The organism is Streptomyces sp. NBC_00259 (genome assembly GCF_036181745.1).
Classification (GTDB): Bacteria; Actinomycetota; Actinomycetes; order Streptomycetales; family Streptomycetaceae; genus Streptomyces; species Streptomyces pratisoli.
Genome location: NZ_CP108080.1, coordinates 3,972,367 through 4,028,907 on the forward strand (window position 1 = coordinate 3,972,367; position 56,541 = coordinate 4,028,907).

The 56,541-nt window shown below is 70.5% G+C and carries 55 protein-coding genes and 2 tRNA genes (2 of these 57 cut by a window edge); 32 read left to right on the forward strand and 25 right to left on the reverse strand.

Annotated elements, in window-relative coordinates; genetic code table 11:
• On the reverse strand, positions 1-778 hold the 5' portion of the coding sequence (locus OG766_RS17840) for a serine/threonine-protein kinase (RefSeq protein ID WP_328725749.1). 599 nt of this gene lie to the left of the window's left edge; the window shows 778 of its 1,377 coding nt (coding positions 1-778); it begins with the start codon at positions 776-778; its stop codon lies off the left edge, out of view.
• A gap of 46 nt (positions 779-824) precedes the next feature.
• Positions 825-1,373 carry a helix-turn-helix domain-containing protein gene (locus OG766_RS17845; protein ID WP_328725750.1) on the reverse strand — a complete coding sequence of 183 codons (549 nt, stop codon included), beginning with the start codon at positions 1,371-1,373 and terminating at the stop codon, positions 825-827.
• Positions 1,374-1,513: 140 nt separating this feature from the next.
• Between OG766_RS17845 and OG766_RS17850 the strand changes: the two genes are divergently transcribed.
• The 3 genes from OG766_RS17850 to OG766_RS17860 all read left to right on the forward strand — a co-directional run bounded on the left by OG766_RS17850 (position 1,514) and on the right by OG766_RS17860 (position 2,883).
• A tRNA-Ala gene (locus OG766_RS17850) sits at positions 1,514-1,586 on the forward strand.
• Positions 1,587-1,663: 77 nt separating this feature from the next.
• Entirely contained in the window at positions 1,664-2,083 is a 420-nt protein-coding gene (locus OG766_RS17855; RefSeq protein WP_328725751.1) for an ArsR/SmtB family transcription factor, read from the forward strand.
• A 377-nt stretch (positions 2,084-2,460) separates the two neighbouring features.
• A complete protein-coding gene (locus OG766_RS17860; protein WP_266380356.1) occupies positions 2,461-2,883 on the forward strand; it encodes a DUF6344 domain-containing protein in 423 nt (140 codons plus the stop codon).
• Between the two features lie 64 nt (positions 2,884-2,947).
• Here the strand turns inward: OG766_RS17860 and OG766_RS17865 are convergent, their stop codons facing one another.
• Entirely contained in the window at positions 2,948-3,640 is a 693-nt protein-coding gene (locus tag OG766_RS17865; protein ID WP_266380360.1) for a DUF5324 family protein, read from the reverse strand.
• Positions 3,641-3,846: 206 nt separating this feature from the next.
• On the opposite strand from OG766_RS17865, the gene OG766_RS17870 reads away from it, so the two are divergent.
• Both OG766_RS17870 and OG766_RS17875 read left to right on the forward strand, forming a co-directional pair.
• On the forward strand, positions 3,847-4,380 hold the full coding sequence (locus OG766_RS17870; RefSeq protein ID WP_266380364.1) for a peptidylprolyl isomerase: 534 nt from the start codon (positions 3,847-3,849) through the stop codon (positions 4,378-4,380).
• A gap of 113 nt (positions 4,381-4,493) precedes the next feature.
• Positions 4,494-5,393 carry a rhomboid family intramembrane serine protease gene (locus OG766_RS17875; RefSeq protein WP_266380370.1) on the forward strand — a complete coding sequence of 300 codons (900 nt, stop codon included), beginning with the start codon at positions 4,494-4,496 and terminating at the stop codon, positions 5,391-5,393.
• Between the two features lie 266 nt (positions 5,394-5,659).
• On the opposite strand, the gene crgA is transcribed toward OG766_RS17875, so the two are convergent.
• Positions 5,660-5,917: a cell division protein CrgA gene (gene crgA, locus OG766_RS17880; protein WP_266380373.1), complete on the reverse strand. Its 258-nt coding sequence runs from the start codon at positions 5,915-5,917 to the stop codon at positions 5,660-5,662.
• 140 nt (positions 5,918-6,057) lie between these two features.
• On the opposite strand from crgA, the gene OG766_RS17885 reads away from it, so the two are divergent.
• From OG766_RS17885 to OG766_RS17910, 6 genes are read left to right on the forward strand one after another with little or no spacing between them, the layout of a single operon-like run.
• Entirely contained in the window at positions 6,058-6,825 is a 768-nt protein-coding gene (locus tag OG766_RS17885) for a DUF881 domain-containing protein (protein ID WP_266380376.1), read from the forward strand.
• An 18-nt stretch (positions 6,826-6,843) separates the two neighbouring features.
• Positions 6,844-7,605 (forward strand): class E sortase, encoded by a 762-nt coding sequence (locus tag OG766_RS17890; RefSeq protein ID WP_266380378.1) that lies wholly within the window; start codon positions 6,844-6,846, stop codon positions 7,603-7,605.
• 56 nt (positions 7,606-7,661) lie between these two features.
• Positions 7,662-7,823 carry a hypothetical protein gene (locus tag OG766_RS17895; RefSeq protein ID WP_266380380.1) on the forward strand — a complete coding sequence of 54 codons (162 nt, stop codon included), beginning with the start codon at positions 7,662-7,664 and terminating at the stop codon, positions 7,821-7,823.
• Positions 7,820-8,458, forward strand: a complete 639-nt coding sequence (locus tag OG766_RS17900) for an aminodeoxychorismate/anthranilate synthase component II (RefSeq protein WP_266380383.1) — start codon at positions 7,820-7,822, stop codon at positions 8,456-8,458. The genes OG766_RS17895 and OG766_RS17900 overlap by 4 nt, the downstream gene beginning before the upstream one ends.
• A complete protein-coding gene (locus tag OG766_RS17905) occupies positions 8,455-9,666 on the forward strand; it encodes a class E sortase (protein ID WP_328725752.1) in 1,212 nt (403 codons plus the stop codon). The genes OG766_RS17900 and OG766_RS17905 overlap by 4 nt, the downstream gene beginning before the upstream one ends.
• Before the next feature lie 51 nt (positions 9,667-9,717).
• A complete protein-coding gene (locus tag OG766_RS17910; protein ID WP_266380387.1) occupies positions 9,718-10,398 on the forward strand; it encodes a class E sortase in 681 nt (226 codons plus the stop codon).
• 126 nt (positions 10,399-10,524) lie between these two features.
• Here OG766_RS17910 and pknB read toward each other — a convergent pair whose 3' ends face one another.
• From pknB to OG766_RS17940, 6 genes are all read right to left on the reverse strand, one after another.
• Positions 10,525-12,513, reverse strand: coding sequence for a Stk1 family PASTA domain-containing Ser/Thr kinase (gene pknB, locus OG766_RS17915; protein WP_328725753.1), 1,989 nt, complete (start codon positions 12,511-12,513; stop codon positions 10,525-10,527).
• Between the two features lie 181 nt (positions 12,514-12,694).
• On the reverse strand, positions 12,695-14,155 hold the full coding sequence (locus OG766_RS17920) for a peptidoglycan D,D-transpeptidase FtsI family protein (protein ID WP_266380391.1): 1,461 nt from the start codon (positions 14,153-14,155) through the stop codon (positions 12,695-12,697).
• Positions 14,152-15,561 carry an FtsW/RodA/SpoVE family cell cycle protein gene (locus OG766_RS17925; protein ID WP_266380393.1) on the reverse strand — a complete coding sequence of 470 codons (1,410 nt, stop codon included), beginning with the start codon at positions 15,559-15,561 and terminating at the stop codon, positions 14,152-14,154. The genes OG766_RS17920 and OG766_RS17925 overlap by 4 nt, the downstream gene beginning before the upstream one ends.
• A 27-nt stretch (positions 15,562-15,588) precedes the next feature.
• The gene (locus tag OG766_RS17930; protein ID WP_266380395.1) at positions 15,589-17,088 is read right to left on the reverse strand and encodes a Stp1/IreP family PP2C-type Ser/Thr phosphatase; all 1,500 of its coding nucleotides are present in this window, start codon (positions 17,086-17,088) and stop codon (positions 15,589-15,591) included.
• Between the two features lie 153 nt (positions 17,089-17,241).
• A complete protein-coding gene (locus OG766_RS17935; RefSeq protein WP_266380397.1) occupies positions 17,242-17,754 on the reverse strand; it encodes an FHA domain-containing protein FhaB/FipA in 513 nt (170 codons plus the stop codon).
• A gap of 10 nt (positions 17,755-17,764) precedes the next feature.
• Complete coding sequence (locus tag OG766_RS17940) at positions 17,765-18,637, reverse strand: DUF3662 and FHA domain-containing protein (RefSeq protein ID WP_328725754.1); 873 nt, start codon at positions 18,635-18,637, stop codon at positions 17,765-17,767.
• Positions 18,638-19,143: 506 nt separating this feature from the next.
• On the opposite strand from OG766_RS17940, the gene OG766_RS17945 reads away from it, so the two are divergent.
• From OG766_RS17945 to OG766_RS17960, 4 genes are all read left to right on the forward strand, one after another.
• Positions 19,144-19,230 (forward strand) — tRNA-Leu (locus tag OG766_RS17945).
• Between the two features lie 312 nt (positions 19,231-19,542).
• On the forward strand, positions 19,543-20,112 hold the full coding sequence (locus tag OG766_RS17950) for a hypothetical protein (RefSeq protein WP_328725755.1): 570 nt from the start codon (positions 19,543-19,545) through the stop codon (positions 20,110-20,112).
• 98 nt (positions 20,113-20,210) lie between these two features.
• Positions 20,211-21,962 (forward strand): sensor histidine kinase, encoded by a 1,752-nt coding sequence (locus OG766_RS17955; protein ID WP_328725756.1) that lies wholly within the window; start codon positions 20,211-20,213, stop codon positions 21,960-21,962.
• Positions 21,963-21,993: 31 nt separating this feature from the next.
• Positions 21,994-22,653 (forward strand): response regulator transcription factor, encoded by a 660-nt coding sequence (locus OG766_RS17960; RefSeq protein ID WP_328725757.1) that lies wholly within the window; start codon positions 21,994-21,996, stop codon positions 22,651-22,653.
• A 110-nt stretch (positions 22,654-22,763) separates the two neighbouring features.
• Here OG766_RS17960 and OG766_RS17965 read toward each other — a convergent pair whose 3' ends face one another.
• Positions 22,764-23,378: an FMN-dependent NADH-azoreductase gene (locus OG766_RS17965; protein WP_266380407.1), complete on the reverse strand. Its 615-nt coding sequence runs from the start codon at positions 23,376-23,378 to the stop codon at positions 22,764-22,766.
• Positions 23,379-23,513: 135 nt separating this feature from the next.
• On the opposite strand from OG766_RS17965, the gene OG766_RS17970 reads away from it, so the two are divergent.
• From OG766_RS17970 to OG766_RS17985, 4 genes are all read left to right on the forward strand, one after another.
• A complete protein-coding gene (locus OG766_RS17970; protein WP_266380410.1) occupies positions 23,514-23,870 on the forward strand; it encodes a winged helix-turn-helix transcriptional regulator in 357 nt (118 codons plus the stop codon).
• Positions 23,871-24,113: 243 nt separating this feature from the next.
• Complete coding sequence (locus tag OG766_RS17975) at positions 24,114-25,556, forward strand: DUF2252 domain-containing protein (RefSeq protein ID WP_266380412.1); 1,443 nt, start codon at positions 24,114-24,116, stop codon at positions 25,554-25,556.
• 59 nt (positions 25,557-25,615) lie between these two features.
• Positions 25,616-26,560 (forward strand): J domain-containing protein, encoded by a 945-nt coding sequence (locus OG766_RS17980; protein ID WP_266380417.1) that lies wholly within the window; start codon positions 25,616-25,618, stop codon positions 26,558-26,560.
• A gap of 84 nt (positions 26,561-26,644) precedes the next feature.
• Complete coding sequence (locus OG766_RS17985; protein ID WP_266380422.1) at positions 26,645-26,989, forward strand: rhodanese-like domain-containing protein; 345 nt, start codon at positions 26,645-26,647, stop codon at positions 26,987-26,989.
• A gap of 44 nt (positions 26,990-27,033) precedes the next feature.
• Here the strand turns inward: OG766_RS17985 and OG766_RS17990 are convergent, their stop codons facing one another.
• From OG766_RS17990 to paaA, 6 genes are all read right to left on the reverse strand, one after another.
• Complete coding sequence (locus tag OG766_RS17990; RefSeq protein WP_328725758.1) at positions 27,034-28,194, reverse strand: acyl-CoA dehydrogenase family protein; 1,161 nt, start codon at positions 28,192-28,194, stop codon at positions 27,034-27,036.
• 120 nt (positions 28,195-28,314) lie between these two features.
• Positions 28,315-29,367 carry a 2Fe-2S iron-sulfur cluster-binding protein gene (locus tag OG766_RS17995; protein ID WP_328725759.1) on the reverse strand — a complete coding sequence of 351 codons (1,053 nt, stop codon included), beginning with the start codon at positions 29,365-29,367 and terminating at the stop codon, positions 28,315-28,317.
• Positions 29,368-29,862 (reverse strand): 1,2-phenylacetyl-CoA epoxidase subunit PaaD, encoded by a 495-nt coding sequence (paaD, locus tag OG766_RS18000; RefSeq protein WP_328725760.1) that lies wholly within the window; start codon positions 29,860-29,862, stop codon positions 29,368-29,370.
• On the reverse strand, positions 29,856-30,557 hold the full coding sequence (gene paaC / locus OG766_RS18005) for a 1,2-phenylacetyl-CoA epoxidase subunit PaaC (RefSeq protein ID WP_328725761.1): 702 nt from the start codon (positions 30,555-30,557) through the stop codon (positions 29,856-29,858). The genes paaD and paaC overlap by 7 nt, the downstream gene beginning before the upstream one ends.
• Positions 30,554-30,844, reverse strand: a complete 291-nt coding sequence (gene paaB / locus OG766_RS18010; RefSeq protein ID WP_266380441.1) for a 1,2-phenylacetyl-CoA epoxidase subunit PaaB — start codon at positions 30,842-30,844, stop codon at positions 30,554-30,556. The genes paaC and paaB overlap by 4 nt, the downstream gene beginning before the upstream one ends.
• Positions 30,841-31,866: a 1,2-phenylacetyl-CoA epoxidase subunit PaaA gene (gene paaA / locus OG766_RS18015; protein ID WP_328725762.1), complete on the reverse strand. Its 1,026-nt coding sequence runs from the start codon at positions 31,864-31,866 to the stop codon at positions 30,841-30,843. The genes paaB and paaA overlap by 4 nt, the downstream gene beginning before the upstream one ends.
• A gap of 111 nt (positions 31,867-31,977) precedes the next feature.
• On the opposite strand from paaA, the gene OG766_RS18020 reads away from it, so the two are divergent.
• From OG766_RS18020 to OG766_RS18030, 3 genes are read left to right on the forward strand one after another with little or no spacing between them, the layout of a single operon-like run.
• Complete coding sequence (locus OG766_RS18020; RefSeq protein ID WP_328725763.1) at positions 31,978-32,910, forward strand: DUF5819 family protein; 933 nt, start codon at positions 31,978-31,980, stop codon at positions 32,908-32,910.
• Complete coding sequence (locus OG766_RS18025; protein WP_328725764.1) at positions 32,907-34,112, forward strand: HTTM domain-containing protein; 1,206 nt, start codon at positions 32,907-32,909, stop codon at positions 34,110-34,112. Before OG766_RS18020 ends, OG766_RS18025 begins: the two co-directional genes overlap by 4 nt.
• Entirely contained in the window at positions 34,109-34,768 is a 660-nt protein-coding gene (locus OG766_RS18030; RefSeq protein ID WP_266380453.1) for a TrmH family RNA methyltransferase, read from the forward strand. The genes OG766_RS18025 and OG766_RS18030 overlap by 4 nt, the downstream gene beginning before the upstream one ends.
• Positions 34,769-34,836: 68 nt before the next feature.
• Here the strand turns inward: OG766_RS18030 and paaN are convergent, their stop codons facing one another.
• Positions 34,837-36,513, reverse strand: a complete 1,677-nt coding sequence (gene paaN / locus OG766_RS18035; RefSeq protein WP_266380456.1) for a phenylacetic acid degradation protein PaaN — start codon at positions 36,511-36,513, stop codon at positions 34,837-34,839.
• Positions 36,514-36,637: 124 nt separating this feature from the next.
• Here paaN and OG766_RS18040 point away from each other — a divergent pair, with 124 nt between their 5' ends.
• Both OG766_RS18040 and OG766_RS18045 read left to right on the forward strand, forming a co-directional pair.
• Positions 36,638-38,188: a 3-hydroxyacyl-CoA dehydrogenase gene (locus OG766_RS18040; RefSeq protein ID WP_266380458.1), complete on the forward strand. Its 1,551-nt coding sequence runs from the start codon at positions 36,638-36,640 to the stop codon at positions 38,186-38,188.
• The gene (locus OG766_RS18045; protein WP_266380460.1) at positions 38,188-38,784 is read left to right on the forward strand and encodes a TetR/AcrR family transcriptional regulator; all 597 of its coding nucleotides are present in this window, start codon (positions 38,188-38,190) and stop codon (positions 38,782-38,784) included. The genes OG766_RS18040 and OG766_RS18045 overlap by 1 nt, the downstream gene beginning before the upstream one ends.
• Before the next feature lie 125 nt (positions 38,785-38,909).
• On the opposite strand, the gene OG766_RS18050 is transcribed toward OG766_RS18045, so the two are convergent.
• A complete protein-coding gene (locus OG766_RS18050) occupies positions 38,910-39,425 on the reverse strand; it encodes an Lrp/AsnC family transcriptional regulator (RefSeq protein ID WP_266384238.1) in 516 nt (171 codons plus the stop codon).
• Between the two features lie 214 nt (positions 39,426-39,639).
• Here OG766_RS18050 and pdhA point away from each other — a divergent pair, with 214 nt between their 5' ends.
• From pdhA to OG766_RS18085, 7 genes are all read left to right on the forward strand, one after another.
• On the forward strand, positions 39,640-40,800 hold the full coding sequence (gene pdhA / locus OG766_RS18055; protein ID WP_328727492.1) for a pyruvate dehydrogenase (acetyl-transferring) E1 component subunit alpha: 1,161 nt from the start codon (positions 39,640-39,642) through the stop codon (positions 40,798-40,800).
• Entirely contained in the window at positions 40,797-41,810 is a 1,014-nt protein-coding gene (locus OG766_RS18060; protein ID WP_266380463.1) for an alpha-ketoacid dehydrogenase subunit beta, read from the forward strand. Before pdhA ends, OG766_RS18060 begins: the two co-directional genes overlap by 4 nt.
• On the forward strand, positions 41,810-43,345 hold the full coding sequence (locus tag OG766_RS18065) for a dihydrolipoamide acetyltransferase family protein (protein WP_328725765.1): 1,536 nt from the start codon (positions 41,810-41,812) through the stop codon (positions 43,343-43,345). The genes OG766_RS18060 and OG766_RS18065 overlap by 1 nt, the downstream gene beginning before the upstream one ends.
• A 66-nt stretch (positions 43,346-43,411) precedes the next feature.
• A complete protein-coding gene (locus tag OG766_RS18070) occupies positions 43,412-44,299 on the forward strand; it encodes an NTP transferase domain-containing protein (protein ID WP_328725766.1) in 888 nt (295 codons plus the stop codon).
• On the forward strand, positions 44,299-45,795 hold the full coding sequence (locus OG766_RS18075) for a molybdopterin molybdotransferase MoeA (RefSeq protein ID WP_266380472.1): 1,497 nt from the start codon (positions 44,299-44,301) through the stop codon (positions 45,793-45,795). Before OG766_RS18070 ends, OG766_RS18075 begins: the two co-directional genes overlap by 1 nt.
• Positions 45,792-46,877, forward strand: a complete 1,086-nt coding sequence (locus tag OG766_RS18080; protein ID WP_358665070.1) for a potassium channel family protein — start codon at positions 45,792-45,794, stop codon at positions 46,875-46,877. Before OG766_RS18075 ends, OG766_RS18080 begins: the two co-directional genes overlap by 4 nt.
• Before the next feature lie 26 nt (positions 46,878-46,903).
• On the forward strand, positions 46,904-47,896 hold the full coding sequence (locus OG766_RS18085; RefSeq protein ID WP_266380475.1) for an NAD(P)H-quinone oxidoreductase: 993 nt from the start codon (positions 46,904-46,906) through the stop codon (positions 47,894-47,896).
• Positions 47,897-48,006: 110 nt separating this feature from the next.
• On the opposite strand, the gene OG766_RS18090 is transcribed toward OG766_RS18085, so the two are convergent.
• From OG766_RS18090 to OG766_RS18115, 6 genes are all read right to left on the reverse strand, one after another.
• Positions 48,007-48,543: a bacterial proteasome activator family protein gene (locus OG766_RS18090; protein ID WP_323137332.1), complete on the reverse strand. Its 537-nt coding sequence runs from the start codon at positions 48,541-48,543 to the stop codon at positions 48,007-48,009.
• A 158-nt stretch (positions 48,544-48,701) separates the two neighbouring features.
• Positions 48,702-51,554 (reverse strand): ABC transporter permease, encoded by a 2,853-nt coding sequence (locus OG766_RS18095; protein WP_328725767.1) that lies wholly within the window; start codon positions 51,552-51,554, stop codon positions 48,702-48,704.
• Entirely contained in the window at positions 51,551-52,300 is a 750-nt protein-coding gene (locus OG766_RS18100; RefSeq protein ID WP_266380484.1) for an ABC transporter ATP-binding protein, read from the reverse strand. Before OG766_RS18100 ends, OG766_RS18095 begins: the two co-directional genes overlap by 4 nt.
• Before the next feature lie 93 nt (positions 52,301-52,393).
• A complete protein-coding gene (locus OG766_RS18105) occupies positions 52,394-53,008 on the reverse strand; it encodes a PadR family transcriptional regulator (protein WP_328725768.1) in 615 nt (204 codons plus the stop codon).
• Positions 53,009-53,153: 145 nt separating this feature from the next.
• The gene (locus OG766_RS18110; protein ID WP_328725769.1) at positions 53,154-53,933 is read right to left on the reverse strand and encodes a hypothetical protein; all 780 of its coding nucleotides are present in this window, start codon (positions 53,931-53,933) and stop codon (positions 53,154-53,156) included.
• A gap of 189 nt (positions 53,934-54,122) precedes the next feature.
• Complete coding sequence (locus tag OG766_RS18115) at positions 54,123-55,790, reverse strand: protein kinase domain-containing protein (RefSeq protein ID WP_328725770.1); 1,668 nt, start codon at positions 55,788-55,790, stop codon at positions 54,123-54,125.
• A 312-nt stretch (positions 55,791-56,102) separates the two neighbouring features.
• On the opposite strand from OG766_RS18115, the gene OG766_RS18120 reads away from it, so the two are divergent.
• Positions 56,103-56,541, forward strand: the beginning of a protein-coding gene (locus OG766_RS18120) for a protein kinase domain-containing protein (protein ID WP_266380498.1). It continues 1,211 nt past the right edge of the window; the window shows 439 of its 1,650 coding nt (coding positions 1-439); the start codon lies at positions 56,103-56,105; its stop codon lies off the right edge, out of view.

Consider the following 56,541-nt stretch of genomic DNA (forward strand, 5'->3'; position numbering starts at 1 on the left):
CGGACGTCAGCGCCTTCCGCGCGCCCGTGGCCGTACGGAACCGGGTCTGCGGATCGGGCTGGAGCAGGCCCGCGAGGACCTGCCACAGCGGCTCGGGAATGCCCTGCGGGGCGCCCGGCGTGCCGTGCGCCGCGAAGTGCTCGACGAGAGCCCGCGAGTCGGGCTTCTGGCCCTGCAACAGATAGAGCGCGACCAGTCCGACCGCGAAGAGATCGGCCGGGAAGTCCGGCTCCGCGCCCATCATCTGCTCGGGCGCGAAGTAACCGGGCGTTCCCACCACATAGTTGGTCTCGGTCAGCCGGGGCTCGCCCTTGCGCATGGAGATGCCGAAATCGGACAGCCGCAGATGCGGCCGCCCGGTCCCGGTGGCCTCCAGCAGGATGTTCGCCGGCTTGATGTCGCGGTGCACGACCCCCTCCGCATGCACCGCGGCGAGACCGGACAGGAGCTGGTCGAGAAGGGAGCAGACGAAGCGCGGCGGCAGCGGCCCGTAGTCGCCGATGACATGCGCCAGCGACCCGCCGCTCACCAGATCCATGGTGAACAGCACCTTGTCGTCGTCCGCGGCCCAACTGGCCGGGGCGAGGACATGCGGGTGGTCGATGCGGAGTGCCTGCTCGCGGACGAAGCGCAACAGCGCGTGCGCGTCGCTCTGCTGCAGCACCTTGGCAGCCACATAGCGCCGCCGCCGATGGTCCCAGGCACGCCACACCGCGCCGACCCCACCGCGTCCGATCGGGTCGATCAGCTCGTACCGACCAGCGAAGACCTCACCCATTGCGCTGCGCCCGCTCCCCGTTCCCTGCTTCGGCGTCCTGGTTCGTTCAGCTCTGGTGCGACTCGTAGTGGGCGACCGCCTCCGCCGTGCGCCCGGCGCCGTACACCCGGAGGAACTCTGCCAGTTCCGGGTGGGTCGGGGCGAGGGAGTCCGCCGCATCGATGATGTCGCCGGCCGCCGCGACGGAGCGGAGCAGCGACTGGATCTCGCGCACCACCCGGCGTACCGTCGGCGCGCCCGAGCTGGTCGTGGTCTGCCCGGTCCCGGTCAGCACGGATCCGCCCTGCGACTTCTTGATCTCGTCCATGCGAGCCGTGGCCTCCGCCGCGCTGATGCTTCCGTCCGCGACCTGACCGGTCAGCTCCTGCAGGGCCTGGACGCGCTGGACGACCGCCGGATTGCCGATCTTGGCGCGCTGACCGCTCATCAGCTGGGAGAGCATCGGAGCCGACAGCCCGAGCACCGCCGCAAGCCGGGCCTGGTTCAGGCCCAGATCATCGATGAGCCGACGGAAGAGCGCCCCCAGCGGCTCCCCGTACCAGCTGCGCTGGAGCTCTCTGGCTCTGGCGGTTGCGTCCTGCTGTGCAGCATCCATGTGCGTCTCCCCATCGCTTCCCCTGGCGTGGCTTCGCTGATGCGAACCCGACGAGCATCTTACGGAGCGTGGTCGGATACCGGGAGCCCCAATCCTTTTGTGAGATCTCGGGGGTGACCCGGTACTCTGGTCTCCGTTCCGGGGCCTTAGCTCAGTTGGTAGAGCGCTGTCTTTGCATGGCAGATGTCAGGGGTTCGACTCCCCTAGGCTCCACAACCCGGAAGCCCCTCTGAACTGCGAGAACGCGGATCGGAGGGGCTTTTCCCGTTATGCACCGCTAACCTACTTGCATGAGCGTGCAAGGAGAGTCGTGGGACGCGGACGCCGCGGACCGCACGGTGACGGTGCTCAAGGCGGTGGCCGACCCCTCGCGCTACCGGCTGCTGTGGGCGCTGAGCAGGCAGGAGCTTCCGGTGAGCGGGCTCGCCGAGATGCTCGGGGCCCATGTCGCCGCGACCTCCCAGCATTTGGCGAAGCTGCGGGCCGCCGGTCTCGTGGCGTCCCGGCGGGAGGGGACGCGTATCTACTACCGGGCGGTCGAAGGCGTACGGGGACTGCTGGAGGAGGCGTCGCTGGTCGCGGGCCGCTCCGAGGCGGAACGTGCGGTCCGTACCGGTCAGGCGGACGAGGCCGCGTCGATCGCGTCGGTCGCCTCGGTCCCGCAGGCGCCGGGGACGCGGTCCCCGCGGCAGCCGGTGGTCGACCTCTAGTAAGCCCGTTCCGCGCCGGGAGCACCTCATCGGCGCAAGCGCCCGCGACCCTTTTCTCCGACGCCGAGGGGAACGAGTGCCCGGCGACGCCCAGCGTCCCCGGTCCGTGCGGACATCGCCGCAGGTGGCAGGCCTGTCGAGGTGCGTGGCGGATCCGCCACCATCAGGTGTTCGGCAGGCCGGGGCCCTGGAGGGCCGCCCCCGGGCCGGCGAAGTCCCTCTACAACCACTCCGCCGTGGTCCGCACCCGCAGTTGCTCCGGACGGGTGGTGTTCATCGGAAGATCCGCCGACCCGTGGCGCAGGTCCCACGATTCCCAAGATGCGTCCACATCATGAGGAAGGTATGTAAAACGCCCAATCCGAAAGTGAGGGGCCATGGCCGCCGTCAAGGTCACCACGTTGTGGACCGCCTTCATCTCCCTGCTCGTCACCCTGCTCGCCTCCCTGGGATTCGCCACCTCCGCCAAGGCTGCTCAGCAGCCTGCCCCTCGGCAGCCCGAGGGCCCCGCCGAGCAGGAGCCCACCGTCCCCGGCGCGCGGAACGCCGGCGCGCAGGAGCATCTCCGGAGAACGGATACGGCGCATACGGCTGCCGCGGAGCTGCACGGGTTCTGGCAGCAGGTGGTCCGCGCGAGGACTCCCCGCGAACGCTCGCTGCCGCCGACCATCAAGCAGCGCATCGGTGCCGAGGCCCATGGTTCCTCCCCCGCCGTCCGGCACCTGCCCGCCCTGGACGCCGAGGCTCAGGACTCCTCGTTCATGAGCGACGACGCCGCGCCCGTCGCGGCGGCAGCATGAGGCGCCGGGAAGCTTTCGGCTCTCCCGGCGCCCGCTGCCCCGAACGACGTGTGGTGAAAGTCGGTCAGCGACGGTCCTCGCGGTCCGAACCGGTCTCGTCCTCCGACTGCTTCGCCTGAACCTCCGGGTCCGGCACCGAACGGTCGTTGCCGTCCACCGACGACAGCGGACGGTCCGACACCTCGGTCGGCGCGGGAGGTTCGACCAGCCAGTCCGGGTTGGCCTGCTTGTCCCACCACTTCCACGCGGCGAACAGTCCAGCGGCGACGACGCCGAGCACGACCGCACCCTTCACGGCACGACCGCACGTGGCACGACGCTCGTTCCTCCTCGCAAGCTTCCTGATGTCCTCCGCCGAGACCGAACCACGCAACGCGGCCAGAGCGGCAGCGGAGCGGGTGACGGCCTCCTGCCCGACAGGCTGAGCGACGGCGACCGCCTGCTCGAATCGCGGCGTGGTGTATTCCGCCGCCTGACGTGCGGCATTCCGGGTCATGACGGCGGCCCGCTGTGCCGCGTCGTCCACCGCCGGCGGAACATGCGGTGCGACATAGGAGTCGTACTGAACACGGGCCTGACGGCGAGCCTGATGCGCGGCTCGCGTCACCTTCGGCCCAAGGCGCACCCGAGCCTCGTGCGCGTATTGCGCGGCTTGGTCCTTGGCCGTACCGGCGTAGGGCGCCACCACTTCCGCGGCGTGCAGCACGCTCTCCTTCGCCGTGTCGGTCGCGGCGCGCACGCTGTCCATGCGGGTCACGGGATCCTCCTCCTCGGTGGCGTTCGCGGGGGTCTGGGGCGTTGTAGACCCAGCCAAGGCACAGTGCGCCTTTCCACCCTTTTCGAAATCATGCCTGCTGGGGTCGGGCTCGGCATGCGGGACGGGCATCCGGGTCATTTTCTTCTTGGGCGGCCGTTCCGTGCGAGGATCGGGTGACGTCACAGAGGACTTACGGAAGGCACATCGTGGCCGAGCAGCTCTACGCCACCCTGAAGACCAATCACGGCGACATCGACATCCGGCTTCTGCCGAACCACGCGCCGAAGACGGTCAAGAACTTCGTCGAGCTCGCCAAGGGTGAGCGTGAGTGGACGAACCCGGCGACCGGCAAGAGGTCCACGGACAAGCTGTACGACGGCACGGTCTTCCACCGGGTGATCAGCGGCTTCATGATCCAGGGCGGCGACCCGCTGGGCAACGGCACCGGCGGCCCGGGCTACGAGTTCGCCGACGAGTTCCACCCGGACCTGGCCTTCGACAAGCCGTACCTGCTGGCCATGGCCAACGCCGGCCCGGGCACCAACGGCTCGCAGTTCTTCATCACGGTGGCCCCCACCGCCTGGCTGACCCGCAAGCACACCATCTTCGGTGAGGTCGCCGACGAGGCCAGCCGGAAGATCGTGGACACCATCGCCGCGGCGCAGACCAACCCGCGCACCGACCGCCCGCTGAACGACGTGGTGATCGAGTCCGTCGTGGTCGAGACCCGCGAGGGCTGAGCCCGTCCGGGCCCTTCCCGGCCCGGGAACCTTTCCGCCCCGCTCGTCCGTAAGACGAGCGGGGCGAAGCATTGCGCGGAAGACCCGCCGGACGCTGAAGACGAGGGGACGTCATGGATCAGGCGCCAGGAAGCCCGGACCAGCCCCAGGCGGCACAGGGGCTGCCGAGCTGTTACCGGCACCCGGGCCGGGAGACCGGCATCAGCTGTACCCGCTGCGAGCGGCCGATCTGTCCGGAGTGCATGGTCAGCGCCTCGGTCGGCTTCCAGTGCCCGGAGTGCGTCCGCACCGGATCCGGCACGGGGCACGCCGCGAGCGCGAGCCGTCCTCGGACGATCGCGGGCGGCGCGGTCACGGCCGGCGACCCGCGGCTGATCACCAAGATCCTCATCGGCCTGAATCTCGCCGTGTTCATCGCGGTCCTCGTCGACCGGCAGCGGGTGGTCAGCGAGCTGATCCTGGTCGGAGCCTGGCCCGCGCCGCCGTACTTCGTGGTCGACGGTGTCGCCGACGGCCAGTGGTACCGGCTGCTCACCTCGGCCTTCCTCCACCAGGAGATCTGGCACATCGCCTTCAACATGCTGGGGCTCTGGTGGCTCGGCGGCCCGCTGGAGGCGGCCCTCGGCAGGCTGCGCTACCTCTCGCTCTTCCTGCTGTCGGCCCTGGCGGGCAGCGCGGCCGCCTATCTCCTCGCCGATCCGACGACCGGGACGCTGGGCGCCTCCGGCGGCGTCTTCGGTCTGCTCGGTGCCACCGTGGTGCTGATGCGCCGCCTCAACTACGACATGCGCCCGGTTCTCGCGCTGCTCGTGCTGAACCTGCTCTTCACCTTCACCTGGGGCGGCATCTCCTGGCAGGCGCACGTGGGCGGGCTGGTCGCGGGCACCGCCATCGCCTTCGGCATGGTGCACGCCCCGCGAGAGCGGCGGGCCCTCGTGCAGTACGGGACGTGTGCGCTCGTCCTGGCCGTCATCGTCGTCATCGTCGTACTGAGGACCGCCGCGCTCAGCTGAGCGTGAGCTTTCCCCAAGGTTGTCCACAGCGTGTGGTGGATCTTGTGCATGCCGTGGAGAACAACTGTGCCCCTTGTCGCTGAACTGGGCTTTCCCAGTAACGACAAGGGGCGGGATGAGGCATCCGATGTCGCTGGAATGGCCTCAGCAGTCACATCGGCGTCAACCCTCCCTGAGTTATCCACAGATCGTCAGACCTTTTCCCACGGCTGTGGACGACGCTGTGGATAACTTCAGGGCAGAGCTTGACAACGACTAGCTCGGCGCTACTTCCACTGTGTGGAGACGGCGAAGCCGCCGGCGATGAAGCCGAAGCCGACCACGATGTTCCAGTTGCCGAGCGACTGGACGGGCAGCCGGCCGTCGGTGACGTAGAAGACGACGATCCACGCCAGTCCGATCAGGAACAGCGCCAGCATCACAGGAGCGACCCAGCTGTGACTCGACAGCTTGATGTTGGTCGCCTGCTTCGAGGACGGCGGGGGCGTGAAGTCGGCCTTCTTGCGGATACGTGACTTCGGCACGAGGGACTCTCCTGTCGATGCGCTGCGTGACCGCGCAGGGGAAACTGTGGCTGGCGCCGGGCGGGGGCGAGGGGGACCTGGGCCTCCCCCGGGCGTCCGTTAGCGTAGTGCTTCCACGGCGCCTGAAGGGTAAGGGTACGTTGAGCAATTCCGCCGACTCCCCCGGTGGGCCGGTCCGTCGCTTCTCGTGGCGGCCGGTCCGGCTGCTGACGGCTGCCGTTTTCGCACTCGCCGGACTGATCTTCGTCACCAGCTTCAACACGGCCAAGGGCACCAACCTCCGGACCGACGACTCGCTGCTGAAGCTCTCCGATCTCATCCAGCAGCGCAGCGACAAGAACGCGAAGCTCGACGAGTCCACGGCGGCGGTCCGCAAGGACGTCGACGCTCTCGCCGGCCGTGACGACGGCTCCACCAAGGCCGAGGACGAGAAACTCCGGGCGCTGGAGGCCGCCGCGGGGACCACGAAGCTGAGCGGTCAGGCCGTTTCCGTCACCCTCAATGATGCTCCCCAGAACGCCCAGGCAGCACCCGGCTACCCGGAACCGCAGGCCAATGATCTGGTCATCCACCAGCAGGATCTGCAGGCCGTGGTCAACGCCCTCTGGCAGGGCGGGGCCAAGGGCATCCAGGTCATGGACCAGCGGCTGATCTCCACCAGCGCCGTGCGCTGCGTCGGCAACACGCTGATCCTCCAGGGCCGTGTCTACTCGCCGCCGTACAAGGTCACGGCCGTCGGCGACCCGGACAGGCTCAAGCGGGCGCTGACCGCCTCCCCGGCCATCCAGAACTACCAGCTGTATGTGACGGCGTACGGACTGGGCTGGAAAGTCGACGAGCGCGAGGCGGTGACTCTCCCCGGCTACTCGGGCACAGTGGATCTCCACCACGCGAAGCCCGTGCAGTAGCCCCGGGGAGGCCGGCCGGTGTCGGTGCGACTGATCGTCAGGACGTTCAGTGAGATCTGCATCACCGTTGGCACAGTGATCGTGCTCTTCGTGGTGTACGTGCTGTTCTGGACCGGGGTGAAGGCCCAGGGCGCGACGGACGGGGAGATCGTCAGGCTCCAGGAGGAGTGGGCCCGGCAGCCGGTGGAGCCCCAGGCTTCCGGCCCCGCCGCCGCTCCGTCCCCCGATCCCGCCCCTACATCCTCGGCTCCCGCCTCCTCGTCGCCGACTCCCGCCCCTTCGGCGAAGCCGTACGAGACCGGTCGGCCCTTCGCCGTCATGTACATCCCGCGCTTCGGCGAGGGCTGGGACTGGCCCGTGTTGGAGGGGACGGCGGCCCGGACCCTGAAGAAGGGGCTCGGGCACTACGCGTCCACCGCACGGCTCGGCGCGACCGGGAACTTCTCGGTGGCCGGGCACCGGCGCACCTACGGGGACCCGTTCAAGGACTTCCCGCGGCTGCGGCCGGGCGACGCGGTGATCGTCAACGACGGGACGACCTGGTTCACGTACCGGATACGGAACGAGCCGTACCGCACCGTTCCGGGTGATGTCGGGGTCATCGACGCCGTCCCTGCGCCACTGGAGAAGAACGCGGCCGGATTCGACGGGCCGGGCCGCTATCTGACGCTCACCACCTGCGATCCGGAGTGGGGAAGCAGCCACCGGCTGGTCGTCTGGGCGCACCTGGATGCCACGCAGCCTGTGACCGACGGCAAGCCGGAAGCTTTCCACAGCTGACCCACGCGCCCCCGGCGCCCTTTAGTCTGGTCCCGTACCGAACGGAAAGGGACGGCATGTACGGCTGGATCTGGCGGCATCTGCCGGGCAACGCATGGGTGCGGGCGTTCATCTCGCTCGTGCTGGTCCTCGCGGCCGTCTATGGGCTGTTCCAGTACGTGTTCCCCTGGGCGGAGCCGCTGCTTCCGTTCAACGATGTGACGGTGGACGGCCAGTGAGCGCGCGGATTCTCGTCGTCGACAACTACGACAGCTTCGTCTTCAACCTCGTCCAGTACCTGTACCAACTGGGCGCGGAGTGCGAAGTCGTGCGCAACGACGAGGTGTCCACCGCGCACGCGCAGGACGGCTTCGACGGCGTGCTCCTCTCGCCGGGGCCCGGTACGCCCGAACAGGCCGGGGTCTGCATCGAGATGGTGCGTCACTGTGCGGCGACCGACGTGCCCGTGTTCGGTGTCTGTCTCGGCATGCAGTCGATGGCGGTGGCGTACGGCGGTGTCGTCGACCGCGCCCCGGAGCTGCTGCACGGCAAGACCTCGCTCGTGCTGCACGAGGGCCAGGGCGTCTTCGCGGGGCTGCCCTCGCCGTTCACGGCGACGCGGTATCACTCGCTGGCGGCCGAGCCGGCGACCGTGCCGGATGCGCTGGAGGTCACGGCGCGCACGGAGGACGGCATCATCATGGGGCTGCGCCATCGTGAGAAGGCGGTCGAGGGTGTGCAGTTCCACCCGGAGTCGGTGCTCACGGAGCACGGCCATCTGATGCTGGCCAACTGGCTGGTGCGGTGCGGTGACACGGGCGCGGTGGGCCGTTCGTCAGGGCTCGCGCCGGTGGTGGGCAAGGCCCTGGCGTGAACGGCGAGGGGGGATCGCCGTGGTTCCATCCCGGGGACGTTCCCGGGCAGCGCGAGCCGCAGGACCAGCCTGAGCCGCAGGAGTGGCAGGGCTACGACGAATACTCCCTGGCCTATCAGCAGGACTGGTACGAGCAGCAGGCCTACACGCAGCCGCAGCCGCAGCCCTCGCCCCAGACGCAGCCTCAACAGCAGCCCTACCCCCAGCCTGAGCCTTATCCGCAGCACCAGTCCCCGGCCCAGGCCCCGCTCCAGGCCCGGCACCGGCACCGGCCGGAGTCCGTGCAGGAGTCGGCGTACGCGGCCCCGTTCGTGCCCGCGCCCGCGCCTGCGCCCGACGACGACGAGACGGTGGGGCTCCGGACGTCCGACACCGGCGGTGCGACGCCCGAGCAGCCCACAGGGGGCCGTGCCGAGCGCCGCAGGGCCGCCAAGGGGCGTGGGAAGCGCCGTGCCGCCGCCGCCACGCCGCCGAAGCCGTCGGAGGGCGGCGCTCCGCTCTCTCGGGTGGAAGCGCGCAGGGCGGCCCGCGCGGCCAAGGACAGCCCGGCCGTGATCGCCAGCCGCGCCTTCGGTGAACTGTTCATCACCATCGGCGTGCTGATGCTGCTCTTCGTCACGTACCAGCTGTGGTGGACCAACATCCTCGCCGGCCAGCAGGCCAACGCCGCGGCGGACCAGATCCAGGACGACTGGGCGCAGGGCCGCGCTCCGGGCGCGTTCGAGCCCGGCCGGGGCTTCGCCATCATGCACATCCCCAAGCTCGACGTCGTCGTCCCGATCGCCGAGGGCACCGACAAGCACCGGGTCCTGGACCGGGGCATGGTCGGCCACTACGCCGATGGCGCGCTCAAGACGGCGATGCCCGAGGACAAGCAGGGCAACTTCGCGGTCGCCGGCCACCGCAACACCCACGGTGAGCCGTTCCGTTACATCAACCGGCTCGAACCGGGCGACCCGATCGTCGTCGAGACGCAGGACAGTTACTACACGTACGAGATGGCGTCCATCCTGCCGCAGACCGCGCCGTCGAACGTCGGGGTGATCGCCCCGGTACCGGCCGGCGCCGGCTTCACCGGCCCCGGCCGGTACATCACGCTGACCACCTGCACCCCCGAATTCACGAGTACGTATCGAATGATCGTGTGGGGCAAGATGGTCGAGGAACGCCCGCGCAGCAAGGGCAAGCCGGACGCGCTCGTCGGCTGATCGATGAACGTACTTCAGGACGACAGAAAAACAGGGACAGGGACAGGTGCAGTGGCACGTGCACGCAGCCGGATCGCCGGCGTCATCAGTGTCTTCGGCGAGCTGCTGATCACCGCAGGGCTGGTGCTGGCACTTTTCGTCGTCTACTCGCTGTGGTGGACGAACGTCCTCGCCGACCGTGAGGCCACCAAGCAGGGTGACCGCGTCCGCGACCGCTGGGCCGGGGGCCCGGGCGCGCTCGACACCAAGGACGGCATCGGCTTCCTCCACGTACCCGCCATGAGCAACGGCGAGGTCCTGGTCAAGAAGGGCACCGACAGCAAGACCCTGAACCACGGTGTCGCGGGCTACTACACCACCCCGATCAAGTCGGCCCTCCCGTCCGACAAGCAGGGCAACTTCACCCTCGCGGCGCACCGGGACGGCCACGGCGCGAAGTTCCACAACATCCACAAGGTCAAGACCGGCGACTCGATCATCTTCGAGACCAAGGACACCTGGTACGTCTACAAGGTCTACAAGGACCTGAAGGAGACGTCCAAGTACAACGTGGACGTGCTCCAGCCGGTCCCGAAGGAATCCGGCAAGACCAAGCCGGGGCGCTACATCACCCTGACGACCTGCACGCCCGTCTACACCTCGGACTACCGGTACATCGTGTGGGGCGAGCTGGAGCGCACGGAAAGGGTCGACAGGGACCGCACGCCACCGGCGGAGCTGGCTCAGCCGTAGAAGCCGCAGGCGGCAGTCGGCAGGTCGCTGCGGGAAGCGCCGCACACATGGACAGCGAAGAGCCCCGGCACCCATCCAGGTGCCGGGGCTCTTCGCTGCTTGCGGCTGTGCCGCGCGGACGACCGGCTAGTCGCTGTCGTTACCGCCGATGAAGCCGCCTCCGTTGTTACCGCCCTGGTTGCCGCCGCCACCGATGGTGAACAGGGTGATCGGAGTGGCGGCGGGGTCCGCCTGGGTCCCCGGCTGCGGGTGCTGCTGGAACACCTGGGCGTTGTCGTTCTGGTCGCCCTGCACCTGGATGTTGGTGTATCCGGCCTGCTGCAGCATGGCCTTGGCCTCGCCCAGGGTCCGGTTGCGTACCTCCGGCACCTGGTTCTGCGGCGTCTGGGGGCCCTTCGAGACCTGCAGGGTGATCGTGATGCCCTTGGCCTCCTTGGAGCCCGCGGTCGGCGTCTGGGCGGTGACCTGGTTGGCCGGCTCGTTCGAGTCGACGTCCTGCCGCACCACCGTGTAGCCGAGGGTCGTCAGCTGCTGGTTGGCGCTGTCGAACTGCTGGCCCACCACATCGGGCACTTCGGTCTTGGCCTGCTTGGCGATCTGCAGGGTGACCTTCGTGCCCTTCTCGGCCTTGGAGTTGCCCGCGGGGTCCTGGCTGACGACCGTGCCGGCCTCCTGGTCGGAGTCGACCGACTTGGTCTCTACCTGGAAGCCCTTGTCCTCGAGCTGCTTGGTGGCCTTCTCCTCGGACTTCTCCGTGACGTCCGGCACCTCGACCAGCGGCGCGCCCTGCGAGACGACGACCTGGATCGTCTCGCCCTGTTCCATCTTGCCGCTCTCCGGCGTCTGGCTGCAGACGGCTTCCTTCGGCTGGTCGCAGCGCTCGGCCCCGGACCGGACGACCTTGACCTTCGCGTTCTCCCCGAGCTGCACGGCTTCCTTGAACGGCTTGCCGACGAGCTGCGGTACGTCGATCTTGCTGGTGCCGCCGCCCCCGCCGAAGACGGACTTGCCGATGAGGATCGCGCCGACGAGCACGAGGATGCCCGCGACCACGAGCAGGATCGTCGACGTGTTCGACTTCTTCTGCCGACGGCGGTCCGGACGGTCGTCGTACCCGCCGTATCCGCCGTCGTCCGGGTTCATGGGCGGCAGCATCGACGTCTGGCCGCCCGGGTCGGTCTGGCGCAGCGCCGTCGTCGGGCGGTCGTCGCCGTGCTGGGCGCCGTATCCGCCGCCGTAGCCGACGGCCCCCATCGCCGCCGTCGCCGCGACCGGCTGGCCGTCGAGGCAGGCCTCGATGTCGGCCCGCATCTCGTCGGCGGACTGGTAGCGGTAGTCGGGGTCCTTGACCAGCGCCTTCAGCACGATCGCGTCCATTTCGGGCGTGATCTCGGGGTCGAAGTTGCTGGGCGGCTGAGGCTCTTCCCGTACGTGCTGATAGGCGACCGCCACCGGGGAGTCCCCGACGAACGGCGGCCGGACCGTCAGCAGCTCGTAGAGCAGACAGCCGGTGGAGTACAGGTCGGAGCGGGCATCGACCTGCTCGCCCTTGGCCTGCTCCGGGGAGAGGTACTGGGCGGTACCGATCACGGCCGCGGTCTGCGTCATGGTCATGCCCGAGTCGCCCATGGCGCGGGCGATGCCGAAGTCCATGACCTTGACCTGGCCGGTGCGCGTCAGCATGACGTTCGCCGGCTTGATGTCGCGGTGGACGATGCCATTGCGGTGCGAGTACTCGAGCGCCTGCAGAATGCCGATGGTCATCTCGAGCGTGCGCTCGGGCAGCAGCTTGCGCCCCGAGTGCAGCAGCTCTCTGAGCGTGGACCCGTCCACGTACTCCATCACGATGTACGGGATGGAGACGCCCTCGACGTAGTCCTCGCCGGTGTCGTACACCGCGACGATCGCAGGGTGATTCAGCGAGGCGGCCGACTGGGCCTCACGGCGGAACCGGGCCTGGAAGGACGGGTCGCGGGCGAGATCGGCCCGCAGCGTCTTCACGGCGACGGTGCGACCGAGCCGGGTGTCGTGAGCGAGGTAGACCTCGGCCATGCCACCACGGCCGAGCACCGAGCCCAGCTCGTACCGGCCGCCGAGGCGACGCGGCTCTTCCATAACAGTTCCAGCCCTCTCCGTCAGTCCCGACCGCACCCGTGTGTGTGCTCCGGCGGTGTGCTGTTCGCGCATACGCTACCGGGCACGCGGCGTCGCATCCGCCCATGGCCGGGACCTGATATGCGACCGGTATCGCATTGTGCGGTTATGAGGCGGGGCGAGGCCAGGACAGTGACATGCGTCACTCCTTGCTGTCGAGTACCGCCTGCATCACTTTCTTGGCGATCGGCGCGGCGAGACCGCCACCGCTGATCTCGTCACGGGACGCGTTGCTGTCCTCGACGACGACGGCGACGGCGACCGGGGAGCCGCTGTCGGTCTTGGCGTACGAGATGAACCACGCGTACGGGCGCTTCTTGTTCCCGACGCCGTGCTGGGCGGTACCGGTCTTGCCACCGACCGTCACGTCGCTGATCTGCGCCTTCGTGCCGGTGCCCTTCTCGACGACGTTCTCCATCATCTGCTGGACGAGCTGTGCGTTCTCCTGCGAGAGCGGCCGGCTCATCTCCTCCGGCTCGAACGACTGGATGATGTCCAGATTGGGCGCGCGCAGCTGGTCGATCATGTACGGCTTCATCAGCTTGCCGTCGTTGGCGATCGCCGCGGTGACCATGGCCATCTGCAGCGGAGTGGTCGCGGTGTTGAACTGACCGATGGAGGAGAGGGCGTTGCCGCCCTTGTCCATGTTCTTGTCGTAGACGGAGGACGCGGCGCGGACCGGAGTGTCGATCTCCGGGTTGTTGAAGCCGAACTTCTCGGCCGTCTCCACCATCTTGTCCCGGCCGACCTTGTCACCGAGGTTGGCGAAGACGGAGTTGCAGGAGACCTCCAGGGCCCGGTTCAGGCTCGCCTTCTCGCATCCGCCGTGCTGGTTGACCATCGGCTTGCGCGACAGCGGGATGAAGTACGGCTCGGGGGTGTCCGTCGCGGCGTTGATGTCCGTGACCACGCCGTGCTCGAGGGCGGCGGCGGCGGTGAGGACCTTGAACGTGGAGCCGGGCGGGTAGGTCTCGCGCAGCGCGCGGTTCACCATCGGCTTGTTCTTGTCGTTCAGCAGCTTCTGGCGGTTGTCGGAGTCCTTGTCCGAGTTGCCGGCGAAGACCGACGGGTCGTACGACGGCGTGGAGGCGAGCGCGAGGATCTTTCCGGTCTGCGGGTCGATCGCCGCGACGGCGCCCTTGTTGTCGCCGAGGCCCTCGAACGCGGCTTCCTGCGCCTTGCCGTTCAGGGTGGTGACGACGTCGCCGCCCTTCTTCTTCTCGCCGGTGAACATCGCCATCGTGCGGTCGAAGAAGAGCCGGTCGTCGTTGCCGGTGAGGATCCCGTCCTCGAGCTTCTCGATCTGGTTGGCGTCGAAGGCCTGCGAAGCGAAACCGGTGACGGGGGCCCACATGGGGCCGTCCACGTAGGTGCGCTTGTACTTGAAGTCGCTGCTCGTCGTCGCGACGGAGCCGGTGACCGGCTTGCCGTCGACGATGATGTTGCCCCGCTCGTAGGCGTAGCGCTCGATCTGGACCCGGCGGTTGTACTCGTGCGCGTTGAGCTCGTCGGCGCGCACGTACTGGATCCAGTTGTCCCGGATCATCAGCGCGAGAACCAGAAGGCCGCAGAAGATCGCGATGCGGCGCAGAGGCTTGTTCACGGTCGGACCACCTGGGTCATCTCGGCGTCGGGGGACGGGGCGGGGGACGGCGCGGGCCGCCGTGCCGTGTCGCTGATACGGATGAGGATGCCGATCAGGGCCCAGTTGGCGATGACGGACGAGCCACCGGCCGCGAGGAACGGCATGGTCATACCGGTCAGCGGGATGAGGCCCATCACACCGCCGGCGACGACGAAGACCTGGAGGGCGAACGCGCCGGACAGACCGACCGCGAACAGCTTCCCGAAGGGGTCCCGGGCGGCCAGGGCCGTGCGGATGCCGCGCTCGATGATCAGGCCGTAGAGCAGCAGGAAGGCCATGACACCGGCCAGGCCCAGTTCCTCGCCGACGGTGGCGAAGATGAAGTCGGAGTTGGCGGCGAAGCCGATCAGGTCCGAGTCGCCCTGGCCGAGTCCCGTGCCGAGGGTGCCGCCGGAGCCGAAGGACATCAGCACCTGCGCCATCTGCTGGCAGGCGGCCGAATCCGCGTAGCAGTCCCCGAAGGGGTCCGCCCAGGCGGCGACACGGGCCTGGACGTGGCCGGCGAAGGAGGCCACACCGACGGCGCCGCCGACGGACATCAGCAGACCGATGACGATCCAGCTGGTCCGCTCCGTGGCGACGTACAGCATGATCACGAACATGCCGAAGAACAGCAGCGACGTACCGAGGTCGTTCTCGAAGACCAGGATGAGCAGGCTGACGGCCCAGATGGTGAGGATCGGGCCGAGGTCGCGTCCACGCGGCAGGTACAGCCCCATGAACCGGCGACTGGCCAGCGCCAGCGCGTCCCGCTTCACCATGAGGTAGCCGGAGAAGAAGACCGCGATCACGATCTTCGCGAACTCACCGGGCTGGATGGAGAACGGGCCGACCCTGATCCAGATCCTGGCGCCGAAGACGTCCGCGCCCAGGCCAGGCACGATCGGCAGGATCAGCAGGACCAGCGACGCCACCATCGAGATGTAGGTGAAGCGCTGGAGGACGCGGTGGTCCTTCAGGAGCAGCAGTACGCCGACGAACAGCGCGATACCCAGCGCGGAGTACATCAGCTGGTTCGTGGCCTGCGGGGCGAAGTCGTTGCGCGCGCTCAGCCGCGGCGACTGGTCCAGCCGCCAGATCAGCACCAGCCCCAGCCCGTTGAGCAGCGTCGCCAGGGGGAGCAGCAGCGGATCGGCGTACTTCGCGAACTTCCGCACCACGAGATGCGCGACGCCCGCCAGCAGGCCGAGCCCGAGCCCGTAGCCGAGCATGCCGGTCGGCACCTGGCCGTCGAGCGCGAGGCCCACGTTGAGGTACGCGAACACCGGGATGACGACGGCGAACGCGAGCAGCACCAGCTCGGTGTTGCGGCGGCTCGGTGCTTCGATCGCGCCGATGGTGGTCGTGTTGGTGACAACGCTCATGGTGGAGAAAGGCCCCCCTACGGGTCCTTACTGCTTTCCGCAGTTCGAGGCCAGCTTCTGCTCCTCCTCCGAGAGGGTGGGGCCCGGAGAGGGAGTCGCTGCGGTCGGCTTGGTCTGGGCGGACTGGGTCGAGGGCTTCGTGCCGGTGGTACCTCCGGCCTGGCCCTCTCCGGGCGGCGTACCGGCCGCGCGGTCCGCGGCGGCGCGGCGCTGCTCGTCCTTCTTGCAGACCGAGGCCTGCGCCGCGAGTTCCTGGATCTTGTCGCGTGCGTCACCGAGGCTGCCCTCGGTGATCGTCTCCTTGACCTGCTTCTGCTGGTAGGGCGGCAGGTACTTGAGTTCGATCTCGGGGTGGTCCTTCTCGACGTCCGAGAGCGAGACCCACGCCAGGTCCTGGCTGATGCCCCGGTACAGCGCGATGTGGTTCTCGTTGGCGCCGACGTAGTACTGGGTCTGCGTCCAGCGGTAGCCGCCGTACAGACCGCCGCCCACGACACCCAGCGCCAGCACGATGAGGAAGGATCTCTTCAGCCACTTCCGGCCGCGGCGCGGCTTGACGAAGTCGTCGTCCGTGTACGCGCCGAAGCTGCCCTCCGGGGGCATCCCGCCGTAGCCGGCGTCGTCGCCGCTTCCGGGCGGGCCGAAGCCGCCTCCGTGAGGCGGCGGGACGGGCCGGCCGAGGCCGGCCGCGCGGCCCGCGGGGGTCTGCATGGCTCCGCCGTCGCCCAGCTGGATCTGGTTCTCGGCGACCGCGCCGACGACGACGGGGATGTCGCTGAGCTGCCCGGCGAGGGTGTCGCCCGAGTCGGTGTCGAGGACGTCGGCGACGATGCAGGTGATGTTGTCGGGGCCACCGCCGCGCAGGGCGAGCTGGATCAGCTCCTGAACGGTCTCCTGCGGGCCCTGGTAGCTGGCGAGGGTGTCCTCCATCGTCTGGTGGGAGACGACGCCGGACAGTCCGTCGGAGCAGATCAGATAGCGGTCGCCGGCCCGGACCTCACGGATGGACAGGTCGGGCTCGACATGGTCGCCGCTGCCCAGCGCGCGCATCAGCAGGGAGCGCTGCGGGTGGGTGGTGGCCTCTTCCTCGGTGATGCGGCCCTCGTCGACGAGCCGCTGCACCCAGGTGTGGTCCTGGGTGATCTGCGTCAGCACACCGTCGCGGAGCAGATACGCGCGGGAGTCGCCGACGTGGACGAGGCCGAGACGCTGACCGGTCCAGAGCAGTGCGGTGAGCGTGGTCCCCATGCCCTCGAGCTGGGGGTCCTCCTCGACCATGACACGCAGCTGCTCGTTGGCGCGCTGCACGGCGGTGCCGAGCGAGGTGAGGATGTCCGAGCCGGGCACGTCGTCGTCGAGCTGGACGAGCGTGGAGATGACCTCGGAGGAGGCGACCTCACCGGCGGCCTGGCCGCCCATGCCGTCGGCGATCGCGAGAAGGCGCGGGCCGGCGTAGCCGGAGTCCTCGTTGCCCTCCCGGATCATCCCTTTGTGCGATCCGGCGGCGAAGCGCAGTGACAGACTCATGCGCACCTCGCCCGTCGGCTCGGGGTACAGCCGGTCTCGAGCCACACTGCCCACCCTCCGGTCGGGAGCCTGCCCCGGTCCGTTGCCGGGACCGCTGCGGGGTCCTCCGTGCGGACCGCCGCGGCTCGCTCGCTCCGCTCGCTCATTGTCGTACTACTTCCGCAGCTCGATGACGGTCTTGCCGATGCGGATCGGCGCGCCCAGCGGAATCGGTGTCGGGGTGGTGAGTCGGGTCCGGTCGAGATAGGTGCCATTGGTGGACCCGAGGTCCTCGACGATCCACTGGCCGTCACGGTCCGGGTAGATCCTGGCATGCCGGCTCGACGCGTAGTCGTCGTCCAGCACGATCGTGGAATCGTGCGCCCGGCCCAGCGTGATCGTCTGGCCCTGGAGCGCGACGGTCGTGCCGGTGAGGGAGCCCTCGGAGACGACCAGCTTCGTCGGCGCACCGCGGCGCTGCCGCGTGGCCTGCTGGCGTTGCTGAGGAGGCGCGGCGGCCTGGCGGGCGGCCTGCTGCGGTCTGGCGTCGGCGTTGCGGCGCGAGCCGCGCTGCGTGACGCGCGTACCGAACAGGTCGCTACGGATGACCTGAACGGCCACGATGACGAACAGCCACAGAACGGCCAGGAAACCCAGCCGCATGACCGTCAGGGTCAGCTCTGACATTGCCCCCGCTTCACCCTTCGGCTTGCCGGTAAACGATGGTGGTGCTGCCCACGACGATCCGCGAGCCGTCGCGGAGCGTAGCGCGGGTGGTGTGCTGCCCGTCCACCACGATGCCGTTGGTGGACCCGAGATCCTGGATCGTCGAGGGCGTTCCGGTCCGGATCTCACAGTGCCGGCGCGAGACGCCGGGGTCGTCGATCCGCACATCGGCGTCGGTGCTGCGGCCCAGCACCAGCGTCGGGCGGGAGATCTGGTGGCGTGTGCCGTTGATCTCGATCCAGCGGCGCACCTGGGCACCCGGCATGGCGCCGGGAGCCGCGGGGCGGCCGCTCGCGGACGCTCCCTGGCCGGGACGGCCCGAGCCTTGCGGCGGGGCGGACGGCATGGGGGGCGCACCGACAGGAGGGTAGCCGTAGCCGCCGCGAGCGGCGCCCTGCGGGGCGGCCGCGGGGCCGCCTCCCGCACCTGCTCCCGGGGCGGCGGGAGCGCGGTCGGGCGACTGTGACGTACTCGACGCGAGCGTACGGCTGCGCACCCGGTACAGACCGGTGTCGAGGTCGTCGGCCTTCTCGAGATGGACCTTGATGGGGCCCATGAAGGTGTAGCGCTGCTGCTTGGCGTAGTCCCGGACCAGACCGGAGAGCTCGTCGCCGAGCTGGCCCGAGTAGGGGCTGAGACGCTCGAAGTCGGGCGTGCTCAGCTCCACGATGAAGTCGTTGGGCACGACGGTCCGGTCACGGTTCCAGATGGTCGCGTTGTTGTCGCACTCGCGCTGGAGGGCGCCCGCGATCTCGACCGGCTGGACCTCGGACTTGAAGACCTTGGCGAAGGTGCCGTTGACCAGACCTTCGAGTCGCTGTTCGAAACGCTTCAGGACTCCCACAGGGCACCTCCTCCGTCGATGTCGTCCTGGTACTGCTTACTGATCGTATCCACGCGTCGGGAAATCGGCTGGTTCCCCTTGTCTGCCCCGTCGATGAGTGTCACCTCTCACACGGATCGTAGAGGCGGCCTCCTGACAGTGTCCCGCACCCGGGGTGCACCTCGGGGAAGAGGGGGGAGGTGCGCTCGGGAGGAGTGCCGACGGCCGCGTTCCGTTGCTTCCCCTGCTTGCCCGGTTCCGCTCCGGTTCTTCGTCTCTTCGTCCTCCTCTTCGGCCTCGTCCGTCTGCTGGTCCGTCTCCTGGTCCTCCTCCTGGTCTTCTCCTCGTCCATCTCGTGCCGGGTTAACCGCGCAGGAGTGGGCTGAACCCATGGGAACCCCGGTGGTCAGCCGTCGTACGGGGGCCGGAACAACGGATGTGAATCCACCCTCGGCAGCGTGCTAATCTTCTGCATGTCGCCAGGCGCCCGCACCGAACAGGTGAGAGACACGGCGGCAACACCCAATGCGCGGGTGGCGGAATAGGCAGACGCGCTGGATTCAGGTTCCAGTGCCCGAAAGGGCGTGGGGGTTCAACTCCCCCCTCGCGCACCAGGAGAAATCCGTTGAAACGGGTCTCCACCAGAGACGAAAGTCATGGTGGAGGCCCGTTTCTCGTTGTGCTGGTGTCGCTGTGCGGCTGTCGATGTGCGGCGATGCCGACGGTCCGGGCTGAGGGTTGATTCGGGCGGTTCCATGTGAAAGGCCCCACATCGTGGCATGCGTCACGATGCGGGATCCGATCTTTGGTCGATCTTCGACCGAGTGCCGTGACCGAGTGCCCTCACCGACTGCCGTGACCGACTGCCGAAAGCGGCGGACGGCGGTCTTGCCGGCAGTGTCCGGAGCTCTCTGTACGGTCGGCCCATGACTGCTTCCGGATCACTTCTCTCGCGGCTCAGGGCCGACCGGGAGGCGGCCCTGCTGGCCGATTTCCCCTTCGCGTTCGACACCCTCATCGACACCATCACCCACGTGGAACCTGTCCGGCTGGCCTCCGGCGCCCCGTTGGAACCGATCGCGAAGGACCACGGCGGCGGTACGTACTTCCTCTGCGGCGAGGGGGACGGTGAGGACCGGCCGGTGCTGTTCGCGGACTCCGAGGGTTCCGCCGGGGTGATCGGTACCGATCTCCGGGAGGCGCTGCTCCTGCTGATCGGCCTGCCGTGCTCCGGGGAAGCCCTGCACCGGGAGCGGAACGGCCTGGTGATGGACGAGCAGGCGCTCGAGGCGCTGCGCGACGAGGAGGACGAGGACTACATCGAGGCCACGGAGATCGAGGACCTCCCCGGGATGCGCGCCGAGATCCTCGACCGGCTCGGCCTCGCCCCGCTTCCTCCCCTGACCTGGCTCCTGGAGCGGGCCCGTGCGGCCGTCGCCCTCGACCCCGGCCACATGCTGCTCAACGAGGAGGGCAACGCCTACCGGCAGGGATGACGGCAGGCTCCCGGCTTCGCCGGAACCGCGACCTTCGTCGTGCGGTCGTGCGACGAAAGTGGGCAGTGGGGGGAGCGTCGGCTGCCTAAGGTGCGGTCGTGGACGCGTCACGGGGGATACGAACCGGAGTACGGGCGGGCTGGCAGTGGGTGGCCGCGCCGGAGTTGTGGTCACGGCGCAGGCTGGCGGGCGAGAGCGTCGTCGCGCTGGTGCTGGGGCTCATGGGGGCAGCTCTCGGCCAGTTGCTGGCGGCGCCCGGGCCGTTGGTGCTCGGCGAGGCCGTCACGATCGCCGTCCTGTCGCTGATGCGACGGCGACTGCCGGCGACCGTGCTGACGGTGACCGCCGCACTGGCGCCGGTGGGCAACGGGTTCCTGCCGCTGCTGCTGGTCGTCGGATGGTCGGCAGGGCACCGGATCACCGGAGCGAGACGAGCCGTGGGCGCCTTCATCGGCGCGTACGTGCTCTGCGTCGCCTTCACGCTCGTCGAGGTCTGGTCGTCGGAGCCCTCGGTGAGCCTGGTGCTGTTCACCACCCTCCTCTACCTGGCGATGACGGTCATGCCCGGTCTGGCCAGTCGCTACTGGACGCAGCGGCGGACGCTGCTGCGCACCCTTCAGGAACGCAACGGCCAACTGCTGCGGGAACGCGCCATGGTGGCCGGGCAGGCCCGGCTGCGGGAGCGGCAGCGGATCGCCCAGGACATGCATGACAGCCTCGGGCACCAACTGGCCCTCATTTCGGTGCACACGGGGGCGCTGGAGGTCGACCGCGAGCTGACCACGCGCCAGCGGGAGGCGGTCGGGGTGCTGCGGGAGGCCTCGGTGACCGCGATGCACGAGCTGCGCGAGGTCGTGGGCATCCTCAGGGACGGGGTCGAGGCGCCTGCTCCCGAGTCCGTGGACGAGTCGGGGCGGGCCGCGCGGGGGACGGCGGGCATCGCGGATCTGGTCGAGTCGGCCAAGGCCGCGGGCAGCATGGTGGAGTTGCGGCACTCGGGAGAGGCCAGACCACTTGCCGCGGCAGCCGACCACGCGGCGTACCGCATCGCCCAGGAGGCGCTGACCAATGCCTTCAAGCACGCGCCCGGGGCGGCGATCACCGTGGAACTGCGGTACGAACCCGATTCCCTCGTCGTCGAGATCGTCAACGGCGCGGCCGTGGGCACCGGCGGTGAGGTCGTCAGCGGCGGGCAGGGCCTGACGGGTCTGTACGAGCGCGCCCGGCTCGTCGGCGGCATGGTGCACGCCGGCGCGGCTACCGAGGGAGGCTTCCGGGTCGCCGGCGTCCTGCCGTACGGCGTCGTGGAGGCCGTGCCGTACACAGAGTCCTCCTTCGCCGAGGTCAGGCCCTCCGGTGACGTGGCGGTCGACGCCCGGTGGCAGTCGCCGGGTGCCCTCGCCGGGAACGGTCTTCCCGCCATGGACTGGAGTGTCCGGGAGGGCGAGCGGGAGTGGGCGATGGGCCGCGGCGCCCGCGGCAGCGGGGTCGGTGGTGTCGCCGTGGGATGCGGCATCGCGGTGGCCGCGGTCGCACTGCTCGGGGCGGCGGCTCTCTTCGGGGTGTTCTTCATGGTCGGGTCCATGGACAAGGGCATGATCGAGCCCGCCGAGTACGAGGCCATCGAGGTCGGCATGGCGGAGAAGGACGTACGCGACCAGCTGCCGAGCGGCGACACGATCGCGACCGCGGGGCTGGGCGACAAGGGGCCGGAGCAACCGAAGGGGTCGCGATGCCTCGTGCTGCTGTCCTCCGAACTGGGGGAGAGCTGGGAGACGGAACCGGTGTTCCGGTTCTGCTTCGAGGACGGCAAGCTGGTCGAGAAGAAGTCCTATGAGGTCAAGCGCTAGTCCAGGCGCTGGGGGAAGCAGAGGGGGCACTGTGACCGGTTCGCCGATCAGGGTCGTGATCGCCGACGACGAGCCGTTGATCCGGGCCGGGATCCGGATGATCCTCACTTCCGACCAGGAGATCGAAGTGGTGGCGGAGGGCGCCAACGGCCGCGAGGCCGTCGAACTCGCCCGCTCCCACGGCGCGGACGTGGTGCTGCTCGACATCCAGATGCCGGTCATGGACGGGCTCACCGCCCTGCCCGAACTGCGCCGGGCTGTACCGGCGGCACGGGTGATCGTGCTCACGACCTTCGGCGAGCGCGAGAACGTCCTGCGGGCGCTGGAGCACGGCGGCGCGGGATTCCTGCTGAAGGACACCGCTCCCGCGGAGCTGATCCGGGCCGTGCGGGCGGCTGCCGCCGGGAACGCCTATCTCTCGCCGGCCGCCACGCGTCATGTCGTGGACCAGCTGGCCTCGGGGAGGGCCGCGGTGCGCGACGAGGAGGCCAGGGCGAGGGTCGCCGCGTTGAGCGCCCGGGAGCGTGACGTACTGGCGCTGCTCGGGGAGGGGCTGTCGAACGCGGACGCGGGGCGCCGGCTGCACATGAGCGAGGCCACCGTGAAGACGTATGTGAGCCGGATCCTGTCCAAGCTGGACTGCGAGAACCGGGTGCAGGCGGCGCTGCTGGCCCGGGACGCGGGGCTGTAGGTCCGAGCACCGGGGCGGCCCCGAGCACCGGGGGCGGCTCGGAGGCCGGCGGGAGTGGGCGGTGGTCGGCGGCGGCCCGGCCGCCTCTGCCGAGCCGCCCACCGGAGCCGTTACGCGGCGAGCCGCGCCGCCAGATCCTTGGCCTTCTGCACCGCGTCCTCGAACGCCTTGGAGCGGGAGGCCTCGGCGAGGGGTACGAGCTCCGCCATCTCGGGCTTGCTGGGCGCCAGCGTCAGCTCGGGAACGATGAAGTCGACGCTGGCGCCGAACATCCCGCCGAGCACCTTCTCCATGTAGTTCTGGACGAACTCGAAGTCCGCACGCGGAGTGCCGGGAGCGTAGGAGCCACCACGGCTGGCGACCACGGTGAACGGGATGCTCGCCACCGGCCCGTCCGGGCTGCCCGCGTTGTGGCCCACGATGATCACCTGGTCCAGCCATGCCTTCAGCGTGGAGGGGATCGTGAAGTTGTACATGGGTGCGCCGATCAGCACGGCGTCGGCCGCCGCCAGCTCGTCGGCCAGCTCGGCCCGGAGCGTGTTCTGCGCGCCGGCGGAGACCGCGGCGAAGTCCAGGTGGGGCAGCGGGTTCGCGGCCAGATCTCGGTAGACGACCTTGCCCTCGGGGTGCTCCTCCAGCCAGGTCTTCACGAAGGTGCTGGTGACCTCGCGCGATGCGGAGCCCTGCGGGAAGACGGCGGAATCGATGTGCAGCAGCGTGGCCATGGTGCTCTCCAGAAATGGGTGGCGTGGGGAGGCAGGGAGGAAGCCCCTGCCTGCCGGTAGTTCCGTTCGTAACTACAAATAACACAGGTGCTTACTTTTTTTCATCCCCTCACGTGTGGGCAGTAGTCTGGAGCCATGGCGGACCACGACGAGCACGCGTGCAGACAGGTCGACGGGGGTATCACGCGCGTCTTCGAGCTGTTCGGGAAGCGCTGGACCGGGCTCATCGTGTCCGTGCTCATGCAGCGGCCCGTCTACTTCGCCGAGCTGCGACGGGCGATCCCGGGCATCAGCGAGCGCATGCTCTCCGACCGGCTGACCGAACTCGCCGCGGCCGGGCTTGTCGTACGCGAGGTCGACGAAGGGCCGCCGCTGCGTGTGGCCTACCGGCTCACGGAGGCCGGTGCGGCGCTCGAACCCGCCCTCAAGGAACTGGGGCAGTGGGCGGAGACACACCTGCCGGGCGGGGTGCCCGGGGGCCGCGCCTGCTGATCCCGTCCGAGCGAGACGAGCCGTGCGCGCGGTCCTGGGCGCGCCGGCTGCATGCCCGTCCCGACGGAGCGGCGGCTCCCTTGATGCGGCGGCTCCCTTGATGCGACGGCTCCCCTGTCCGTCGCGGCGGAGCGGTCGGAGCGGTCGATTCCGGGGTTATCCACAGGGGGAGACGGCAGGCGGGCGTGCCGGTACGGTCTTGGGCAGTTGATGTTGTGCGACGACGGGGGAGGCGGTCCCGCCATGGGTGAGGCCGAAGCAGTGGTGCCGGTCCAGCGGACGGTCCCGGGAGAGGCGCGGGTGCCGGAGGTCTCCGGATTCGCCCGGCGCGTGCCGGGTGGTGTGCCGGACTCCCCGAAGCAGGCGGGCAAGGCGTTGCGAGGCCAGGTGCCGCGCTCCTCGCACGACTCGATCGTGGTCGCCTCGGGGAGGCCGGACGCGCTGCGGGCCGTGGAGGAGTCCAGCCATGGCCGGGTCCCCGAGCTCGCGCCGATCCGGGTGGGAAGGATGGCCGCCACCCCCTTCGCCTTTCTGCGCGGCGCAGCCGGGCTGATGGCCCATGACCTGGTGGGCACGCCGGTCACCGGCATCACGGCCCAGATCTGCGGCGACGCGCATGCGGCGAACTTCGGGCTGTACGGCGACGCCCGAGGCCGTCTCGTGATCGATCTGAACGACTTCGACGAGACCGTGACCGGCCCGTGGGAATGGGACCTCAAGCGGCTGGCCGCTTCGATCGTGCTCGCCGGGCGGGAGGCGGGCGCCGACGAGGACACCTGCCGCAAGGCGGCTTTCGACGTGGCCGGGGCGTATCGGCGGACCATGCGGCTGCTGGCCAAGCTCCCGGTCCTCGACGCGTGGAACGCGATCGCGGACGAGGAGCTCGTCTCGCACACCGACGCCCGGGACCTGCTCGGCACGCTGGAGCGGGTCTCGGAGAAGGCCAGGAGCAACACGAGCGCGCGGTTCGCCGCCAAGTCGACCGAGGCCGGCCCGGACGGTGGCCGGCGCTTCGTGGACGCCCCTCCGGTGCTGCGACGGGTGCCCGACGCGGAGGCCGCCGCCGTGGCCGGGGCGCTGGGCGGATATCTGGAGACGCTCTCGGAGGACCGGCTGCCGCTGCTCGCGCGGTACGCGATCCACGATGTGGCGTTCCGGGTGGTCGGCACCGGAAGCGTGGGGACACGGTCGTATGTGGTGCTGCTGATAGACCACCGCGGCGAGCCGCTCGTGCTCCAGGTGAAGGAGGCGCGCGCGTCCGCTCTGCTGCCCCATCTGTCGGCCGCGGGCTTCGACGTGCCCGAGGTGGCGCACGAAGGACAGCGCGTCGTGCAGGGACAGAAGCGGATGCAGGTGGTCAGCGACCTCCTGCTGGGCTGGACGACGGTCGAGGGCAGGCCCTTCCAGGTGCGGCAGTTCAGGAACCGCAAGGGCAGCGTGGACCCGGCGGCCCTCGCGGCCGACCAGGTGGACGACTACGCGCGCATGACCGGTGCGCTGCTGGCCAGGGCGCACGCTCACAGCGTCGATCCCCGGCTGGTCGCCGGCTACTGCGGCAAGAACGAGGAGCTGGACGAGGCCGTGGCCGGCTTCTCGGTGCTGTACGCGGACCGTACGGAGGCGGACCATGCCGAGCTGGTGGCGGCGGTCCGGAACGGACGGATAGCCGCCGAGCTGGGGGTGTGACGGGATCCCGGTCCCGTCCGCCCGTCGGGGCGGCCGGGGCTCTGCCATACGCTGGGCGGGTGACCCAGGACGCTCCCGGGGGCTCGGCCGCCCCGAACGACGACGAGCAGGACGACCACCGCGTGGACGAGCAGAACGTGCAGGGCTCCGAGGACGAGCCGGCCACCGAGGGTGCTCCGGCCCCCGAGGGTGCTCCGGGTGCCGGGAGTGGGCAGGACGCGGCGGATGCCGAGCGGCCCGAGGACCGGCTGGAGAAGGCCGTGCGCGCGGCCGAGCAGGCACTGATCGAGTTCGAGATCGCTGTCGAGACCTTCCGGGTCGAGGTGGAGAACTTCTCCCGGCTGCATCACCAGAAGCTCGGCCCGATGTACTCCCGTCTCGATGAGCTGGACGCCCAGATCGCCGAGGCGCGCGCGGCCCGGACCGGTGACCCGGAGGATCTGCGCAAGGCGCAGGAGGCCCGGGCCATGGTGATGCCGATGCCCGGCGTCGAGGAGCTCTTCCACAGCTGGATCGACTCCGACGGCCTCTCGCCCGAGGCCGCGGCGATGCTGACCGATCGGGCCGTGCAGCCCCCGAAGCGGGTTCGGCCCACGGACGAGGCCCGCAAGCTCTACCGCGAGCTGGCCCGCAAGGCCCACCCGGACCTTGCGCAGGACGACAAGGAGCGGGAGCGGCGCGAGGAGTTCATCACCCGGGTGAACGTCGCGTACGGGCGCGGGGACGAGTCCATGCTGCGGGAGCTGACGCGGGAGTGGGAGGCCGGCCCCGTGCCTGAGGAGCCACGGCTCGGCGAGGCCGAGGAGCTCTACGCCCGCCTCGATTGGCTCGCGCGGCGCAAGGAACTGCTGACGGTGGTCGCCCAGGATCTGGAGGAGAGCGCGATCGGCGCGATGCTGCGGATGGCGCCGGACGACCCGGACCGGCTGCTGGAGGAGATCGCGGAGCAGCTGCTGGCGCAGGTCGCGGAGCGCGAGGCCGAGCTGGCCGCCTTGGTGCAGTAGGTTTTCAGGAGGTTCCTCGTCCGTTCCGCGTCGGCGGCCCGGGCACGAGGCCACAAGACGCCGGTACGAGAGAAGGCCAGAGCCATGAATTTCGCCCCGCTGCCCTCGGTGGACGTCGCGTCCGTGCCTGCCGACGGTCTGGTGCTCGATGTCCGGGAGGACGACGAGTGGGCGGCCGGTCATGTCGAGGGCGCCCTGCACATTCCGATGAGCGACTTCGTGGCCCGCTTCGGTGAGGTCACCGAAGCCGTGGCCGAAGGGCGCCGTGCCTATGTGATGTGCCGGGTCGGTGGCCGGTCCGCCCAGGTCACCCAGTACCTGGTCCAGCAGGGCATCGACGCCGTGAACATCGACGGCGGGATGCAGGCCTGGGACTCCGCCGGGCGCCCGATGACCACGGACAACGGGACCCCGGCCTTCGTCCTCTAGACCTTCGTCGCACCCTGGACCCGCGTGGTCGGTGCGTCGGCCCGTCAGCCGAGGGGGTGGGTGGCGAGCAGATCTCCCAGGGCCTCCTCATGGGCCGCGGCCGGGCCGAGGGACAGCTCGAGCTGCTTGGCCCAGGCGTGATACCGGTGCAGTGGGTAGTCGGTGTCCGCTCCGAAACCGCCGTGCAGATGCTGTGCGGTCTGGACGACCCGGCGGACGCCTTCGGACGCCCAGATCTTCGCGACCGCCACATCGCCGTACAGCGGCAGCGCCCCACTCGCCGCACCGCCCCGCTTCTCGGAGGCGGTGAGCCGCCAGGCGGCCTGCCAGAGGGTGGCCTCCATGGCACGCAGATCGATGAAGCGGTCGGCGGCCTGCACGGCCACGGCCTGGAAGGTGGCGACGGGAAAGCCGAACTGCTCGCGCTTGCCCGTGTATTCACTCGTCATCGCCAGCACGCGCTCGCCGAGGCCGAGGGCGAGCGCACAGGTCCCCGTCGCGAGCAGTTCTCGCAGCCATTCCCAGGCGCCCTCGGCGTCGATCATCTCACTGTCGTCGATCCGCACGGCGTCCAGCCGGACCTCGGCGAACAGCTCGCCACTGGTGGACACCTGCTCGGCCAGGGCGACCCCGTCCCGGTCCCGGGCGACCAGAGCGAGCACGGCGCGGCCGTCCTCGGCATGCGCGGGCACGGCGATGACGTCCGCGATCTGCGCCCATGGCACCGCGGTCTGGACTCCGTCGAGGGTCCAGGCGGTGGCGTCACCGGGCTCACGACGGGCGGTGACGGCGCGTTCGGCCGGGTCGTGGCCGGTGCGGCCGTTGGCCGCGGCGGTCAGCACCAACTCGCCGCGGCCGATGCGCGGGAGGAGCCGGGAGCCCAGCTCGGCGCCGCCATGACGCTGCAAGGTCATCGCGACGGCGCTGGTCTCCAGCAACGGCACCCGGGCCAGCACCTTCGCCGATTCACGCAGCACGAGACAGAGCGCGATGGGATCCAGCCCCGCCCCGTCGTGCTCGGGGCCGATCACGAGGCTGAGCAGATCGGCCTCCGCGAGCCTGGCCCACAGGGCCCGGTCGATGTCGTCGGCCACCGCACCCGGGGTGAGCGCGGGGCTCGGCACCCCGTCGGGCGCGACACCCGAGAAGACCGCCTTCGCCGCCTCGACGGCCGCCTGCTGTTCCTCGGTGAAGGTGAAGTCCACAGCCCAGTCCTCCCACGCACCGGTTCCGGCCCACGGTCCTGTCGTCCGTCATCCGGTGCCCGGCACCAGATATCTGACGGACCGTCAAGATAGAGCAGGAGTCGGTGAAAAGGAACGGCGTCAGCGGTCGAAGTCGAGCTCCACGTCGGACGTCATGGGACGGGACTGGCAGGCCAGCACATAGCCGGCGTCCGTCTCCTCCTGCTCCAGGGCGAAGTTGCGGTCCATCCGGACCTCGCCCGAGACCAGGAACGCTCGGCACGTGCCGCAGACCCCGCCCTTGCAGGCGTACGGCGCGTCGGAGCGGGCCCGCAGCACCGTCTCCAGCAGCGACTCGCCCTCCTGCACCGGCCAGGAGCCGGAGCGACCGTCCAGTGTCGCCGTCAGCCTGCTGTGCTCGGGTGCCGCGACCGGAGCCGGGGCAGGGGCATCGTCGACATGGAAGATCTCCTCATGGATGCGGCTCCGGTCGACGCCCAGCCCGCGCAGAGTCCGCTCCGCACCCTGGACCAGCCCGAACGGCCCGCACAGGAACCAGCCGTCCACCTCGGGCACCGGGAGCAGCGCCGGCAGCAGCGCAGTCAGCCGCTCCTGGTCGAGCCGGCCCGACGGAAGCCCCGCCTGCTGCTCCTCCCGGGAGAGCACCGTGACCAGCTGAAAGCGGTCCGGATAGCGGTCCTTGAGGTCGGCCACCTCTTCCAGGAACATCGTCGAGGCCGCCGTGCGGTCGCTGCGGATCAGACAGAACCGGGCCTCCGGCTGCCGTGCCAGCAGGGTCGCCGCGATCGACAGCACCGGCGTGACACCACTGCCGCCGACGATCGCCGCGAAATGCCCGGCGCGTGGCTCCAGGACGAACCGGCCCATCGGCTGCATGACCTCGACCGTGTCCCCGACCGAGAGCTCCTTGAGGGCGTACGTCGAGAACTCGCCGCCGTCGACCAGCCGGATGCCCACGCGCAGCACGGGATCCTCACCGGTGAGGGCGGCAGGGGAGCAGATCGAGTACGTACGCCGGATCTCCTCGCCGTTCGCACCCGTGCGGCGCAGCGCGATGTGCTGGCCCGGCGTATGGCGGAAGGCCTCCCGCAGCTCTGCGGGGACCGTGAGGGTGACGGCCACAGAGTCGTCCGTGAGCCGTTCGACCTCGCTGACCCGGAGCGGATGGAACATCTACAACTCCTTGAAGTGGTCGAACGGTTCGCGGCAGGCCACGCAGCGGCGCAGCGCCTTGCACGCGGTGGAGGAGAACCGGCTCAGCAGCTCCGTGTCCGTGGAGCCGCAGTGCGGGCAGCGGACGGTGAGCGTGAGCGGCACCGTCCCGTCCATGGCGCCCGGCCGAGGCGGCGCTATCCCGAACTCCTCGAGCTTGCGCCTGCCGTCGGCACTGATGTCGTCCGTGGACCAGGCCGGGGAGAGCACCTTGACCACCGAGACCTCCGGTATGCCGTGCTCGTGCAGCACCCGCTCGATGTCCGAGGTCATCGCCTCGATGGCGGGGCAGCCGGTGTAGGTGGGGGTCAGCTCGACCTCGACCTTGCCCGGGGCGAGGATCTGCACCCCGCGGAGCACTCCGAGCTCCTCCAGCGTCAGCACCGGCAGCTCCGGATCGGGCACGGATCCCGCCAGCCGGCGCAGCTCGGCCTCCAGCACCGTGTCGGTCACCATGACGCCCCCGGGTGGCTCCGGTGCAGATGCTGCATCTCGGCCAGCATCCGCCCGAACGACTCCGTGTGCAGCCCCTGGCGCCCGGCACCGGCCGACCAGGCGCCGGTGTCCGCCGTGTCCGGCACGGTCAGGGTGGCGCGCTCCAGCACCGCCGTCACCGACTCCAGCCAGCCCGAGCGAAGCGCCTCCCAGTCCGCGTCCACGCCTTCGACCGGCTGGAACATCTCTCCGGTGAACCGCCACAGTGCGTCACAGGCGCGCTGCATCCGCTCACGGCTCTCGGCCGTGCCGTCGCCCAGCCGCAGGGTCCACTGCTCGGCGTGGTCCTGGTGGTAGGCGACCTCCTTGACCGCCTTCGCCGCCAGTGCCGCGAACTCGCCGCCACCCGTCGCCAGTTGTCCGAACAGCAGCCGCTGGAACGTGGAGAAGTAGAGCTGGCGGGCGATCGTGTGCGCGAAGTCGCCGTTCGGCTGCTCCACCAGCTGGAGGTTGCGGAAGGCCCGCTCCTCGCGGAGATACGCCAGCTCGTCCTCGTCGCCGACGAGGGAGAGGAGCGTCCTGGCCTGTCCCAGCAGGTCGAGCGCGATATTGGCCAGCGCGACCTCCTCCTCCAGGACCGGGGCGTGCCCGGCCCACTCCCCCAGCCGGTGCGAGAGCACCAGCGCGTCGTCGCCCAGCGCGAGTGCGGCGCTCACAGGTGCTTCACCCCTTCCGGGATCTCGTAGAAGGTCGGGTGCCGGTAGGGCTTGTCCGCGGACGGCTCGAAGAACGGGTCCTTCTCGTCCGGGGACGAGGCGGTGATCGCCGTGGACGGCACCACCCAGATGGAGACGCCCTCATTGCGCCGGGTGTACAGATCGCGGGCGTTGCGCAGCGCCATCTCGGCGTCCGGCGCGTGCAGGCTCCCCGCGTGGGTGTGCGACAGCCCGCGGCGCGAGCGCACGAACACCTCCCACAGCGGCCAGTCCGTCGAGCTGCTCATGCCGTCGCCTCCACCTGTGCCTCGTCGCGCTTCTCGCCCGACCCGTCCGACTCGTCCGACGCCGCCGACTTCTTCGACGCGGCCCTGGCGGCGTAGGCGGCGGCCGCCTCACGCACCCAGGCGCCTTCCTCGTGGGCCTTGAGCCGCTGGCTGATCCGCTGCTCGTTGCACGGTCCATTGCCCTTCAGGACCTGCCAGAACTCGTCCCAGTCGATCGCGCCGAAGTCGTGATGCCCCCGCTCCTCGTTCCAGCGGAGGTCCGGGTCCGGCAGGGTGAGGCCCAGGGCTTCCGCCTGCGGGACGCAGATGTCGACGAAGCGCTGGCGCAGCTCGTCGTTCGAATGGCGCTTGATCTTCCAGGCCATGGACTGGGCCGAGTGGGCCGAGGCGTCGTCCGGAGGGCCGAACATCATCAGGGACGGCCACCACCAGCGGTCCACCGCGTCCTGCGCCATCTCGTGCTGGGCCGGGGTGCCCTGGGAGAGCGCCAGCAGCAACTCGTACCCCTGGCGCTGGTGGAAGGACTCCTCCTTGCAGATCCGGACCATCGCGCGGGCGTACGGACCGTAGGAGCAGCGGCACAGCGGCACCTGGTTGGTGATCGCGGCGCCGTCCACCAGCCAGCCGATCGCGCCGACGTCGGCCCAGGTCAGCGTCGGGTAGTTGAAGATCGACGAGTACTTCTGGCGGCCCGAGTGGAGCTTGTCGAGCAGCTCGTCCCGGCCGGCTCCCAGCGTTTCCGTCGCGCTGTAGAGATACAGACCGTGGCCCGCCTCGTCCTGCACCTTGGCCATCAGGATGGCCTTGCGGCGCAGGGAAGGCGCGCGGGTGATCCAGTTCGCCTCGGGCTGCATGCCGATGATCTCGGAGTGCGCGTGCTGCGCCATCTGGCGGATCAGCGACGCGCGGTAGTCGTCGGGCATCCAGTCGCGAGGCTCGATGCGCTCGTCGGCGGCCACGGCAGCGTCGAAGCGCGCCTGGTGCGTCGTAGCCGCAGTCGTCTCTGCAGTCACTGCCGTCATCGAGCTCCCTACCGACCGATCGTTCGGTTGAATGACTTCAATGGTGAGTCGGCGGCCCGTATGGTGTCAACCCTGTGGATAACCGCAGGGGACTCTGGGGATCGGGGCGGGATGGACTCCTACGACGGCGAAGGCGCCGCGCGCGCCGAGGCGGCTCCGTCCGCCGTGCCGGGCGGGATACGCAAATCGGGCGGGTCGGACGGGCCTGGTGTGACGACCGGGACGACTGAGACCACCGGAACGACGACCACGACGACCACGGCGACCATGACCGACGCTACGGGCGAGCCCGGTGCGTCGGACGAGGCGGCTGAGGTCGAGGCGGAGGCCGCCGGCGCGAGCGAGCCGCCGGGCCGGCCCGCCGGCGGCGGGATAGCGAGCCTCTCCCTCCCCTACCAGGTCGTGGCCGCGGTCGCCCTCGCACTCGTCGGTCTCTTCGCCTGCATCCATCTGGCCATGGTGTTTCTGCACGTGGCGCCCTCCAACACCGTGACCAAGCAGCACGGCAAGGGGGTCGACGAATGGATCTATCCCGAGTTCGAGCAGAACTGGAAGCTCTTCGCCCCCAACCCGCTGCAGCAGAACATCGCGGTCCAGGTGCGGGCCGAGATCGTCGGCACGGACGGCGCGCGCAGGACCACCGACTGGATCGATCTCTCGGCCGAGGACGGTGACGCGATCCGCGGCAATCCCCTCCCGAGCCACGTCGACCAGAACGAGCTGCGCCGGGGCTGGGACTTCTACGCCAACTCGCACACCGACGACAACAAGTCCAACGGGCTGCGCGGCCAGCTCTCCGAGCGGTACATCCGTCGCATCGTGATGATGCGGCTGGAGAACCACGACCTCGGTGGACACGTCGAGCGCATCCAGCTCCGGTCCGCCACCCGCTCCGTCAAGGCACCGGTGTGGAGCAAGGAGCGGACGGACACCCGGCCGTTCCACCGCGTGCTCCCCTGGTGGACGGTGACCTCGGCCGATCTGGCCCTGGACGTGCGGAACGCCGGAACGGCCGATGAGAGCGGCACGGAGGCGGGCCGATGAACCAGACCCTCGACCGCAGGCTGGCGGCCGCCATCCAGCGCGTGACCTCCACCGCCCTCGGCCCGTACCAGAGCGCCGTCGTCCGCATCGGCTTCTCCGCCACCTGGCTGCTCTTCCTGCTGCGCGAGTTCCCGCACCGGCGTGAGCTCTACGGACCCGAAGGGCCGTGGGGCTGGGACATGGCCCAGCAGCTGATCGCCAACAACCACGCCTTCACCGCGCTGATGTGGTCCGACAGCGTGGTCTGGTTCGAGATCGTCTATGGCGTAGCCCTGCTCTCCAGCGCGCTGCTGATGCTCGGCAAGCACACCCGCGCCATGTCGGTCCTCTTCATGATCGGCGTGCTGTCGCTGCAGAACCGGTCCATCTTCATGGGCGACGGTGGCGACAACGTGATCCACCTGATGGCGATCTACCTGGTGTTCACCCGATGCGGTCAGGTGTGGTCCCTCGACGCCCGGCGGGCGCGACGCGATGGCGAGCCCGGCCGGACGGGGAGCCGGACACGGAACTGGTCCGGCCCGGCCCTCTGGTCGGTCCTGGGCGTGCTGCTCTTCGTCGGCACGGTCATGGGCCGGATCGGCGGGGAATGGTGGCTTCTGCTGCTGTTCTGGGCGCTGTGGATCTTCCACGGGGTGTGGTGGGCGGTGAATCGCTACGCACCGGACAGCGAGCCGCGCACACTGCTCGACGTCCTCGCCAATCTCAGCCACAACGCCGCGCTCGTCGTGATCATGGCCGAGGTCTGTCTGATCTACGCCACCGCCGGCTGGTACAAGATCCAGGGCTCGCGCTGGCAGGACGGCAGCGCCCTGTACTACCCGCTCAAGCTCGACTACTTCACCCCCTGGCCCGCGCTCTCCGACATCCTCGCGGGCAGCGGCGTGATCGTGATGCTGGTGACGTACGGCACGGTCATCGTCCAGGTGGCGTTCCCGTTCACGCTGTTCAACCGCAAGGTCAAGAACGTCCTGCTGGTGGCGATGATGCTGGAGCACGCCGGGATCGCCCTGCTGCTCGGTCTGCCGTTCTTCTCGCTCGCGATGATCGCCGCGGACGCGGTCTTCCTGCCGACGTCCTTCCTGCGCCGGCTCGGCGGCTGGGCGACGCGGGCCCGGGAGCGTGTCCTCGCCCGACCGGTACGGATCCCCGAGCAGCGAGGTACGCCCGAGGAGCAGGCCCCCCGTACCCTCGTCGGGTGAGCACCGAGACCCACGAACCCGTCCAGTACGACGACGGCTACGGCCCCGAGATAGGTGTCGGGCCCCATCCGCGTCCCTGGCCGGAAGGGGCGTCGTACGACCCTGAGCTGCTCGCCCACGGGGACCGGCGCAATGTCGTCGACCGGTACCGGTACTGGACGCGGGAGGCGATCGTCGCCGATCTGGACACCCGGCGTCATGACTTCCACGTGGCCGTGGAGAACTGGGGCCACGACTTCAACATCGGCTCCGTGGTCCGCACCGCCAACGCCTTCCTGGCGAAGGAGATCCACATCGTGGGGCGGCGCCGCTGGAACCGGCGCGGTGCGATGGTCACCGACCGGTACCAGCACGTGCGCCACCACGCGGACACGGAGTCGCTGACCGCCTGGGCGGCGGCCGAGGACCTGCCGATCATCGGGATCGACAATCTGCCGGGCGCCGTACCGCTGGAGCGGACCGTGCTGCCGCGGCGCTGCGTCCTGCTCTTCGGGCAGGAGGGGCCAGGGCTCACCGAAGAGGCGCGTGAGCACACCGCCATGGTGTGCTCGATCGCCCAGTTCGGCTCCACCCGCTCGATCAACGCGGGTGCCGCCGCCGCGATCGCCATGCACGCCTGGATCCAGCGGTACGCGGACGTCCCCCCGGCGCCGTAAGGCCACCGGGGGCGGGGTGCCCGGCCCGCCCCCGGTGGGGAGCGGGCCGGACCGCCGTCCGTCGTGTGTCAGGCCTGGCGGCGGATTTCCACCATGCGGAAGCGGTTCGAGACGAAGGCGCCGTCGCACAGCGCCGCGTTCGCCGCCGGGTTGCCGCCCGAGCCGTGGAAGTCGGAGAAGGCCGCCGTCTGGTTCACATAGACCCCGCCCGTCAGGTTCAGCGAGAGCTGGGCCGACTCCTCCAGACAGACCTCCTCGACGGCCCGCTCGGCCTCCGCCGAGGTCGTGTACGCGCCGACCGTCATCGCGCCCTTCTCGCGCACCGTGCGGCGCAGCAGATCCAGCGCGTCGGTCGTCGAGTCGACCGCGACCGCGAACGACACCGGGCCGAAGCACTCGGACATGAAGGACGCCTCTTCGTCGGCCCCCTCCCAGTACTTCCGCGCCCCGTCCAGCTTCACGATCACCGGCGTACGCACCACGGCGTCCGGGAAGTCCGGATTGACGACCTCGCGCGAGGGCAGAGCCACCTCGCCCAGCGCGGCCGCCCCGTCCAGCCTGGCCCTCACATCAGGGTTGACCAGGGCACCCAGCAGCGCATTGGCCCGGGCGTCGTCGCCGAGGAGACCGCTCACGGAGGCGGCGATGTCGGCGACCACCTCGTCGTACGACTTCGGTCCGGCGTCCGTGGTGATTCCGTCCCGCGGGATCAGCAGATTCTGCGGGGTGGTGCACATCTGGCCGCTGTACAGCGACAGGGAGAAGGCCAGATTGGACAGCATTCCCTTGTAGTCGCCGGTGGAGTCGATCACCACCGTGTTGACGCCGGCCTTCTCCGTGTAGACCTGGGCCTGGCGCGCATTCGCCTCCAGCCAGTCACCGAAGGCGGTGGACCCGGTGTAATCGATGATCCTGATCTCGGGGCGGACGGCGAGCGTCTTGGCGATGCCCTCGCCCGGGCTCTCGGCGGCCAGCGCCACCAGATTCGGGTCGAAGCCCGCCTCGCTCAGCACCTCGCGGGCGATCCGGACCGTCAGCGCCAGTGGGAGGACGGCGCGCGGGTGCGGCTTGACCAGGACGGGATTGCCGGTGGCCAGCGAGGCGAACAGCCCCGGATATCCGTTCCACGTCGGGAAGGTGTTGCAGCCGATCAGCAGCGCGATCCCGCGCGGGGCGGCCGTGAAGACCTTCCGCAGCTCCAGGGGGTCACGCTTGCCCTGGGGCTTGGACCAGTCGGCGCTCTGCGGCGTGCGCGTCTGCTCTTCGTAGGCATACGTCACGGCCTCCAGGCCGCGGTCCTGGGCGTGCGGGCCGCCGGCCTGGAACGCCATCATGAAGGCCTGGCCGCTCGTGTGCATGACGGCGTGGGCGAACTCATGGGTGCGGGCGCTGATCCGCGCCAGGATCTCCAGGCAGACCAGGGCGCGCGTCTCGGGACCCGCCTCGCGCCAGGCCGCCATGCCCGCGCGCATCGCGGGCAACAGGACCTCGATGTCCGGGTGCGGATACTCGATGCCCAGCTCCGGGCCGTACGGCGAGACCTCGCCGCCGGTCCAGCCGTCGGTGCCGGGTTGGTCGAGCTCGAAGCGGGTGCCGAGCAGGGCCTGGTACGCCGCGAGGCCGTCGGCCGCACCGGTCTCGCCATAGGCCTTCGGGTGCTCGGAGTGGGGCGACCAGTACTCCCGTGAGCGAATCGCTTCGAGGGCCCGGTCGAGCGTCGGCCGGTGGGTCTCGGTCAGCTGCATGAAAGACCAACTCCTCGATGAGCTGGGCAGGGGAACGCGGACAGAGTTAGAGTAACCGAACGATCGGTCGGGACAAGGGGGGTCCGCGGAACCTGTGGATAACCCGTAGGGGAGGATCACAGCCATGACCGTCACCGATGCCGCCAGTAGCCCGAGGGGCACCAGCGGCGCCGAGGCCGTCGCCCCGAGCCGTACCGTCGCCGTCATCGGCGCAGGGACCATGGGGCAGGGCATCGCGCAGGTCGCGCTGCTCGCCGGCCACCGCGTACGCCTCTACGACGTCGCCGCCGACCAGGCGGAGGCCGGGGCGGCCACGATCCTCACCCGCCTGGAACGGCTGGTCGAGAAGGGCCGGCTGGACGAGAGCACGCGCGGCGCGGCGGCACTCCGGCTGGAGCGCGCGACCGACCTCGCGGAGCTCGCCGACAGCGCGCTCGTCGTCGAGGCCGTCGTCGAGCGGCTCTCGGTCAAGCAGGAGCTCTTCGGAGCGCTGGAGGAGATCGTCGCCGACGACTGCCTGCTCGCGACGAACACCTCCTCGCTGTCCGTCACCGCCATCGCGGGCGCCTTGCGCCTGCCCGGCCGCTTCGTGGGACTGCACTTCTTCAACCCGGCGCCACTGCTTCCGCTCGTCGAGGTCGTCAGCGGCTTCGCCACGGACGAGGACGCGGCCACGCGCGCGTACGAGACCGCCAAGGCCTGGGGGAAGACCCCCGTCCGCTGCGCCGACACCCCCGGGTTCATCGTCAACCGCATCGCCCGGCCCTTCTACGCGGAAGCGCTGCGGGTCTACGAGGAGCGCGGTGCCGACCCGGCCACCATCGACGCGGTTCTGCGCGAGTCCGGCGGCTTCAGGATGGGCCCCTTCGAGCTCACCGATCTGATCGGCCAGGATGTCAACGAGGCCGTGACCCGCTCCGTGTGGGAGTCCTTCTTCCAGGACCCGAAGTTCACGCCGTCACTCGCCCAGCGCCGCCTGGTCCAGTCGGGACGCCTCGGCCGCAAGTCCGGTCAGGGCTGGTTCCCGTACGCGGAAGGCACCGAGCGGCCCGAGCCGCACACCGCCGCTCCCGCGAAGGCCCCCGAGGCGATCACCGTGCGAGGTGACCTGGGGCCCGCCGAGCCGCTCGTCGCTCTCTTCGAGGAAGCCGGGGTCAAGGTCCGGCGCCGGGGCGGCGGCGGGTACATCCGGCTGCCCGGTGGCGGGCGGCTGTGCCTCGCGGACGGTGAGACGTCCTTCGAGTTCTACGAACAAGAGATCATCTACTTCGATCTGGCGCTCGACTACGCCGCGGCCACCCGTATCGCCGTGTCCACAGCGGCGTCGACCTCGCCGGAGAGCCTCCAGGAGGCGATCGGCCTCTTCCAGGTGACCGGCAAGCGCGTGTCCGTGATCGAGGACGTGCCGGGCATGATCGTCGCCCGCACGGTCGCGATGCTGGCGGACGTCGCCGCGGACGCGGTCGACCGGGGCGTCGCATCGGCGGAGGACGTCGACACCGCGATGAGGCTCGGTGTGAACTACCCGGCAGGCCCCCTGGAATGGGCCTCCAAGGTGGGTTTCCGGCGGATCTGCGACCTCCTGGGGGAGCTGCACGAGCGCTACCCCACGGGCCGCTACGCGCCCTCCCTCGGGACGGTCCGCCGCGGGTGCGAAGAGAACGGGGGCAGCTGATGACCACGGCCAAGAGGGACACGTACACGCCGGAGACGCTGCTGTCCGTCGCGGTTCGCGTCTTCAACGAGCGCGGCTACGACGGCACGTCCATGGAGCACCTCTCCAGGGCCGCCGGGATCTCCAAGTCGTCGATATACCACCACGTCGCGGGCAAGGAGGAGCTGCTGCGCCGTGCGGTCAGCCGTGCGCTCGACGGCCTGTTCGGGATCCTCGACGAGGCGGGTGCGACGCGCGGACGGGCGCTGGAGCGGGTCGAGTACGTGACCCGCCGCACCGTCGAGGTGCTGATGGCCGAGCTGCCCTACGTCACGCTGCTCCTGCGTGTCCGCGGCAACACCAGGACGGAGCGCTGGGCCCTGGAACGGCGCCGCGAGTTCGACCACCGCGTCGCCGATCTGCTCAAGGCGGCCGCCGCCGAGGGCGACCTCCGCGCGGACATGGACATGCGGCTGGCGACCCGGCTGCTCTTCGGCATGGTCAACTCCCTGGTGGAGTGGTACCGGCCGCAGGCCGGCACCGGCTACGACCGGGAGCAGGTGGCCGACGCGGTCGTCAGGCTCGCCTTCGACGGCCTGCGCACGGCCACCCCCTGACACGGGCGGCACTGAAACACGTGCCCGTCTGCCCGGCACGCGCCGCGTCTGCCCGGCACACGCCGCATCTTCCGAAGCGCATGCCGCCCGCCTGACGCGCGCATTCCGGCCGCACCCGGTCCCGCTCAGCGGGCCGGGTACGGATCGAGGTCCGTCTCCTCGAAGACCAGCAGGGTGCGGGTGGAGAGCACCTCGGGAATCGACTGGAGCTTGGTCAGGACCAGTTCACGCAGGGTGCGGTTGTCCGGTGTGTGGACCAGCAGCAGGACATCGAAGTCGCCGCTGACCAGCGCGATGTGGGCGGCTCCCGGGAGCGCCTGGAGCTGCTCGCGGACCGTCCGCCACGAGTTCTGCACGATCTTGAGCGTGATGTAGGCCGAGGCGCCGTGCCCGGCGCGCTCGTGGTTCACGCGCGCGCTGAAGCCGCGGATCACGCCGTCGTCGATCAGCCGGTTGATCCGGGCGTAGGCATTGGCACGGGACACATGGACCCGCTCGGCCACGGAGCGTATCGAGGCGCGGCCGTCCGTCTGGAGGATGCGGAGGATGTCCCGGTCGATCGCGTCCAGCGTGCGCGGCGGCGGGCCCTGGTCCGCGCCGGGCACGGCTTCGTAGACCGTGCGGTCCTCGTCATCGGCCATTTGTTCAGCTGTCACGTCCCCCCGCCTTTCTGCCGTGGACGACCTGCTCCTATCCCAGGCTGTGGAGAACCGTTTGTCCACAGGCTGAAGGTGCCTGTAGCCAAAATGCGCCCACGACCGAACAATCGGTAGGTGAGGCGCCTCACACTCCGCGCCCTTCATGGGTCCTTATGCCCGCTCCCACGAGGAGGTGCTCGCGTTGAAGAAGAGCAGCATCACGGTCCAGGAGCGGCCGGGTGCGGCCTACCGGCCCACCCCGCCGCCCGCCTGGAAGCCGCGCACCGACCCTGCGCCGCTGCTCCCCGACCCGGAGCCGTACCGGGTCCTCGGCACCGACGCCGCGGCCGGGGCCGACCCCCAGCTGCTTCTGCGGCTGTACGCGGAGCTGGTCCGCGGCCGCAGGTACAACGCGCAGGCGACCGCCCTCACCAAGCAGGGCAGGCTCGCCGTCTACCCGTCGAGCACCGGCCAGGAGGCCTGCGAGGTCGCCGCCGCGCTCGCCCTCGAGGAGCGCGACTGGCTCTTCCCCAGCTATCGGGACACCCTCGCGGCCGTGGCCCGCGGCCTCGACCCCGTTCAGGCGCTGACGTTGCTGCGGGGCGACTGGCACACCGGCTACGACCCGCGCGAGCACCGCATCGCACCGCTGTGCACCCCGCTCGCCACCCAGCTCCCGCACGCCGTGGGCCTGGCGCACGCCGCGCGGCTGAAGGGCGACGACGTCGTCGCGCTCGCCATGGTCGGCGACGGCGGCACCAGTGAGGGCGACTTCCACGAGGCGCTCAATTTCGCCGCCGTATGGCAGGCACCGGTCGTCTTCCTGGTGCAGAACAACGGCTTCGCGATCTCCGTCCCGCTCGCCAAGCAGACCGCCGCGCCGTCCCTCGCCCACAAGGCGGTCGGGTACGGAATGCCCGGCCGGCTCGTCGACGGCAATGACGCGGCGGCGGTCCACGAGGTGCTCACCGAGGCGGTCGGGCGGGCGCGGCGCGGCGGGGGCCCGACCTTGGTCGAGGCCGTCACGTATCGCATCGACGCGCACACCAACGCCGATGACGCCACCCGCTACCGGGGCGACAGCGAGGTCGAGGCCTGGCGTGAGCACGACCCGATCCGGCTGCTCGAGAAGGAGCTGACCGGGCGGGGACTGCTCGACGAGGACACCGTGAAGGCCGCCGGCGACGCCGCGGAGGCGATGGCGGCGAAGCTGAGGGAGCGGATGAACGCGGACCCGGTGCTCGACCCCATGGACCTGTTCGCGCATGTCTACGCCGAGCAGACCGGCCAACTGCGGGAGCAGGCCGCGCAACTGCGTGCCGAGCTGGACGCCGAGAGCGGAGAAGGCACCCACGGCGCGGAGGGTGACGCACGATGAGCACGGCAACCGCACGGCAGGCCAAGCCCGCCACGATGGCGCAGGCGCTCCAGCGCGCCATGCGCGACGCCATGGCCGAGGACCCGTCCGTCCATGTCATGGGCGAGGACGTCGGCACCCTCGGTGGCGTCTTCCGGGTCACGGACGGGCTCGCCAAGGAGTTCGGCGAGGAGCGTTGTACGGACACGCCGCTCGCCGAGGCGGGCATCCTCGGCACGGCCGTCGGCATGGCGATGTACGGGCTGCGTCCCGTCGTCGAGATGCAGTTCGACGCCTTCGCCTACCCGGCGTTCGAGCAGCTGATCAGCCATGTCGCCCGCATGCGCAACAGGACGCGCGGCGCGATGCCGATGCCGATCACCGTGCGCGTGCCCTACGGCGGCGGGATCGGCGGCGTCGAGCACCACAGCGACTCGTCCGAGGCGTACTACATGGCGACTCCGGGGCTCCATGTCGTCACGCCGGCGACGGTCGACGACGCCTACGGGCTGCTGCGGGCGGCCATCGCCTCCGACGACCCCGTGGTCTTCCTGGAGCCGAAGCGGCTCTACTGGTCGAAGGCCGACTGGTCCCCGGAGGCTCCTGCCGCCGTGGAGCCGATCGGGCGCGCGGTGGTACGACGCCAGGGGCGCAGCGCCACGCTGATCACCTACGGCCCCTCCCTGCCGGTCTGCATGGAGGCGGCCGAGGCCGCACAGGCCGAGGGCTGGGACCTGGAAGTGGTCGATCTGCGCTCGCTGGTGCCCTTCGACGACGAGACCGTGTGCGCGTCGGTGCGTCGCACGGGCCGGGCCGTCGTCGTCCATGAGGCGACGGGCTTCGGCGGACCCGGTGCGGAGATCGCCGCCCGGGTCACCGAACGCTGCTTCCACCATCTGGAAGCGCCGGTCCTGAGAGTGGCCGGTTTCGACATCCCCTATCCGCCGCCGATGCTGGAGCGACACCATCTGCCGGGTGTGGACCGGGTACTGGACGCTGTGGCGCGGCTGCAGTGGGAGGCGGAGAGCTGATGGCCCAGGTGCTCGAATTCAGGCTGCCGGACCTCGGTGAGGGCCTGACCGAGGCGGAGATCGTACGGTGGCTGGTCGCCGAGGGCGATGTCGTCGCCGTCGACCAGCCGGTCGTCGAGGTCGAGACGGCCAAGGCGATGGTCGAGGTGCCCTGCCCGTACGCGGGCGTGGTCACCGCGCGCTTCGGTGAGGAGGGCACGGAGCTGCCCGTCGGGGCGCCTCTGATCACCGTCGCCGTGGGTGCGGCGGAGCCGGGCCCCGGTGGCTCCGGGGCCTCCGAGGGCTCTGCGGCCGCCACGGAGGAGTCCTCCGGCAATGTGCTCGTCGGGTACGGCACGGGCGCACCGGCAGCGCGCCGCCGCCGGATCCGGCCGTCGGCGCTCTCGGGCGGCAGGCCCGCGGACGCGGCTGCGGGCTCCGCGCCCGGCCCGAGCCTCACGGCCGGTCCGGACCCGGCGCCCGGCATGGCACCGGAAGCCGGCTCCTTCGCGGGCCATGAGCCCGTCTGGGACAGCGCCGTGGAGAGCCCGGCACCCGACGCCCCGCGCGGCGTCGCTGCTCCGGGCATCGTCGCCCCGGCCGGGCCCGCGCCCACGCACGAAGGACCTGTGGCGGTCATTTCGCCGCTGGTGCGGCGGCTGGCCAGGGAGCACGGGGTCGATCTGCGCGAGCTGAAGGGGTCGGGGCCCGACGGGCTGATCCTGCGCGCGGACGTCGAGCACGCGGTACGGGGCCTCACGGCCGCGGCCGGGCCGCAGCGGTTGGCTCCCCAGCCGGAGACCTCCGCCGTATCCCTGTCCGCATCCGCATCCGCATCTGTGTCCGCATCCGCGCATGCCGCGGTCGCCGGTGAGCGGGTCCCGCTGCGCGGGGTGCGCGGGGCGGTCGCGGAGAAGCTGTCGCGCAGTCGCCGCGAGATCCCGGACGCGACGTGCTGGGTCGACGCGGACGCGACCGAACTCATGGCCGCGCGCAGGGCCATGAACGCGTCGGGCGGGCCGAAGATCTCGCTCCTCGCGCTGCTCGCCCGCATCTGCACGGCAGCGCTCGCCCGCTATCCCGAGCTCAACTCCACGGTCGACCTGGACGCCAGGGAGATCGTGCGGCTGCCCGAGGTGCATCTCGGCTTCGCGGCCCAGACCGACCGCGGCCTGGTCGTGCCCGTCGTGCGGGCCGCCCACGGCCGTACGGCCGAGTCGCTCACCGAGGAGTTCCAGCGGCTGACCGACAAGGCGAGGCAGGGCAGCCTGACCCCGGCGGACCTCACCGGCGGCACGTTCACGCTGAACAACTACGGCGTGTTCGGCGTCGACGGGTCCACGCCGATCATCAACCACCCGGAGGCGGCCATGCTCGGTGTCGGCCGCATCGTGCCCAAGCCATGGGTGCATCAGGGCGAACTCGCGGTCCGGCAGGTCGTACAGCTCTCGCTGACCTTCGACCACCGGGTGTGCGACGGCGGCACGGCCGGCGGCTTCCTCCGGTATGTGGCGGACTGCGTCGAGCAGCCCGCGGTACTGCTGCGCACGCTGTAGTCGTCGCGGCGGCCGCAGGGCCGCCGCACCGGTTCCGTATCGGCGGTCACGGACCATACTTCTGGGGTGACTGCCGATGCGGAATACGACGCGATCGTGCTCGCCGGAGGCGCCGCCAAGCGTCTCGGCGGGGTGGACAAGCCGGGAGTGAGCGTCGGCGGCCGGGCGCTGCTCGACCGGGTGCTGACAGCGAGCCGGGGAGCAGACCGCACCATCGTGGTCGGCGGGCGACGGGCGACCGCTCGCCAGGTGCTCTGGGCGCGCGAGAGCCCGCCCGGCGGTGGGCCGCTCGCCGCGCTCGACGCCGGGCTGCGCATGGCGGAGGCCGGGACGGTGCTCGTGCTCTCCGCCGACCTTCCGTTTCTCGACGCCGCGACCGTGCGGCGGCTCCTGGACACCCTGAGGGCGGGCGGGCGGGAAGGCGCGCTGCTCATCGACGCTGACGGACGCGACCAGCCGCTCGTCGCCTCCTACCGCGCCGAGCCGCTCCGCCGCGAGCTGGCCCTGATCGCCGCCGAGCACGGCAGTCTCACCGGGCTGCCGCTACGGCTGCTGACGGGGGAGCTCGACCTCGACCGGGTGTCCGCGGATCCCTTCACCGCGTACGACTGCGACACCTGGGAGGACATCGCCACGGCCCGGGCCCGTATCAGGGAGCATGGGAGCGTGCTGGATGAATGGATCACCGCAGTCAAGGACGAACTCGGCATCGAGCTGGATGTCGACACCGGCGCCGTGCTCGACCTGGCCCGGGACGCCGCCCATGGGGTAGCCCGGCCCGCGGCGCCGCTCACGACCTTCCTGGTCGGGTACGCGGCGGCCAAGGCGGGTGGGGACAGCGCGAAGGCCGTTGCCGAGGCCGCCCGTAAGGCCGCCGCGCTCGCCGAGCGGTGGGCCGCGGAAGCCGACGGAGCAGGAGCCGACACCGGCCGCAACGACGGGGCCGGCGGCTGATGACGGCGCAGGACCACGAACTCGGCGCTCCGGGCACCGCCGGGCAGGGCGGCGCCGAGGAGCAAGGGACGGGTTCCGTGCCCCACGGGCGACCCGGCGCCGCGGACGGCACCTCCTCGGCCGCCCCCTCGCCTTCCACCTCCTCGCCTTCCACCTCCTCGCCTTCCGGCCCCTCGCCTTCCGCCGACGACGGCGTCGAGGACGCTCTCGCGCTGGTGGGGCGGCAGCCGGCGCGGCCGGCCGACGGCCAGGACTCCCGGGCCCCCGGGCAGGACCGTCCGTCCGCGGCCCGGCACCGTGCCACGCCCTGGGAGAAGGCCCGCTCGATCGCCTCGCGCGCCGGCAGCGCCACCGCGCTCCGCACCCACCGCGAACCGCTCGATGCCTCGCTCGGCCGTGTGCTCGCCACCCCGCTGACCGCGTTCACGGATCTGCCGTCCTTCGACACCTCCGCCATGGACGGCTGGGCCGTCGCCGGCCCGGGCCCCTGGACCGTGGCGCCCGGCGACAGCGGCATCCTCGCCGGGCACGGTGAGCCTGAGCCGCTCGCCGACGGCACGGCGGTGCGCATCGCCACCGGCGCCCGTGTCCCGCCGGGCGCCACCGCGGTGATCCGCAGCGAGCACTCCCGCACGGACGGCAGCGGTCATCTCCATGCCCAGCGCCAGGTGAGCCACGGACAGGACATCCGGCCGCGCGGCCAGGAATGCCGCTCCGGCGACCAACTCCTGCCCGCCGGAGCGCTGGTGACCCCCGCCGTGCTCGGTCTCGCCGCGGCCGCCGGATACGACGAGCTGCACACCGTCGTCCGGCCGCGTGTCGAAGTGCTTGTGCTGGGCGATGAGTTGCTCACCGAAGGGCTGCCCCACGACGGGCTGATCCGCGATGCTCTCGGGCCGATGATCGGCCCTTGGCTGCGGGCCCTGGGCGCCGATGTCATCGCCACCCACCGGGTCGGTGACGACGCCGAGGCGCTGCAGCGGGCCGTCACCGCCTCCGACGCCGATCTCGTCGTCACCACGGGCGGCACGGCCGCGGGTCCCGTCGACCATGTCCATCCGATGCTGAGCAAAGCGGGTGCCGAGCTGCTGGTCGACGGGGTCGCCGTGCGACCGGGACATCCGATGCTGCTGGCCAGGCTCGCGCCCGGTCGGCATCTGGTGGGGCTCCCCGGCAACCCGCTCGCCGCGGTCTCCGGGCTGCTCACGCTCGCGGAGCCGTTGTTGCGTCAGAGGTCGGGGCAGGCAACCCCGGCCCCGTATCGCGCGTCTCTAAGGGACGAGGTCCACGGCCACCCGTATGACACTCGACTGGTGCCGGTGGTGCACCGCGGCGACAGCGTCGTACCGCTGCACTACCACGGCCCGGCCATGCTGCGGGGCGTCGCCGCTGCGGACGGTCTCGCCGTCGTGCCGCCCGGCGGGTCGGGTGCGGGCGAGGTGCTGGAGGTCCTCGATCTGCCCTGGCTGCCGACCTCCGAAGGGTGTTTCACGTGAAACTTCCCGGCCATGACGCAATGGCCCGGGAGGCCGATGAACAGTTGGCCGTCTCGCGAGTGAAGTTGCCCAAACGGGTCGTCGAGCGGCCGCTGCTGCAGGTGGGCAAGCGGCTGCTGTTGGCGCTGGTGGTGCTGTTGCTCACGGTCTTCATCGTGTGGCTGGACCGCGGCGGGTATCACGACAACGCGGACGGGAAAGTCGACTTCCTCGACTCCTTCTACTACGCCACCGTCACCCTCTCCACCACGGGGTACGGCGACATCGTTCCGCACAGCGACAGCGCGCGGCTGGTCAATGTGCTGCTGGTGACGCCGCTGCGTGTGCTCTTCCTGATCATCCTGGTCGGCACCACTCTCGAGGTCCTCACCGAGCGGACCCGGGACGAGTGGCGGCTGAACCGCTGGAGGTCCACCTTGCGTGACCACACCGTCGTCATCGGCTTCGGCACGAAGGGACGTTCCGCACTTCTGACCCTGTGCGCGACGGGTCTGAAGAAGGAACAGGTCGTCATCGTCGATCCGAGTTCCAAGGTCATCGAGGCGGCGACCGCGGACGGATTCGCGGGGGTCATCGGCGATGCGACGCGCAGTGATGTGCTGATCCGTGCCGAGCTGCAACGAGCGCGCCAGATCATCATCGCCACACAGCGCGACGACACCGCGGTCCTCGTCGCCCTCACCGCACGGCAGCTCAACCGGGGGGCGAAGATCGTCGCCGCGGTCCGGGAGGAGGAGAACGCGCCACTGCTGCGCCAGTCCGGGGCCGACGCGGTGATCACCAGTGCCAGTGCGGCGGGCCGGCTGCTCGGCCTGTCCGTACTCAGCCCCTACGCGGGCACGGTGATGGAGGACCTGATCCAGCAGGGCAGCGGTCTCGATATCGTCGAGCGTCCGGTGATAAAGAGCGAGGTCGGCAAGAACGTCCGGGACACGGACGACCTGGTGGTGAGCGTGCTGCGCGGTCACCGGCTGCTCGGGTACGACGATCCCAAGGCCAGCCCGCTGCAGCTGACGGACCGGTTGATCACCATCGTGCGGGCGTCGAACACACCGTCCTCCGGCGGCGTGGACCAGCGGTAGCGGCAGGCCGGAGTAGCCTCGCGCCCATGCATGCGATCACGATTCCCGAACCAGGTGGTCCCGAGGCGCTGGTCTGGGCGGAGGTGCCGGACGCCGAAGCCGGCGACGGGGAGGTCCTCGTCGACGTTGCCGCGAGCGCCGTCAACCGCGCGGATCTGCTGCAACGGCAGGGCTTCTACGAGCCGCCGCCCGGAGCGTCCCCCTATCCCGGGCTGGAGTGCTCGGGCCGGATCGTGGCGCTCGGCCCCGGGGTCTCCGGGTGGAGTGTCGGCGACGAGGTGTGTGCGCTGCTGGCGGGCGGCGGATACGCGGAGAAGGTGGCCGTGCCGGCGGGGCAGCTGCTGCCCGTACCGGAGGGCCTCGACCTGGTCACGGCGGCGGCGCTGCCGGAGGTGGCCTGCACGGTCTGGTCCAACGTCTTCATGGTGGCGCATCTGCGCCCCGGCGAGACGCTGCTGGTGCACGGCGGGGCGAGCGGCATCGGCACGATGGCGATCCAGCTGGCGAAGGCGGTGGGAGCGAAGGTCGCCGTCACCGCGGGCGGCCCGGAGAAGCTCGCACGGTGCGCCGAGCTGGGAGCCGACATCCTGATCGACTACCGCGAGCAGGACTTCGTGGAGGAGCTGCGGAGCGCGACGGACGGTGCCGGGGCGGACGTCATCCTCGACATCATGGGGGCGAAGTACCTCGACCGGAACGTGCGCGCACTGGCCGTGAACGGCCGCCTCGCGGTGATCGGGCTGCAGGGCGGAGTGAAGGCCGAACTGAACCTGGGAGCGCTGCTCGCGAAGCGCGCCGCGATCACGGCGACGACGCTGCGCGCGCGGCCGCTGCACGAGAAGGCGTCGATCGTGGCGGCGGTGCGTGAGCATGTGTGGCCCCTGGTCGCCGCGGGGACGGTACGGGCCGTGGTGGACAGCACCGTGCCGATGCGGGAGGCCTCCGAGGGGCACCGCGCCCTCGAGTCGGGCACGCACGTGGGCAAGGTGGTCCTGGTGTCGCCCACGGTGGGCAACTGAGCCCAGCACGGAACCGAGAACGACATGGAGCCCGGCACGCGCGTGAACTGAGCGATGTCGCACAACGGCCCCGTTCCCTCAGAGGGAACGGGGCCGTGGCACGTCCGGAGTCAGAGGTACGGACCCGAGCGGATCGCACCGTGGGCGGAGTCGTCATCCGTGGGGGCGCCCGGCGGGAGAGCGCGGCGCATCTGCTCCAGCTGAGCGCGTGCCGCCATCTGCTGGGCGAACAGCGCCGTCTGGATGCCGTGGAACAGGCCCTCGAGCCAGCCGACCAACTGTGCCTGGGCGATGCGCAGTTCCGCCTCGGAGGGCACCGCGTCATCGGTGAACGGGAGCGACAGCCGCTCCAGTTCCTCGACGAGCTCCGGGGCGAGGCCGTCCTCGAGTTCCTTCACCGAACCTCGGTGGATCTCCTTGAGCCGGACCCGGCTCGCCTCGTCGAGAGGAGCCGCCCGCACCTCCTCCAGAAGCTGCTTGATCATGCTGCCGATGCGCATGACCTTCGCAGGCTGCTCGACCATCTCCGTCACCGGGATCTCGCGGGACTCGACGTCACCTTCACCGCCGCCGAGCGCCATACCGTCCTGTCCCACGATGAGGACATGGGGGCTCTCCTGCGACCGTTCATTCCTCGGCATCTCCATGCCGTCCATTCTCTCGCACATGTGCTTCACCACACGGTGTGCCCCCGTACCGGGGTGATCCACCCTGATACGGGGGCACAGGTCCATCACGGCCGGTATCGAACCGTCCCCGGACCGTGTCGGGCGGTCCTGGGGACGGAACTCCCGCCACGAAGGGGTCAGGTCGCCTCGCGGCGGGACAGAGCCCCACGGGACCGGGTGACCAGCGCGGCGAGCAGGGCCGCGCCGAGCGGCACCGCGATCAGCAGGGCGCCCAGGGTCTCCCAGGGGACGACGATCGGGACGTCCGGCGGGGTCAGGTTTCCGCCGAAGCCCCCGTCCAGGGCCTGCTCGTACCAGGCCCTCTCCTCGCGCTCCTCGGTCAGCCGCAGCCCGATGGCAGGCAGCACGCCCGCCGCCGAGCCGAGGACCACACCCATCGCCGCGACCACACCGCACTGGAATCCGCTCAGCGTGCGACGCACGCGGGGCGGGGCACCGACGGCCGCCAGCGTCTTGAGGTCCGCCTCCGCGTCCGCCTGGGCGAGCCCGGTGGCGATACCGGCCGCGCCGATGGTGATCAGTCCGGCGAAGACGGCCAGCGCCAGCAGCACAATGCTGTTCTCGCTGGTGTAGCCCTCCTCGATGTGCAGCTCGATGCTCGCGCCGGTCCGGTCGAGCTCGCCCGACAGCTTCTGGCGCTGCTCACTGCTCGGCAGCCGGTCGGTCGAGTAGTAGGCCCCGAAGGGAACGGTGGCGATGCCGGCGGCCTTGGCCGCGGCGGGCGGCAGGATCATGCCGACCCCGTACGCGTTGGTGCCGTCCGCGACCTGGTGGGTGGAGAAGGTCTTGACCGCGCCCGGAGCCTCCTTGCCCTCTTCCCTGGCCTTGTCGGCGGCTTCCGTGTCGGTGATCAGCCGGATGCCGATCGAGCCCTTCTTGTCGAGGTTGCGCTTGTCGAAGGAGACGACCTTCCCTTCGGACAGCGCCTTCGCGGCCGCCGGGTCGTCGATCCCGAGCACGTTCAGCAGCTTCTCGTCAGCGACGAGCACCCCGCCGTCCGTGGGGGTCGCCACGCTGGACTCCTTGCAGCGCCAGTCCTTGGAGAACGCGCGGCGCTGGGCCTTGGTGAACTTCTCGGCCGGGTCCTCGCTCCCGGTGCTCCACAGCGGGCACTGGTTCGCCTTGGGGACGACGACCTCATAGCTGCCGCAGCCCTTGTCACGGCTGTACATCGCGCAGTTGACGTTTCCGACGACGGCGCGGTCCACATCGGCCCGTACGTCCACCTGCAGGTTCTTCTGCACGGCCGCGCGGGCTTGAGGCACGTCCCGTCCGCCGGCCTCGTTGACGATCAGCGACACCGCGCCGTGCGGCAGCCGTGCCTCGTACGAGGCCTCGGACTGGGCGTCCCTGCTCGCGGCGTACGTGGCCACGGCGACGGTCCCGGCGACCGCGGCGAGCACGGCGGCCACGGCCGGAGCCGTGCGGCCCCGGTTGCGTACGGCGTCACGCAGAGCGAGTCGCGGCGAGAGCGGCAGCCAGCGGCCGGTGCGGCCGAAGAGGCCGACCAACACGGGTGTCATCGCGACCACACCCAGCTCGGCGATCGCGCTTCCGGCCGCCACGAGGATGGACTGGTCGGAGAGCAGCGATCCGTACAGCGCGATCGCGGCACCGAGCAGCACGGCGATCAGGCCGACCACGGGCAGGACCCGGCTGCTGCGGCGGACGCCCCGGCGGCCGGTGAGTGAGGCGAGGACGGACTGCCGGGAGGCGGTCACGGCCGGGACGATCGCGGCCAGCAGACCCGTGAGCACCGCGAGGAGCCCGATGCCGAGCAGTTCCAGTGGCCGGATGTCGAAGCTGCCGAAGCGCTGACCCATGTAGTCCTCGAGCAGCGGGCGCAGCGCGAAGGTCAGGGCGAGACCGAGGATCGTGCCCACCACCGCGGCCGCGAAGCCGATCACCAGCCCGCCGGCCAGGACGATGGCGCGGATGTGGCGGCGGTCGCCGCCGTTGGCGCCGACCAGCCCGAGCTGGCGACGGGAGCGCCGGGCGCCGACCGCGAAGGCGGGCCCCGCCAGCAGGCAGATCTCCAGCATGGCGAGGCCGACCACGGTGCCGACCGCGGCGAGAGCCGCCACGTCGGCGGCGCCGCTGTCCCCGTAGCTCTTGGCCCAGTCCTCCTGCTGGTACAGCGGGACGTCATCGTCGGCCGGCGGGGCGAGCTGAACCGCCCGCGAAGCCACCGTCACGCCCTTGGTGTTGATCTGCTTGACCATGTTCCACGTGAAACCGCCGGGAACGCTGACCAGGTAGGTGGTGCTCGTCTCGGTGGACGGCAGGTCGTCCGCCGCCAGGGCCTTGTCGAGCGGGTCGAGCAGCGCGCCGGGAAGGGCGTTGACCTGGTCGCTCTTGAGCGCGTCGGGCAGCTCGTACGAGCCGGTGATCGTGTACTCCCGGTCGAGTCCGCGCGCCGCGAGCTTGGAGCCGACGCTCAGCCCGCTGGTCTCCAGGAAGTGGGTCGTCGCGGCCACCTCGGCCGTCTCCGTGGGGAAGCGGCCGCTGACCAGGGTCATGATGCCGGCGGCCAGCGGGTCCGACGCCTTGAGCTCACGGATCTCGGCGTTCAGCAGCCCGTGGGCGGTGCGCAGCTTGGCGGAACCGGCCGAGTCCTCCAGGGACTTCGCGCCCGCCGGGAGGACCTTCCGGACGTCGGTGTCGCCCTCGGGCCACGGCTTGTCGTCGAAGTTCCCGACCGGGGCGTAGTTGTTGGCGTCGGGGCTCTGGTAGATCGGTACGCCGCGGCTGTGGGCATCGGACATCCGGGCGTCGGCGGCGCCGAGGGTGCGCTCCAGGGCCTGTTCCGTGGAGAGCTCGGCACTGCGCAGTGTCAGATCTGCGGCGCTCACCCCGAGGATCGGCAGGGCGATCATCGCCAGGACGAGGAAGCTGCGTCCCTTGGAGCGGACGGCGTCGCGGCGGGCGATGCGGACCGCGGCGCGCCAGGAGTGGTACCAGTTCTTCACCGCTCGGCCGCCTGCCCGGTCAGCAGGGAATCCGCGTCGGTGCGTACGGTCTGGTCGACGACCGCGCCGTCGCGCAGGAACACCACCCGGTCCGCCCAGGCGGCGAAGCGCGGCTCGTGGGTGACGAGGATGCCGGCCGCCCCCGCGTCGCAGCGGGCCCGCAGCAGGGCGAGCACGGACTCACCGGTCTCGGAGTCCAGGGCACCGGTCGGCTCGTCGGCGAGCACGAGCCGGCGGTCGCCGACGAGGGCGCGGGCGATGGCCACCCGCTGCTGCTGGCCGCCGGACATCTCGTCCGGGAACCGGTCGGCGAGATGACCGAGGTCCATCTCGGTGAGGGCGGCCACGGCCTCGGCGCGGGCCTTGCGGGCGGAGGTGCCGTCGAGCTCGCGGGGCAGGGCGACGTTCTCGGCGGCGGTGAGCGCCGGGATGAGGTTGTAGTCCTGGAAGACGTACCCGATGCTGCGGCGGCGCAGGGCGGCGAGCGTCTTGCGGTCGGCGGTGGTGATGTCGGTGTTCTCGACGATCACCTGGCCCGAGGACGGGGTGTCGAGACCGCCGGCGATCGTCAGAAGCGTCGACTTGCCGGAGCCGGACGGGCCCATGACGGCGACGAGTTCACCGGGGAACACATCGAGATCGACGCCGCGCAGAGCGTGCACTTCGGTGGCACCGCTGCCGTGCACGCGGGTCAGGTTCCGCAGTTGCAGGACGGGTTGCCGGGGCTGGTGGGAGTGGCTGGACATGGGAGGTCCCCCTTGGATGTGCGCGGAGGGCGCACATGAGCGGATGTGAGAGGTGAGGTGTGCGGAAGCGGAGCCGACTCGGGTGCCGCCGGCTCAGTCGTGCCTCCGCGGGTGGCTGTGTGCGGGCGCCGGAGCCGGGGCGGGTGGGGGTGCGGACTCCGGACGCGGGGCCGCTGCTGAAGAGAGCCGGATGAGCCGGGCCTCACAGTGGTCGAGCCAGCGGGCCTCCGCCTCGGTCTGGAAGATGAGCTGTTCCAGCACGAGCAGCCAGGCGACCTCGTCCCGGTCGGCGGGCGTCGTTTCCAGTGCCTGTGCCTTCAACCGGGTGTAGTCCTGCATCGCCTTCACGGTGTGACGGCGCTGGGACTGGATGACGTTGCGGATGTCGACCGCCGTCGCGCCGACCGCCATGGCCAGCTTGATCGCCAGCTCGTCACGGGCCGGGCTGGTCCGGTCGACGGGCCGTTCGAACCACGCCTTCAGCTCGTCCCGCCCTGTGTCCGTGATGACGTAGAGCGTGTGGCCGGCTTCGTCCTCGCCGTCCTGGACGACCATGCCGTCGCGCTCCAGTCGGCTCAGGGTCGTATAGACCTGGCCGACGTTGAGCGGCCAGGTGGCTCCCGTGCGGGACTCGAACTCGGTGCGGAGCTGTGAGCCGTAGCGAGGGCCGCGTTCGAGAAGGGCGAGCAGCCCGTGGCGGATCGACATACTCAGTATGTATACCGGGTATGTCGTCGAGGGCCAACCGTCCTGAGGGGGACCTCGTGTGTACGTCGTACGGAGGATGGCCCGGCTCGAGAGGGACGGCAGGCGGTGCTCCGGCGGGGTGCGGGCGGCCTCGTCCGTGACGTAATCAGCCGCGGCGCAGCCGCAGCCCCATGTACCCGAGCCCCAGGCCCATCAGGGCGCAGCCGGCACCCAGCGTCAGCACGGGGACCTGGCGTTCGAGCGGCGGGGCCGCGGTGTGCGGGCGTCCCTGGCCCACCGCCGCGGGGGAGGCGGGTGACCGGCTCGGTGGCGCGGTCGACGTGGGTGCGGCCTCCTCGTCGCCCCGTTCCTCCTGCGCCTCTTCCCGGGCCTCCTCCTCTCCCTCTCCCTCTTCCTCTCGCGTCGACTCGTCGCCGGGGTCGTCCGCGTCATCCTGGTCGTCGTCGTGCCGCCGATCGGGCGACGTCGTCGTGCTGGGGGACGGCGCGACGGTACGGCCGGGGCGGTCGCGGCCTTCGCCGGCCTGTCGTCCCGCGAGTGACGACGTGGGGGAAGCGGAGGCTTTCCCGCTCGGTGCGCGGCCGGGCTTCTCCGCGCGCCGCAGGTCCGCGTGCGGGCGCGTGCCGTCGTTCGCCTCGTCACCCTGGCCGGGTCCGGCGGCACCGCCGACGCGCGGGGACATCGGCCCGCCGATCCCTTGGCGCCGGAAGTCGTGCGTCCGCAGGCCGTCGCCGTCGCGCCACCGGGAACCCCCGTCGTGGCGCCCGTCGCCCCATGAACCGTCGGCGTTCCCCCGCGACCCCTCGCTATCCGCCCGCGACCCCTCGCCGTCCGCCCGCGCATCCTCCGCGTAGGTCGTCCGGGGTGCGTCCGCGTACGCGTACGCCGATACCGGCACGGCCAGCACAAGTGCCGCGATGGTCATCGCACAGTGCGTGCGAAGCATCGGAGTCACGGGGTGACCCCCTCCCGAGCCAGGTCGCCGAGATATCCAACTCAGCGTCACATGGCCGGGCAATTCCGGCATCCCGGACTAAACCGCCCCGATGGGGATCGAGGCGGTGAAAGAGGAGGAGCGTCGGCCGAGGAGGGTCGGAGCGTCGGCCGAGGAGGGTTACTGGGAGTCGGCCGGGTCGCCGGTGGAGACTTCCAGGGTGAACTCGGCGTCGTCCTCCGTGATCTCCGTGCCCGCCCGCGGGTACTGCGTGAGGATCGTGCCCTCGCCGTAGACCGCCTCGTTCACGGGAGTCTCGGCCGTGACCTTCCAGCCCGCTGCCTGGATGCAGTCCTTCACCGAGGTGACGTTCTTGTACGTGAAGTCGGGCACCTCGAACTTCTCCGGGTCGCTGCCCTCGTCCGGAGCGGTGCACTCTTCCTTGTCGATGGTCTTGCCCAGGTCGGGGCCCTTGTGGCCCGCCACCGCCGAGTCGGTCGGGGACGGGTTGTCGCCGCCACCGCCACCGCCGTCGCCGTCGCCGCCGTTCAGCGACAGGGCCACGATCAGTCCGCCGATCGCCAGCAGCGCCACGGCGATCGAGCCGACGATCACCGGCATGTTCCGCCTGCCGCCGCCCGCCGACGCGGAGGGGCCGTGCTGCGGCGAGAGGTTGTACGGAGCGGGCGCCGGGGCCGGGGTCTGGTAGGCCGGGGCGGGGCTCTGCTGCGGGTAGCCGTAGCTCGGGGCGGGCGTCGACGGCCCCGGGACGGGGCCGGGGGCCGGGGTGGGCGGGCCGTACGGACCCGGCTGGTACGGCTGCTGCACACTGTGCGGCGGCGGGACCGGGGCCGACCGGTCCACCGGCGGGAACACCGCGGAACCGACACCCGCACCGCTGTTCGTCGTCGGCGCACCCTGAACGATCACCGGTGCGTGCGTCTGGCCCGCGCTCGCGACCCGCAGGCACTCGTCCCGCATGGCGGCCGCGCTCGGGAAGCGCTCGTTCGGGTTCTTCTTCAGCGCCCGCGCGACCAGGGCGTCCATCGCCGGGCTCACCGAGCGGTTGAAGGAGGACGGGGCGACCGGCTCCTCCTGGACGTGCGCGTACGCGATGGCCAGCGGGGAGTCCGCGTCGAACGGCAGCCGGCCCGTCAGCAGCTGGAAGAGCATGACGCCGACCGAGTACAGGTCGGAGCGGGCGTCGACGCCGCGCCCCAGCGCCTGCTCGGGCGACAGATACTGCGGAGTGCCGACGACCATGCCGGTCTGCGTCATCGACGTCACGCCCGACTGCATGGCGCGCGCGATACCGAAGTCCATGACCTTGACGACGCCGCGCTTCGTCATCATCACGTTGCCGGGCTTGATGTCCCGGTGGACCAGGCCCATTTCATGGCTGGTCTCCAGCGCCGCCAGCACGTCGGCGGTCACCTTCAGCGCCTTGTCGGCCGGCATCGCGCCGTACTGCCGGATGTCCTCCTGGAGCACCGAGCCGAGCGGCTTGCCCTCCACGTACTCCATGACGATGTACGGCATGACGCCGCCGTCACCGGCGGAGCCGGCGAACGCCACCGCGTCCTCGCCGGTGTCGAAGACCGACACGATGTTGGTGTGGGACAGCTTGGCGACGGCCTGGGCCTCGCGCCGGAAGCGCTCACGGAACGACTGCTCGCGACCGAGCTCCGTGTGCAGGGTCTTGATGGCGACCTGGCGGTCCAGCGCACTGTCGTACGCCAGATACACCGACGCCATACCGCCTTCGCCGAGCAGGTCGCGAAGCTGGTACCGGCCGCCCGCCACGGAACCGCCCGCGTAGCGACCGCTGTGTGCGCCGTCCTGGCTCATGACTGTGCTTCCCCCTAGGCGGCGCGCACCGTCGAGCGGTGACCGCAGTGATCCCGATTACGGCCCAAGTCTGCCCGAGGGCAGTGACACGTCAAGCCGGGTGCCCGTTCCGTGACCGTACGCACAAGAACGGTCCCGCAAGCGTTACAGGAACCGTACGGAATGTGCGCCCGCGGATCGGCAGCGGGTTTGATGGCCGGTCCATCTCGAACCGGCCCGTCACAAGAAGCCTGTAGCGTGACGTGGCGAACCACCCGAGAGACGCCGCCCGTGCCCAGCGCGCGGCGCGGCAAGACACGACGGCGAGGACTGATGGCACCCGAACCCGAAGCAAGTGGCGGCGGAGTATCGGATGCTGCGGACTCCTGGGGCGTCGGCGGGCTCGTCGGTGACGGTCGCTACCGGCTGACCCACCGCCTCGGCCGCGGCGGCATGGCCGAGGTGTTCGCGGCGGAGGACGTACGGCTCGGGCGCACCGTGGCCGTGAAGCTGCTCCGCGCCGATCTCGCCGAGGACCCCGTCTCCAAGGCGCGCTTCACGCGCGAGGCCCAGTCGGTCGCCGGCCTCAACCACCACGCCATCGTGGCCGTGTACGACTCCGGCGAGGACGTCGTGAACGGCCAGTCCGTGCCGTACATCGTGATGGAGCTGGTCGAGGGCCGCACCATCCGTGATCTGCTCATCAGTGCCGAGGCCCCGCCGCCCGAGCAGGCGCTCATCATCGTCTCCGGGGTGCTGGAAGCCCTCGCGT

Bases quoted from the DNA above. Each gene is read 5' to 3' on its own strand.
- OG766_RS17845 (WP_328725750.1), bottom strand. From the start codon at position 1,373: ATGGATGCTGCACAGCAGGACGCAACCGCCAGAGCCAGAGAGCTCCAG.
- OG766_RS17855 (WP_328725751.1), top strand. From the start codon at position 1,664: ATGAGCGTGCAAGGAGAGTCGTGGGACGCGGACGCCGCGGACCGCACG.
- OG766_RS17860 (WP_266380356.1), top strand. From the start codon at position 2,461: ATGGCCGCCGTCAAGGTCACCACGTTGTGGACCGCCTTCATCTCCCTG.
- OG766_RS17875 (WP_266380370.1), top strand. From the start codon at position 4,494: ATGGATCAGGCGCCAGGAAGCCCGGACCAGCCCCAGGCGGCACAGGGG.
- OG766_RS17895 (WP_266380380.1), top strand. From the start codon at position 7,662: ATGTACGGCTGGATCTGGCGGCATCTGCCGGGCAACGCATGGGTGCGG.
- pknB (WP_328725753.1), bottom strand. From the start codon at position 12,513: ATGGAAGAGCCGCGTCGCCTCGGCGGCCGGTACGAGCTGGGCTCGGTG.
- OG766_RS17925 (WP_266380393.1), bottom strand. From the start codon at position 15,561: ATGAGCGTTGTCACCAACACGACCACCATCGGCGCGATCGAAGCACCG.
- OG766_RS17930 (WP_266380395.1), bottom strand. From the start codon at position 17,088: ATGAGTCTGTCACTGCGCTTCGCCGCCGGATCGCACAAAGGGATGATC.
- OG766_RS17935 (WP_266380397.1), bottom strand. From the start codon at position 17,754: ATGTCAGAGCTGACCCTGACGGTCATGCGGCTGGGTTTCCTGGCCGTT.
- OG766_RS17950 (WP_328725755.1), top strand. From the start codon at position 19,543: ATGACTGCTTCCGGATCACTTCTCTCGCGGCTCAGGGCCGACCGGGAG.
- OG766_RS17965 (WP_266380407.1), bottom strand. From the start codon at position 23,378: ATGGCCACGCTGCTGCACATCGATTCCGCCGTCTTCCCGCAGGGCTCC.
- OG766_RS17970 (WP_266380410.1), top strand. From the start codon at position 23,514: ATGGCGGACCACGACGAGCACGCGTGCAGACAGGTCGACGGGGGTATC.
- OG766_RS17975 (WP_266380412.1), top strand. From the start codon at position 24,114: ATGGGTGAGGCCGAAGCAGTGGTGCCGGTCCAGCGGACGGTCCCGGGA.
- OG766_RS17985 (WP_266380422.1), top strand. From the start codon at position 26,645: ATGAATTTCGCCCCGCTGCCCTCGGTGGACGTCGCGTCCGTGCCTGCC.
- OG766_RS17995 (WP_328725759.1), bottom strand. From the start codon at position 29,367: ATGTTCCATCCGCTCCGGGTCAGCGAGGTCGAACGGCTCACGGACGAC.
- paaD (WP_328725760.1), bottom strand. From the start codon at position 29,862: ATGGTGACCGACACGGTGCTGGAGGCCGAGCTGCGCCGGCTGGCGGGA.
- paaB (WP_266380441.1), bottom strand. From the start codon at position 30,844: ATGAGCAGCTCGACGGACTGGCCGCTGTGGGAGGTGTTCGTGCGCTCG.
- paaA (WP_328725762.1), bottom strand. From the start codon at position 31,866: ATGACGGCAGTGACTGCAGAGACGACTGCGGCTACGACGCACCAGGCG.
- OG766_RS18020 (WP_328725763.1), top strand. From the start codon at position 31,978: ATGGACTCCTACGACGGCGAAGGCGCCGCGCGCGCCGAGGCGGCTCCG.
- OG766_RS18025 (WP_328725764.1), top strand. From the start codon at position 32,907: ATGAACCAGACCCTCGACCGCAGGCTGGCGGCCGCCATCCAGCGCGTG.
- paaN (WP_266380456.1), bottom strand. From the start codon at position 36,513: ATGCAGCTGACCGAGACCCACCGGCCGACGCTCGACCGGGCCCTCGAA.
- OG766_RS18040 (WP_266380458.1), top strand. From the start codon at position 36,638: ATGACCGTCACCGATGCCGCCAGTAGCCCGAGGGGCACCAGCGGCGCC.
- OG766_RS18045 (WP_266380460.1), top strand. From the start codon at position 38,188: ATGACCACGGCCAAGAGGGACACGTACACGCCGGAGACGCTGCTGTCC.
- OG766_RS18050 (WP_266384238.1), bottom strand. From the start codon at position 39,425: ATGGCCGATGACGAGGACCGCACGGTCTACGAAGCCGTGCCCGGCGCG.
- OG766_RS18060 (WP_266380463.1), top strand. From the start codon at position 40,797: ATGAGCACGGCAACCGCACGGCAGGCCAAGCCCGCCACGATGGCGCAG.
- OG766_RS18065 (WP_328725765.1), top strand. From the start codon at position 41,810: ATGGCCCAGGTGCTCGAATTCAGGCTGCCGGACCTCGGTGAGGGCCTG.
- OG766_RS18075 (WP_266380472.1), top strand. From the start codon at position 44,299: ATGACGGCGCAGGACCACGAACTCGGCGCTCCGGGCACCGCCGGGCAG.
- OG766_RS18085 (WP_266380475.1), top strand. From the start codon at position 46,904: ATGCATGCGATCACGATTCCCGAACCAGGTGGTCCCGAGGCGCTGGTC.
- OG766_RS18090 (WP_323137332.1), bottom strand. From the start codon at position 48,543: ATGGAGATGCCGAGGAATGAACGGTCGCAGGAGAGCCCCCATGTCCTC.
- OG766_RS18100 (WP_266380484.1), bottom strand. From the start codon at position 52,300: ATGTCCAGCCACTCCCACCAGCCCCGGCAACCCGTCCTGCAACTGCGG.
- OG766_RS18105 (WP_328725768.1), bottom strand. From the start codon at position 53,008: ATGTCGATCCGCCACGGGCTGCTCGCCCTTCTCGAACGCGGCCCTCGC.
- OG766_RS18110 (WP_328725769.1), bottom strand. From the start codon at position 53,933: ATGACCATCGCGGCACTTGTGCTGGCCGTGCCGGTATCGGCGTACGCG.
- OG766_RS18115 (WP_328725770.1), bottom strand. From the start codon at position 55,790: ATGAGCCAGGACGGCGCACACAGCGGTCGCTACGCGGGCGGTTCCGTG.